Consider the following 57671-nt stretch of genomic DNA (forward strand, 5'->3'; position numbering starts at 1 on the left):
GGCACGAGCAGCGCGCGGTACGCCGGATCATCGGTGACGAGCAACCGTACGCCGGGCAGTTCGAGGCCGGCGAGGAGAGGCAGATGAGCCCGCTCGGTGACCAGTACCGGGCACTCGGTGTGCCGGATGTCCCGCGCGAGCTCGGCCCCGCGCCGGGTCGGATTGACCCCGGCGACGGCCGCCCCGGCGAGCGCGGCGGCCCCCAGCCAGAGCGGGAACTCCGGGGTGTTGTCGAGGAGCACGCCCACATGGGGCACGGCACCGGGCGGCAGCAGATCCCGCAGCAGAGCCGCACGGGCGGCGGCACCGCCGGCCACCTCGTGATGCGTCAGCACCTGCTCCTCGAACCACAGCCCCGGCCGGTGGTCACCCCACCGGGCGGCGACGGCTTCGGCGATCGTGCTCCTGTCGGAGTCCATGACGGGGCAGGATAATTGACGTGCCGTCAGATGTGGAGGCCCGTCGCCCCCTCACGGAGTCCAGTCCACCGCCCCCGGCTCCGGCCCCGTCCCCGTGTCCGAGAAGAGGAAATGCGCCCCGATCATGAAGGCCACCGCGAACCCGATGACCACCACGAGGAACGCCACCGTGCATCCGGTCCCCACAGCCAGCCTCCCCTGCGCGGGCGGCTGCGCCGTGGCGCCCTCCGGGTTCTCCGGCAGGTAGTACACCGTGACGAAGTCACCCTCGACGACGGTGGACCGCCCGTCGCTCTCGTTGATACGGACAGTCCGGCCCTCGGCCGTGGTGAACTCGAACACATGGTGGAGCGTGGTCGTCACCGACGTGTCCCCGCTGCCGCCGCTGGTGGTCGTGTACGACCGCAGACAGCGCGCCTCGGCCGTACGGCCGTGCCGCCACGCCCGGCTGATCTGGCTCGACCGCTTCAGTGTCCTGACCATCCCGAGAACCCCGACGACGACGAAGACGCCGGGAATGATGTAGAAGAACGCGTGCAGCAGGCCCATGGCAGTCCCCCGGTTCCGAACACCGGTCCGAGCGGCCGGTGGTGGCGGGAACGTACCCCTGCGACCTTCCGCAGGTCCTCAAGCGAAGCTCAGATCAGCCGGATGTTACCCAGTCGTCGAACGACGCCGGTCAGAACGTGACGTCTGAGCAGGCGTAGAACGCGTTGCCCGTGTCGGCGATCGTCCAGACCGCCACGATCACGTGGTGACCGCTCAGCCCCGACGGCAGGGTGCCGCTGTGACTGATGGTGCTCGGCGGGCGCTGGCCGTTGTAGGGGACGGTGAGGAAGGGGGTGGTGTTGAGGTCCGAACGGGCGAGGGCGTGGTTCTGGTTCCAGCCCGACTTGGTGACGTAGTACTTGAAGTCGGTCGTGGCGTGCATCGCCGTGAACTGCCAGCGGAAGGTGTACGACTGACCGCCGGTCACCTTGGTCGTCGGCCAGGCGCCGCCCGTCGGTTTGGTCGGCGAACTGAGCTGGGCGAACCGGCTCACCCCGCCGTTGCAGATCTGGCCGTCGGCGGGACCGGCCGCCGGGAAGCCCTTCGGGCCCTCGACGCTCTGCGGCTCGTACTGGATGTCGCCGCAGTTGGTCACGGTGCCGTTGGCGCAGAGCTTCTGCCTGCTGATGGGGAGGTCGGTGTAGCCGTGCCCACTGGCGCCGCCGGTGGAGAGCGCGAAGGCTCCGGCGGTCGCCACACCGAGCACGACGGCCGAGATCTTGGTCCGTTTACGCATGCTGCCGCTCCTGGAGAACGTGGGGGAGGTTCTGTGAGCCGTGCAGGTCTAGACCAAGTCTCAGAATATTGCCATCAGTTGACCGTGTCCATATCAACGACCCATCCCTCCCGTCAGGGTGCGGAGTCGGAGCGCCCCGAGCAGAACGCCACCGTCAGGTCCCGCACCAGCACCTTGCGTTCGTAGTCGTCGAGTTCGACCAGGCCGCGCATGGTCAGCCGGGTCACCGTGTCCTCGACGGAGTCCACGACGGAGGCGAGCATCCCGGCCCGCTGCTGGGCGTCGAGCGCGGCGATCCGGCGCCGGTGCATGGCCGCGGCGACCTCCGGGGCGTACTCCACCCGGACCGGCTGCACGGAGAACACCTCCAGGCCGATCCCGGCCGCGTCCGTCGCCACCAGCCGGGTCAGCGCGTCGGTGGCCATCTCCACCGAGCCCCGCATCCGGCCCGGCACCTCCACCGGCACCCGGGCCAGCGCGGCCTCCACGCACTCGCGCAGATACGTCTCGTGGTCGTCGACACCGAGCACCGCCCGCGCGGTGTCCCGCATCCGCCACACCACCAGGACGACGACCCGCAGCGCGACCCCGTTGCCGTCCGCCGCCGGCATCTCCTCGCTGCGCCAGTGCCGCAGCCGGACGTCGACGCGGCGGCGCAGCAGCAGCGGGTTGACCCAGAGCAGACCGGTGCGCCGTACCGTCCCCCGGTAGCGGCCGAACAGGCCGAGCACCCAGGCCCGTCCGGTCGCCCCCCGCGCGAGCCCGGCGAAGCCGAACAGGCCGAGCGCGCCGGCTCCGGCGTACGCGGCCCACTGCGCCGGGCCGAGTCCCGCGCCCGCGTACGCCGGAAGGCGCAGCGCGTGCACCGCGAGCGGGGGCAGCACGCCGGCCCACCAGGAGGTGGCGAGCCCCCCGGCCATGCCGCCCAGCCCGGCGGCCACCCCGGCCGCGCCGGGCAGCACCCGGGCGGGGTGTTCCACCAGTTCGGGGTCGACGGCGGCGACGGGCCGGGGCTTGGCCGGGACCGGGCGGCGCAGCCGGGGCTGTTCGCCCGTGCCCTGCCGGCGGCCGACCACGGCGGGCCGCAGCGGGACCGACACCGGGTCGGGGTCGTCGCGGAACAGCAGATGGACGGGGATCTCGGTGGTGGCCTCGTTCTGGATCAGCCGGGGGACCGGACGGGCGGGCGGCCCGCCGTCCGGGGGGTCGTCCGATTCAGGGGTGTGTGCGGTCGTCGTACTCATGCCTGCCTCCAGCCTCCGCGCCAGATGCGTCACGTGATCGTCGGGTCGTTACAGGAACAGGCGGCGCCAGGTCTCCGGCCCCGGGTAGCCGTCGGCCGCGCCGCCGCGCCAGCCCTGGGTGCGCTGGAACGCCTCGACGGCCCTGCGGTCCGCCTCGCCCCAGGCCCGGTCCGGGCCGTCGGTGTAGAAGCGGCCGAAGCCCTTCTTGACCAGCTGCCTGCCGAGCTGGGCGACGTAGTCGTTGGTGGCGCCCGGACGGAAGTAGTTCTTGCCGGGGTAGCCCGGGACCCCGTGCGAGGCGGGGGCGGGTGTGGCCGTGGTGGCGGGCTTGATGTCCTTGCCCCTGCCGGTGGCGAGGAGTTCCCAGGTGCGCGGGCCGGGCAGGCCGTCGGCGGCGGCGCCGGTCCAGCCCTGGGCGAGCTGGAAGGCCCGGGTGGCCCGCTGGTCCGAGGTGCCCCAGAGCGGGCCCGGGCCCTTGGGGTAGTGGCCGGCGCCGCCCCGGGCGATCAGCAGCCGGCCGAGCAGGGTGACGTACTTGTTGTCGGCGCCGGGACCGAAGTAGGCCGCGCCGGGGAACGGCACCGCCGTCCTCCCGGCCTGGGCACCGGCCGCGCCCGGGTCCGCGATCAGGCCCTTGTAACGGTAGGGGACGTACTTGGCGGAGTTGCTCCAGTAGGCGTAGGGCGTGGACTGGCGGCGGGCGTGCGGGGGTGTCTGCTCGTACGCCGTGTAATAGGTCTGCGTGTAGTCCGTCCAGCCGCCGAAGATCACGACGTGCGAACCCTTCTCAGGGTTGTCCGGGTTGTGGAAGAGCAGGATGTCGCCGGGCTGGAGCTCCGCCTTGGTGATCTTCGTGCCGAACTGGTCGAGGCTGCCCGTCCACTCGTTCCCGGTCAGCCCCCAGGCCATCGAGACGTAGCCGGAGCAGTCCTGCCGGTATCCGTCCGTCCAGTAGAGGGACATGCTGTACGGCACCTGGGCGGCGACCCAGATCTTCGCCCGGTTGATGATCTCCGTACGGGTGATGGGGGGCGTGGTGACCGGGCCGTGGACGGGGGTGCCGCCGGGGCCGTGCAGGGGGGACTTGGCACCCTGCGGGGTGTCAGGCTCGCCGTCCGCGGGGACGGCGGGCCGGTGGGGGGCGGGCGGGGTGCTGTGAGCGGCGGCCGTCGGGGCGCTCGCGGCGAGGGCGGCGGACGCGGCGGCGGCCACGACCAGGACGCCCCGGGCGGCCGGGTGCCCGCCGAAACGCCCGGGCAGCGGGTACGGGCCGACCCGCCGCCAGTGGACGCAGCCGGGGCATTCGCAGTCGTTCGCGGGGTCGAATTCCTCGAATACCGGGGCCGGCATGCGATTCCCCTCACACTTCGGGTTGATATGTCCGGGACTGTGCACATTGATCAGTTTCCCAACTGTCGCCCGGGTGCGCATGCTGACGGTCCGAATGATGTACAGCAGGGGGTGGACGGGGGTCCCCCCGGTGGCCGCCGGTCGGAAGCACCGCCCTCCGTCGGGTAGAGTTCTCGCTGTCGGCACGCGCCGCTAGCTCAGTTGGTTAGAGCAGCTGACTCTTAATCAGCGGGTCCGGGGTTCGAGTCCCTGGCGGCGCACAGACACCCGGAAGGCCCTCCGCAGCAGCGGGGGGCCTTCTGGCGTACGCCCCACCGGCCACGCGCGGCCGCTTCGGCATCACGCGCCCCTTTATGTCAATCACCGACACGGTCGATCCACATAATCACCACAGGTTCCACAATGAACACCTATGCCCGGTAAACACCGCGTTTCGCTCTTGCGATCATGCTCGGCACCGTAGAACCCTGGATGTCCAAAGTCCTGATGAATCGGGGCACTTGGGGGGTAGGTAACCGGTTGCCAGATCTGCGGGGTGAGGGGCCCCGGTCATGAATCGATGCCGAGGGGGGCATCATGCAACCGGACGGTCACGGTCCGTGTCCATATCTGTGGAACGACTGTGCCCCGCCATTGACGCGCCCGGCCTGATCGAGGGGGATCCGACCGGGCGGTGGGACCGACAGACACGCGCCGATCTGCGCGTGTGGGGGGATGACTCATGACGTCGACGCCGACGGGCGCCCGGCAGGAGCAGGAACACGACCCGTCACAGACATACGACCCGTCACAGACCACACAGCTCCGCGTACCCGCACACCGAAGCACCACCGGCGCCCTGCGCCGGATCAAGAAGACACTCCCGAGATACGACTACGAGCACTACAGCAGGCTCGCGGGCCCCCTCACCCAGCCCGATCCGGGAAAACCGTACAAGGTGCAGTACCGCTCGCTGCTCTCCCAGGAACCGCACCGCCTGCGCGCCGCCCTGATGCTGGGCGCGGCCCCGCTGCTCTCGCTGGTGCTGCTGACCTGGCTGCTGCAGCCCGAACACTGGACCCAACGCGACTACCCGGCCTACGACTTCCTGCCGGCCCTCGACATCGTGATGCTGGTGTCGATCGGCCTGATCGAGTTCTTCCGCTGCATGAACGTGCTGTCCAACGCGCACGCCACCCTGGTGGCCCGCGACCCGGTCCCGGTGGTCCCGGAGACCGGCACCCGGGTCGCGTTCATCACCACGTTCGTACCCGGCAAGGAACCCCTCGACATGGTCACCCGGACCCTGGAGGCGGCGGTCCGGCTGCGCCATCGCGGCCTGCTGCACATCTGGCTGCTCGACGAGGGCGACGATCCGGAGGTGAAACAGGTCTGCGCGCGCCTGGGCGTGCACCACTTCACCCGCAAGGGCGTCGAGAAGTGGAACCAGCCCAAGGGCCCGCACCGCGCCAAGACCAAGCACGGCAACTACAACGCCTGGCTGGAGGCGCACGGCGACGAGTACGACTTCTTCGCCTCCGTCGACACCGACCACGTGCCGCTGCCCAACTACCTGGAACGGATGCTGGGTTACTTCCGTGACCCGGACGTGGGCTTCGTCATCGGCCCGCAGGTGTACGGCAACTACGACAACCCCATCACCAAGGCCGCCGAATCCCAGCAGTTCCTCTTCCACGCCCTGATCCAGCGCGCCGGCAACCGCTACGGCGCCCCCATGTTCGTCGGCACGTCCAACGCCGTACGCATCAGGGCGATCAAACAGATCGGCGGCCTGTACGACTCGATCACCGAGGACATGGCGACCGGCTTCGAGATCCACCGGACGAGGAATCCGGCCACGGGGCGGAAGTGGCGCTCGGTGTACACCCCGGACGTACTCGCGGTCGGCGAGGGCCCCAACGCCTGGACCGACTTCTTCACCCAGCAGCTGCGCTGGTCCCGGGGGACCTACGAGACGATCCTCAAGCAGTACTGGAGGGGCCTGTTCACGCTGTCGCCGGGCAAGTTCTTCAACTACACGATGATGATCATCTTCTACCCGATGTCCGCCCTCAACTGGATCCTCGCGGCCCTGAGCTGCGCGCTGTTCCTGGGCCTGGGCGCCTCGGGAGTGAACATCGACCCCACCGTGTGGCTGATGCTCTACGGCAACGCCTCCGCGCTCCAGATCGGCCTGTACATATGGAACCGGCGGCACAACGTCTCCCCGCACGAACCGGAGGGCTCCGGCGGTGTGGCCGGCATGGTGATGTCCGCGCTGTCCGCGCCGATCTACGCCCGCTCGCTGATGGACGCCGTATTGCGCCGCAAGAGCAAGTTCGTGGTCACGCCCAAGGGCGAGTCGGCCAGCCCGGACACGTTGTTCGGCACGTTCCGGATCCACTGGTTCTTCATCCTGGTCTTCGCCGGCTCGCTCGCCGCCGGCTTCGTCGGCGGCCACTCGCACCCGGCGATGCTCACCTGGGCGACGCTGGCGCTGCTCATCACGGCGGCCCCGATCCTCGCCTGGCAGTACTCGCTGCGCAAGGAGAGCAGGACGCCCGCAGTCGCCGCCGAGCCGGAGGACGCGGTGCCGCCCGGCTACACCCGCGCGGCACACGCCCCGCAGCAGCGGCCCAGCTGGACGCCGGCGGGCGGCGGCGGGAACCCGGAGGACACCATGCGGATCGCGCTCGGCGGACCGGGGGGACGTAAGGAATGAACGACAGTGCCGGCGGCCGCCGGGCTCGTCGTCTCGCGATCGGCACGGCGGTGGTTCTCGCCCTGGCCGGGATGAACGGGCCGTGGGTGTACCGCTTCGGGACCGAGGAATACCACCAGTACAAGATCAACAGACCGGAGTACAAGGCCGAGAACGGCCACTGGGACGTCGTCGAGTTCCCGAAGGAGTACCGCCAGGACACCATCCACGCGGTACTCCTGCACACCGGAAAAGTGCTGCTGGTCGCGGGCTCGGGCAACAACCAGGACAACTTCGACGCGAAGATCTACGACAGCCGGATCTGGGACCCGGTCAAGGGCACCGTCAAGAAGGTGCCCACCCCCGCCGACCTGTTCTGCACCGGGCACACCCAGCTCGCCGACGGCAACATCCTCATCGCCGGCGGCACCAAGCAGTACGAGAAGCTCAAGGGCGACGTCAAGAAGGCCGGCGGCGTCATGATCCTCTACAACGAGAACCCCGACAAGCCGATGACCCTGCCCAAGGGCACCCGGTTCACCGGCAAGGGGAACGGCAAGACGTTCCTGTCCGACGACTCGGTGCTGATCCCGCGCGCGACCAAGGTCTTCGACAAGAAGACCGGCGCGTTCCTGCGGAACAACCCCGGTTACGCGCGGGTCGTCGTCGCGGCGCCGAAGGAGGGCACCCAGTACGAGACCGGCACCCAGGACAACTACAGCATCGAGGGACTGACCGGCGCCGACGCCCGCAACACCTACGGCATCGCCAACAAACTCGGCATGGACAAGCGGGACTTCGAAGGCATCAAGAACGCCTACGAATTCGATCCGGTCGCCGAGAAGTACATCAAGGTCGACCCGATGAACGAGGCCCGCTGGTATCCGACGCTCACCACGCTGTCGGACGGGAAGATCCTCAGCGTCTCGGGACTCGACGACATCGGGCAGCTGGTGCCGGGCAAGAACGAGGTGTTCGACCCGGCGACGAAGAAGTGGACGTACACCAGGTACAAGCGCCAGTTCCCGACCTATCCCGCGCTGTTCCTGCTGCAGAACGGCAAGCTCTTCTACTCCGGTTCCAACGCCGGGTACGGGCCGGACAACGTCGGGCGTGACCCCGGGATCTGGGACGTCGACACCAACCGGTTCACCAGACTGTCCGGGCTCAGCGACCCGAACATGCTGGAGACGTCCGGGACCGTGCTGCTGCCCCCGGCGCAGGACGAGAAGTACCTGGTCGTCGGCGGCGGTGGGGTCGGCGAGTCCAAGCTGTCCACGAACAGGACGCGGCTGATCGACCTGAAGGACGCCGAGCCGACGTTCGTGGACGGGCCCACCCTGGAGAAGGGGACGCGATATCCGCAGATCTCGGTGCTGCCGGACGACTCCGTGCTGGTGTCGGGCGGCTCCGAGGACTACCGGGGACGCGGCGACACCGACATCCGGCAGGCCCGCATCTACGACACCGCCACGAACTCCTTCAGGAAGGTGGCCGATCCGCTGGTGGGGCGGGACTACCACTCCGGGTCGATCCTGCTGCCCGACGGCCGGGTCATGTTCTTCGGGTCCAACCCGCTGTACGCGGACAAGGCCAACACCAAGCCGGGAGTCTTCGAGCAGCGGATCGAGATCTACACGCCGCCGTATCTCTACCGGGACTCCCGGCCGTCCCTGAGCGGCGGGCCGGCGGCCATCGCCCGGGGCGGGTCGGGGACGTTCACGTCCCGGCACGCTTCGACCATCAAGAAGGTGCGGTTGATCCGGCCGAGTGCGACCACGCATGTGACGGATGTGGACCAGCGGTCCGTCGCGCTGGACTTCACGACGTCGGGGGACCGGATCACGGTGACGGTACCGAAGAACCGGAACCTGGTGCCGTCGGGGTGGTACATGGTGTTCGTGGACGACGATCAGGGAACGCCGAGTGAGGCTCGGTGGGTGAAGGTGCCCTAGCTTTTTGTGCCGTGGCGCTCCCGCACGCGATTCTTCTGCGTGCGGGAGCGTTGCGGCGGGTCGCGGCCACCCGGCGGAGCCGCATAGGGACAGCGGCCCCGCACCCCTAGGGGGTTGACGCCTGCGCCAGTTTCAAGGCATAGGTCGGCCACCAGTTGCCCGCCTGGGGGCCGCCCTTGCAGGTGCCGTCCGACTCCCCCGGGCGCTTGACCCACAGGTACGCGTCGACCAGGGCGTCCGCCGTCTTCTTCGTCGGCGTCTCCCCCAGGGCCCGGCCCGGCGGGTTGCACCATCGCTCCTCCGGGTCGCCCCCCGCGTACGGGCCGTTGCCGTTTCTGCTGGTGTCGACGACGAAGTGCTTGTCGCCCACCTTCTCGGAGAGTTGCTTGCCGTAGGTGATGGAGTCCTGGGTGGAGTAGAAGTTGGAGACGTTGACCGCGAAGCCGTCCGCCTCGGTGACGCCCGCCTGTCGGAGGGGCTGGTAGATCTGGTCGGGGTGTCCCCAGCCGGCGTTCCCGGCGTCCAGGTAGACCTTCGTGTTCTTCAGGGTCCTGAGCTTGGTGATCGCGTCGCGCAGCAGGTCGTAGCGTTCCTCGGCGAACCGGGCCTGGGTGCAGCCGTCGACGAGGTGCAGTACGGCGTCCGGTTCCAGGATCACCGTGGCGGGGCGGTCCTGGATGCCCCGGGCGACCCCGTCGATCCACGCCCGGTACGCGTCGCCGTCGGCCGCGCCGCCCTGGCTGTACTGGCCGCAGTCGCGGTGCGGGATGTTGTAGAGGACCAGCAGGGCCGTACGGTCGGACTTCTGCGCGGCCTCGGTGAAACCGCGTGCCTCCTGCTCCGGGTTCTCCGGGCCGATCCACTCACCGGTCGGCTGCTGCGCTATCTTGCGGATCTGCTCGGCGTCGGTGTCCTTGCCGGCCTTCGCGTAGGCCTTCACCTGGCGGGCCGCGTTGGAGTCGGGGTTCACCCAGAACGGGTCCGCCTGACTGGGCTGTTGGGTGATCGCCGCGCCCGGATCCGCGGTGTCCGGCCGGTCGTCGCCGCCTCCGCCCGAGGAGCAGCCGGCGAGCAGCAGCGCCGCTCCCAGTGCCCACGTCCAGGCCGGCGGCCGGGCCCCCCTGCTGTCGTACATCCAATTCCCCCCTGGGTGCACTTGGCCAGGCGTCAATCGTGACATACCCACCGCACTCGCCACGAGATCGCCCGGCCTTGTCGGTGAGCTGTTACAGCCCGGGGTGACGGCGCGGAGGAGGCCGGGCGTCGCGAGCCGGTGAACCTTTCCGGTCGCAGCACTAGAGTCGCTCGGGGCGGCCCGGCCCCCGGCCGTGCCTTCCCAGCCTCCCGCGCCCGCCGCCGGGTTACTCCCGCAGCCCGGGCGCGCGCGGTCGAGGACCGGCCCGGCCGATGGTCTCAGGGGAGCGGACCGTCGACCGGGCCAGGTGCGTCCGGTACGGCTTCTATACGGCGGTTCCGGTGAGGTACGCGGAGACGACCACGTTCGCCGTGTAGCTGTGGGTGGTCCGGTCGAAGGCGCCGCCGCAGGTGATCAGCCGGAGTTCGGCGCGGCCCGACTCGCGGGTGCCGTAGGCCTGGTGGGCGTCGAAGTGGTCGCGGGGCAGAACCTGTACGTCGTCGATGGTGAACTCGGCGACCGTGCCGTCGGCGCGGACCACGCGGATCGTCTCGCCGGGGTGCAGGGCGCTGATCTTGTAGAAGACCGCGGGCCGGGTCTCGGTGTCGACGTGCCCGACCAGGATCGCGGTGCCGGCGGCTCCCGGTTCGGTCCCGGAGCCGTACCAGCCGACCACGCCGGGCTGGTCGAAGGGCGGTGGGTCGATCCCGCCGTTGCCGTCGAGGCCGCGGGCGACCACGGGGGCCTGTACGCCCAGGTCCGGGATGTCGATGCGCTCGGGCGGGGCCGAGCGCAACGGCCTGGCGGCGGGCGGGAGTTCGGCGCCGACGGGGCGGCCGACGGCGGCCACGTCACCCGTGGTGGGGCCGGATATGCCGTCGGGTACCTCGGTCACCCCGCGGCCCCACAGCCACAGCCCGAGCAGCAGGATCGCCCAGGCCACGCCAGTCAGCAGCCGCCCGGTGCCGGCGGATCGTTCGGTGTCGTCGGACATCGTCGTGCTGTCTCCTCAGCGTGAGCCGCGGTTCCGCCGGGCGCCGAGCAGCCCGACGGCGGCCGCGGCGAATCCGGCGAGGACGAGACCGGTGACCGCCTGCGCGGTGTCGGGACCGGTCGAGCGGGGCTCGACCGAGGCGAGCGGGGCGGTGCCGCCGCCGCCCGCGTGCACGGGCGCGACCGGGGTGGCGGGCAGGACGCCGGATCCGTCCGGCCGCCCGGCCTGCGACTGCGCGAGCGGCGACTGTCCTACGACGGTGACGGTGCCGCCGACGACGGCGCCGGCACAGGTGACCTTCACGTCGTAGGTGCCGGCGCCGATGGTGGAGCGGACCTGGCTCTGGCCGGTCAGGGTGCCGTCGTAGCCGCTGAGGCGGGTGTCCGAGACGAAGGCCTCCGAGGAGGCGGCGCCGGTCGTGCCGGAGCAACCGCTCACCCGCAGCGCCACGACCGAGCCCGGAGCCGGGGAGGCCGGGGTCACGGTGACTCCCTGGCCGTCCGCCGCGTGGGCGGCCGCCGGGGAGAGGCCGGCCGCGCAGGCCAGCAGTCCGGTACAGAGAGTGAGGCGAAGTGAGCCCATCGTGAACCTCCAGATATCTGGAGGCTCCCCCGCACCGGGCGCCCCCGCATCCTCGGGGGGCGCCTTGTTGCTCCGTACGAGTGAGATCAGGTTTGGTGCCCGGCCGGTCGGACGCGGCTCGGACGGCGGTTCAGATCCGGTCGACGAGGTCCGCGATCGAGTCCACGACCTGGGAGGGACGGAACGGGTAGCGGTCGACGTCGTCCGGCTGGGTCACGCCGGACAGCACCAGGAAGGTGCGCATCCCGGCCTCCAGGCCCGCGAGGACGTCGGTGTCCATCCGGTCGCCGATCATCGCGGAGGTCTCCGAGTGGCCTCCGATCGCGTTCAGCCCGGCCCGCATCATCAGCGGGTTGGGCTTGCCGACGAAGTACGGCTCCTTGCCGGTCGCGGCGGTGATCAGCGCGGCGACCGAGCCGGTCGCGGGCAGGTCGCCCTCGACGGACGGGCCGACGTTGTCGGGGTTGGTGGCGATGAACCGGGCGCCGCCGTTGATCAGGCGCACGGCCTTGGTGAGCGCCTCGAAGGAGTAGGTGCGGGTCTCGCCGAGGATCACGAAGTCGGGTTCGTGGTCGGTGAGGATGTACCCGATGTCGTGCAGCGCGGTGGTCAGGCCGGCCTCGCCGATGACATAGGCGCTGCCGCCGGGCCGCTGGTCGTCCAGGAACTGGGCGGTGGCCAGGGCCGAGGTCCAGATGTTGTCGACCGGCACGTCCAGGCCCATCCGGCGCAGCCGTGCGTGCAGGTCACGGGCGGTGTAGATGGAGTTGTTGGTGAGGACCAGGAAGGGCTTCTCGGACTCCCGCAGCTTCTTCAGGAAGGCGTCCGCTCCGGGGATGGGCACGCCCTCGTGGATGAGAACCCCGTCCATGTCGGTGAGCCATGACTCGATGGGCTTGCGGTCTGCCATGTGGTGCGTCTCCTGGCGTGCGGATGGCGTACATGCGGTCATGCGTGAGCGGGGGCGCCGGAACCACGGCGTACCGACGCCCCCAGCCTAGTCAGGACGGCGGACTTAGGCGCCTGGCTCTGCTTCGAGGACGAGGCAGGTCAGGGCCTGAGGCCGCCCAAAGGCCGCACCTGGGACCGCCGAGACCGCACCCCGCTCGTGAAGGTCACCGCCGCGGGCACCAAACGGATCTCGATGGCGGCGTTGATCTGCACCAAGGCCGGCCACCGGCCACGGCTGATCTACCGCATCCACCTCGACCGCGGCCCCGCCGAAGACCGACGCAAGGGCTTCGCCGAGACCGACTAGGCCTCGACCTACAACCGCCGCATCCCCAGGCGTTAAAGATCTAGAGGGCGCTAGGGGGCAGCAAGTGCGGGGCGCGGTTGCCGAGGATGCCGAAGATCAGCAACTTCGCCAGGCCGCGCAGTTCCGCCAGGAAGGCGACATCGACTTGGCCCTCCCTGGCCCAGATGCCGGCGAGGGACTCGGCGCAGGCCTGAGCCAGGTCGCTGTTGAAGTCGCCGTCCCGGACGGCCCGGATCAAGGCCGCCTCGACGAACGGACCAGAGAGGAACTCCAGAGCCCACGCCGCTTCCTCCTGCTCGTCCTCGCGCGCCGTGGGGTCTTCGAGGAGGTGTACGAGCAGAACCGCGCGCTCCTCGTCCGGGATCTCCGGATCGCTCCACACCGGGCCCGGCGACGAGACCGCTGCCGAGTCCTCTTCCCCACTGCGGTGCCGCTCCTTCCTGAGCAGCCTTGCCAGCCAGTTCCTCATCTGGAACAGATCCTCGATCCCGTCCACAATTGCCCTCGCCGATCCCGCTGCCGACCACACCCCGACCTGCCCGCCGAAGGAGCCGGCCCTGGCGCCGTAGCTCGCGCTCGCAAGCCGGCCCGCCGGGCTCGCCCCGTCGTGCACGGCCGTCTGCGTGCGCTGGGCCGCTCGGCGGCGTCGCCACATCGTAGATGTCGTACGCGACAGCTGTGGCGAGCAGCAGCCTGCCACCGATGGCGGTCGGCCTTGCCAAATCGATGGCTCCGCGGCGCCCACGGCCCGTCCAAGGGGATGTGCGCCTTCGTAACCCCAGCCGTTGAAGATCTCTAGCTCGCGCGGCGCCTGCCGGATGGTCTCGCGGGCGACGCCATGCGCCTCCGACAGGTCGCGCTCGGTGGGGATGGCGTCGCCCTCCCCCAGATCGCCGACGAGATGATCGATCCGCGCCCCCTTGCGTGGACTACCCGAGCGACCAGGCCCCCGGCGCCCCGTCCGCTCCGGCATCCCGGAGCACGGCACCGCGTCCCGAAGTACTACGCGGTGAAGTGGTCGCAGACGGCGCCTTCGTCGTCAGGCAGGGGGCCCCAGGCGGGGGTCATCGTGCATCGGGCATCGGGCATCGTGCAGGGGTCACCGGGCAGGGGGCATCGGGCAGGGGCCGTGGGACATCGCTCACCGCTGTCTGCGGGCCAGCAGGAACACGCTGCCGCCTACGACGAGCAGGGCGACGGTGGCCGCGAGCAGCCCGTGGGCCAGGCCGAGGCCGGTGCCGGCCAGTTCGCGGGCGCGTTCGCCGGCCTCCTCGGCCGCTTCGGCGAAGGGCAGGGCGCTGCCCGGGGAGGCGGTGGGGGTGCCCCCGGGGGTCGCACCCGGGCTGGCGTCGGGGCTGGTGCCGGGGCTGGGATCCGGGCCGGTCCCCGCCGAGGCCCCCGGGGAGGCCTCCGGGGAGATCCCCGGGCCGACCTCCGCGCCGATGGAGGGGACGGCGGGGGCGGCGCTCGCGGGCGGCGGTTCGCCGCCGATGCCGAAGCGGTAGTCGTCCGACTCCCCCACCCAGTCGCCGTCCGACCCCCGCCGCTGTACGACGGCCGCGTTGGCCGTGACCGCGTTCGGTACGGCGTCGGAGGTGACGGCGAGTCTGACCTTCACCGAGACGGTCGCCCCGGGCGCCACGGTGAGCCCCGGGAAGCCGTCCCCGTCGAACACGCCGACCAGCTCGGACTCGTCGGTCTCGGTCAGGGGGACCGGGCGGGTGCGCGGGCCGTCGTAGAACTCCAGCTCGGTCTGGGACGGCTTGAGGGCCCGTTTGTCGTCGACGAGGACGACGATCGGGTGGATGTCGGTGCAGGTGCGGCCGGTGGTGTTGGTGAGGTCCAGGTACCAGGTGCCGTAACCGCCGCCGGGCTCGTAGGACGAGGGGCCGTCGTGGATGCGGGTGGCGAGGGGGAAGCCCTGCTCGTCGGCGCCCGCGCAGGACGCGTCGGCGGGGGCGGTGGTCTCCGACGACGACAAGGGCGCGGCGGTCGCCGACGGCACGGGGGCGAGAACGGCGGCTGCGGCCACGCAGAGGGACAGGGACGTGCTCAGTCGCATGATCATGTGATCATGCCGGGCACCGCCGGGACCGGTCCGGTGCCACTCCGCCAGGGCACACCAACTCCGCTCGATCAGCCCCCTGCGCCCCGCCTCCCCCTGCGCCCTGCGCCCTGGGCCCCTGCCGTCAGCCGTCCGCCGTCAGCAGGTCGTCGTCCGCCGTCACCCGTCAGCGGTTCGCCGTCCGCCGTCCGCCGTCAGCAGTTCGCCGTGCGCCGTTCGCGGTCCGCCGTCAGCCCTCAGCCGTCCGCGCGGCCGAACAGCGGGGCGAGCAGCAGCTGGGCCGCGCCCTCCGCGACCCGCCGGTCACTGCCAGGGGCGAGCCGGACGGGGACGGCCGTACCGAGGCTGCCCTCCCGGCGGGCGCGGGCGTCGAGGACGGCGGCGACGCCGCGGACGAAGGTCTCCGGGGCGGCCGCGATCGTCCGGCCGCCGAGCAGCACGAGGTCGATGTCGAGCAGCGCGGCCAGGTTCGCGGCCCCGGCGCCCAGCACCCGCGCCGCCTCGTCCGGGTCCGCGCGGCCCACCGCCGCCAGGCACAGCGCCTCGATGCAGCCCCGGTTGCCGCAGTGGCACGGCGGTCCGTCCAGCTGGATGACCTGGTGCCCGAACTCCCCCGCCCCGGTCCGCGCCCCCCGGTGCACGCTGTCGCCGATCACCAGTCCGGCGCCGAGCCCCGTACCGAGGTGCAGGTAGGCGAAGGAGCCGCCCTCGCCGCCGACGGCGAGTCCGAGGGCGGCCGCGTTGCTGTCCTTGTCGACGACGACCGGCACCTCGAGCCGCTCCGCGAGCGCGTCCCGCAGCGGGAAGCCGTCCCACTCGGGGAACCCGGTGACCCGGTGCAGCACCCCGTGGATGTGGTCGAGCGGCCCGGGCGCCGCGACCCCGACCCCGAGGACCTCCTCCGGCACCTCCTGGCGCAGCTCGCCGACCAGCTCCGCGGCGGCCCCCAGCACGGCCGCCGCCCCGGCCCCCAGGTCCAGCTCCCCCTGCCGTTCGCCGACGACCCTGCCGTCGAGGTCGACCAGTACGGCACGCAGCTCGTCCCGGTCGAGCTGCAGCCCGACCGCGTGCCCGGCCTCCGGCACCAGGCGCAGTACGGTGGCCGGCTTGCCCCCCGTGGACGCGCGCCGCCCGGCCTCCGCCGCGAGGCCCTCCTCGCGCAGCCGGGCGGTGATCTTGCTGACCGCCTGCGGGGTGAGCCCGGTCCGCTCGGCCAGTTCGAGCCGGCTGATGCCGTCCTCCCCCGCCGTGCGCAGCAAGTCCAGCACCAGCGCGGTGTTGTGACTGCGCACGGCCAGCAGATTGGCTCCGGCCGCACCCCGTCCGCTCCTCGTCCTGTTCACGCCACCCATTCTCCTCACCGCTTGCGCTTTAGCAACAGCGTTGCCAAAGTAGGAGGCATGACTGCTGCCACTCCCCTCCGCGTCGGCCTCATCGGCTACGGCCTCGCCGGCTCCGTCTTCCACGCCCCCTTGATCGCCGCCGCCGAGGGCCTCGCCCTGGACACGGTGGTCACCTCGAACCCCGAGCGGCAGGCGCAGGCGAAGGCCGAGTTCCCCGAGGTCCGGACGGTCGCCAGTCCCGACGAGCTGTTCGACCGGTCCGGCGACCTCGACCTGATCGTCATCGCCTCCCCGAACAAGACGCATGTCCCGCTGGCGACGACCGCGCTCAAGGCGGGCCTGCCGGTCGTGGTCGACAAGCCGGTGGCCGGCACCGCGGCCGAGGCCCGCGAACTGGCCGCCCTGGCCGAGGAGCGGGGCCTGCTGCTCTCGGTCTTCCAGAACCGCCGCTGGGACAACGACTTCCTCACCCTGCGCAGCCTCCTAGAGCAGGGCGAACTCGGCGACCCCTGGCGCTTCGAGTCCCGCTTCGAACGCTGGCGCCCGCAGCCCAAGGGCGGCTGGCGCGAGTCCGGCGACCCGGCAGAGATCGGAGGTCTCCTCTATGACCTCGGCAGCCACGTCGTCGACCAGGCCCTGGTCCTCTTCGGGCCGGCCACCGAGGTGTACGCCGAGTCGGTGATCCGCCGGGACGGCGCCGAGACGGACGACGACACCTTCATCGCCGTCACCCACGCGAGCGGCGTCCGCTCCCACCTCTACGCCTCGGCGACGGCGGCCCAGCTCGGCCCGCGGTTCCGGGTGCTGGGCTCGAAGGCGGGTTACGTCAAGTACGGCCTGGACCCGCAGGAGGCGGCGCTGCGCGAGGGCGAGCGGCCGGGCCCCGGATGGGGTGTCGAGCCGGAGTCCCTGTACGGCAGGATCGGCGCCGGGGAGTCCCCGGTGACCGGCGGCGGCCGGGCCGTTCCCACCCTCCCCGGCGACTACCCCGCGTACTACGCGGCCGTGGCCGAGGCCCTTCGGGGCACAGGCCCCAACCCGGTGACCGCGCTGGAGGCGGCCGCCGCCCTGGACGTACTGGAAGCAGCCCGCCGCTCGGCGCGAGACAAGGTGACGGTGACCCTCTGATGCACCACCCGCAGATCACTCCCCGGTCCACCCCCGAACTCACCCCGTCGGTGGAGGAGCTGGAGAAGCAGGAACGCCTCCTGGTCTTCCGGCAGTTCACCTACGACGACGCGTGGGCCCTCGGCTCCCTGCTGGTGGCGATGGCACGAGAGCGGCAGGCCCCGGTGGCCATCGACATCCACCGCGCCGGCCAGCAGCTCTTCCACGCGGCCCTGCCCGGCTCGACCCCCGACAACGACGCCTGGATCACCCGCAAGCGCCGGGTGGTGGAGCGGTACGGCTCCGCGTCCTACCTGGTGGGAGCCCGCTTCCGGGCGAAGGGCTCGACGTTCGAGGAGTCCTCCCGCCTGGACCCGGACGAGTTCGCGGCCCACGGCGGCTCCTTCCCGATCACCGTGGAGAACGTGGGGGTGATCGGGTCGGTAACGGTCTCCGGCCTGCCCCAACTCCAGGACCACCGCTTCGTGGTGGAGGCGCTGGAGCGATTTCTGGAGGCGTAGCCGACAAGAAAGGGGCGCGGGGCTGCGTCCGACATGCGGCTGCCGCCGCGTGGGCGCGAGCAACCACGACGAAGCCGCACCCGCCCGCGCAGAGCGCCCCTCGCCCCTTAGGCGTCTTTGAACTCTTGGCGCTGACGACCAAGCCCGCTGATCTCCAGCTCCACCACGTCCCCGCCCCGCAGGAACGGCTTCGGCTCGGGTGCCCCCAGCGCAACCCCCGCCGGGGTCCCCGTGTTGATGACGTCCCCGGGGTAGAGGACCATGAACTGGCTGACGTACCGGACGACTTCCGCGACCGAGAAGATCTGCTCGCCGGTGGTCCCGTCCTGCTTCAGCTCCCCGTTGACCCAGAGCTTCAGCGACAGTTCCTGCGGATCCCCGACCTCGTCCGCCGTGACCAGCCACGGCCCGAGCGGGTTGAACGTCTCGCAGTTCTTCCCCTTGTCCCAGGTCCCGCCCCGCTCGATCTGGAACTCCCGCTCGGACACGTCGTGCGCGACGGCGTATCCGGCGACGTACGCCAGCGGATCCTCGTCGTCGGCCAGGTAACGCGCCGTACGTCCGATGACGACCGCCAGCTCCACCTCCCAGTCGGTCTTCACGGACCCGCGAGGGACCAGCACCGTGTCGTTCGGCCCCACGACCGTGTCCGCGGCCTTGAAGAAGATGACCGGCTCGGCCGGCGGCTCGGCGCCCGTCTCGCGGGCGTGGTCGTGGTAGTTGAGCCCGATGCACACGATCTTGCCGATCCGCCCCAGCGGCGGCCCGATCCGCAGGCCGGTCGCGTCGAGCGCGGGCAGCTCCCCGGCCTCAGCCGCGGCGCGGACCCGGCCGAGCGCGGCCTCGTCGGCGAGCAGGGCCCCGTCGATGTCGTCGACGATCCCCGACAGGTCCCGCAGGACCCCCTCGGCGTCGAGCAGCGCGGGCCGCTCCGCCCCCGCCGTACCGACTCGCAGCAGCTTCATGGTCGTCACCATCTCCCTTGATAGCGGGCGCCCGGCCGATGGGTGCAGCCATCGGAGGACTGGTCGATCCTCCAAGAAGACCTTGCAGCGGGCAATACCCTGTTCACGTACTGGACCGTACGCCCGCCCTCATCGATACAGCGCGGCACGCTCGACGGCACTCCACGTCGTACTGGTCCGGGTGATGGTGGGACGGCATGACGACCCGCGCGTGGTCACCCGGAACGGGGTCTCGGGTGCCTTACGCGGTGGTCGCCGGGAGGGCGTGTCCGGGGGCTCGGGGTCGGCTGCGGCCCTCGGCGTCCGGGTCGCGCCGCGGCAGGAAGGCGGTACGCCGGGCCCGGTCGCGGATCGCCGTACGGACCCGGGTGGGCGGCACGGCGGGCGCGGAGCGGGCGGCGAGGACGCAGGAGACCGCGAGGGCCGAGCCGACGGCGGCGGTCGCGGCGAGCGCGACGGTGGTGAAGAGGCTGCCGGACCCTGTTGTCACTGCCGTTTATACATGATCGGTTTCCAGCGGCTCCAGAAGCCTCTTGGGCTTCAGGAGCGCCCGGCTGACCGGATCCGCCGGGTCGGGGTCGAGTCCCGGTCCCGGCGTAATAAGAACGTCGGCGACGGGCACGACGGTTCCGCAGGCGGGACATTCGCCGTACGGGCCGAGTTCGGTGCCGCAGTCCACGTGCCGGAAGTAGCGCAGCCGGCGGTCCATGAGCTGTTCGCGTCCCCAGACGGCGAGGGCGCGCAGCGCGGGGAAGAGCGCGATCCCGCGGTCGGTGATGACGTACTCCTCCCGGGGCGGCGACTCCTGATACCGGCGCTTCTCCAGGATCCCCTCCTCGGTGAGCGTCTTGAGGCGGGCCGACAGGACGGCGCGCGGGATGCCGAGGTGGACGAGGAAGTCGTTGTAGCGCCGGACGCCGTAGAGCGCGTCGCGGACGACGAGCAGCGTCCAGCGCTCGCCGACGACCTCCAGCGCGCGGGCGATCGAGCACTCCTGCGTCACATAGTCCTTGCCCAGTGCCATAGGACCACCTTAGTCAGTTTCCCAGCCTTGGGTTCAATGAACGAACCAATGATGCTACGGTACCGCCATGGCTGAGTTCAATGAACGAACCCTTACGGGGGTCGAAGCACCGAGTGCCCGACACAAGCACGCGGCACCCCACCCCGACACGACGCCCCACGGCCGCGCCACCCTGGCCCTGACCAGTGCGGCCACCGCCGTGAGCCTGATGACGTACACCGCGCCCGTGGTCACCCTCCGCGACACCGCGGCCGACCTGCACACCCCGCTCTCCGCCCAGGCCTGGCTGATCAACGGCACCCCGCTCGGCCTGGCCGCCCTCCTCCTGGTGGCCGGCAGCCTCGCCGACGACTTCGGCCGCCGCCGGATCTTCCTGCTCGGCACGCTGACGCTGGGCGTCACCACCGCCCTCGGCGCGTTGACCGACTCCACCTGGCTGTTCACGCTGGCCCGTGTCGCCCAGGGCGCGGCCAGTGCGGCGATCCTGGCGAGCAGCCTCGGCCTGCTGGTGCACGCCTTCCCGAGCCCACGCGGCCGGCTGCACGCGACGGGCGTGTGGGGCGCCTTCGTCAGCGGCGGTATCGCGACCGGCCCGTTGCTGGCGGCCTTGCTGCCCAACTGGCGGGTGGCCTACGCCGTCCTGGCCGCGGCGACGCTGCTGGTGGCGGCCCTGTCACCACGGGCGCTCACCGAATCCCGCTCCCCGAGGGGCGGCCGCCCCGACATCCTGGGCGCCCTCACCTTCGGCCTGGCACTGGTCTCCCTGGTGGCCGCGCTCACCCTGGGCCGTGACGGCTGGCTGCGGTCCGAGGTGGGCCTGCTGTTCCTGGCCGCGGTGGTTCTCATAGCCGTCTTCGTCCTGGTGGAGCGCCGCACCACGACCCCCATGATCGACCTGAGCCTGCTGCGCCGCCCGAGCTTCCTGGCCTCCTCCGCCGGCGGCCTGTTCACGGGCTTCGCGGTCATCGGCCTCTTCAGTTTCCTGCCGGTCCTGTTCCAGCAGGTGCTCGGCCTGACCCCGCTGGACACGGCGTGGCTGTTCCTGCTCTGGTCGGGCCTGTCCTTCACGGTGGCGCTCCAGGCCAAGCGCCTGGCGGGCCGCGTACCGCCCCGCCAGCAGCTGGCGGTCGGCTTCACCCTCCACGCGGCCGGGGTCCTGACCATGCTCGGCGCCATCGACTCGGGCTCCTGGCAACGCCTGCTGCCGGGCCTGGTCCTGGGCGGCATCGGCAGCGGTCTCCTGAACGCCGCCCTGCCGCTTCTCTCGGTCGAATCGGTCCCGGCGGCCCGTGCCGCCATGGGCTCCGGAGCCCAGCAGACCTTCCGCTACATCGGCTCCTGCGCGGGCGTCGCCCTGACGATCGCCGTCGTGACCTCGTCGACCGACGGCCCGGGCCACGGCGCGAACACCGCCCTCACGGTGTCGGCGGGACTGGCACTGCTGGCGGCGGGGGCGGTGCTGGGACTGCGGGAGCGGAGCTGACCGGTCCTGCCTCGACCCACATCCGACGCTCACCGTCCCGATCCTCACCATCCGCACGTCCCCGAGGACCGGCGGGTCCCACGCCACGACCGCGATCAGCTCCACGGCGAGAAACTCCGACTGGCACTGCAGGGTGTCGGCATCACCCCCCTCCGCAGGCGGCGCTCGCGGAGGGGCCGACAGATCGCCCCACCACCGCTTCCTGGACTGTTCCGCTCTGTCGGCTCCGCGCGGGCGTGGCCCTGATGATCGCCCCGGCCACATCGTCCACCGGCGGCACCAAGCGGGCCGCTACCTAGGAAATGCGACGCAACTGCCGCAGAACCGTCAGCCAGGAGTCGTCGGGATCCGCCCCGGAGATCTCCTGGTAGCCGCTGCCGAACGCCCAGTGGAGCAGGAATCCGTCGAGGTCGTCCGCGAATCTCCGGAAGACCTCGCTCTGCCACCACGTCACACCGGTGTCCGGAAATCCCCAGACTTCACCGGTCTCCCGATGCAGAAACACCGGGTCGTCATCGATCTTCCCGCAGCAGAACCACTCATCCCTGTTCAGCCGCACCGGCGCGCCTTCCAGGGGATCCGCGTAGAACTGTGAGTCGGCCACAACCTTCGCATCGAAGACCACCACTCGACCGAAGATCCCCCCGTTCGCCTTCGCCAGGAATTCCACATAGTCCGCCGGGGTGTCGGCCCCGAGAGGGCGACCCGAGTACCCGACAGGAACGCTGTTCATCATGCCCAGCTCAAAGTCGTCAGAGAGCACAGACCGGGCATCCGCCAGGAGTCCACCGAGTTCCCGGGAGATCATTCAGGACCCTCAATTCTGATTTTCAACGGAGTATGGTCGGGCAGGTTTCTGATCTGATTCCAGATCTGGTTCCCTATACGCTGATTGGTGAACGCATCCAGGATGTGCAGATTGGTTGCGGCATCAGGGCCCCCCAATTGTAGCTCCCACACGTGATCCGGGTTCATGCGCTGAATGATTCTACTACGCAGCACGTCCGCGAAATCCCGATTAGTCTTTCCGAACTGGTCGTATACCCGTCGTATGAGGTCCCTCTTGTAGTTGTTCGTGATGGTGCTGTCCCGAGCCACCGGATTGGGCGCTTTGAAAAGAACCCCCGCATCGCTCAGCTTCATCAGCGCATCGGCCTTCATGCGGAACTGCTGTTTGGGCATGCCCTCCAGCCACTGGACCGTGACCTCGACGGGACCGCCCTCTGTGCACTGCAGCCCGAGCGGGTCCAGGAAGGACAGCGGATTCGGCACGTAGCCGTAGTGGTCCGGGCCCGCTTCCAGCCCCAGCGGATCCGGGCTGATGTACCGCCCCGCCTCGGGTGCGTAGTAGCGCAGACAGTTGTAGTCGAGCCCCGTCTCGGCGTCGTGGTACTGGCCAGGAAAACGCAGGGGACAGGAGACGGACCGCGAGGACGCCGACGGCGCCACCGCCACGGACATTCCCCAGAGCGTGGTCCGGCCCGACCAGGCGATGTTCCCCTCCGGATCGACGAGTTCGGTGGGGGTACCCACCGTGTCCGTGACCACCGCGTGGAAGCGGGCCGGAGCGCCTCTTGGAACGGACTCCCCGGTGGACGCCATCCGGTCGGTCTGAGCGAGGGGCCGATGCGAACCGGGAGCGTAGTCCCACGTGATGACATGGCCGTTCGGGTCGATCTGTTCGGCGACATGCGATCCGTCCCAGCTGAAGCGCACCTCCTCTACGACCGAGCCGTCGTCCGACAGCCGCTGTTTCGCCGTACGGCGCCCCAGCGGGTCGTACCGGTAACGCCAGGTCCCGTCGTCCGGCGTGGTGGCCCGGATCATCCGGTTCTCGGCGTTCCACTCATAGGTCCAGGTGCGCCGTTGACCGTTGAGCAGGCGCCGGGACACGCGGACGACACGGCCCTCGGCGTCGTAGTGGAAGGTGCTGCGCCCGAACCTGCGCAGTTGGTTCCCGCTGTACTCGTACTGCTGGAGACCGGGGCCGTCGGGCAGCGTTGCCTGGGTGAGGCGTCCGGCGCTGTCGTAGGTGTACCCCTCACGCCAGTTGTCGGCGCCGACGGCCGTGACCCGGCCCATGGAGTCCAACTCGATCCGCCGCGCTCCGGAGACGAGGTCGTTGATCTCCGTCACATGGCCGTCCGGACGGTGAGCGTAGCTCCGGTGGTGCACCAGGTGCTCGGTGCCGGCGGCAAGACGCGTGATGCTCTGGGTGGTGAGGCGGTCGGCGACATCCCACACCTGAGTGAGCGTGGGGCCCTCGTCGAGCCGACGGGAGGTCTCGCGGCCGGCGGCGTCGTAGGTGAAGGCCAGACGGCCCGTGTCCGTCACAAGTTCGGTGGGCAGGCCCTGTGCGTCGTACGACCATGCCGACCCGCAGCCTGTCGGTGTGGTCCGCCGGACGCAGCGGCCGAGTCGGTCGTAGGAGTAGCGGGTGACGGCACCGTCGACGTCCTCCGCTGTGATGCGGCCCAGCGGGTCGCGTTCGAACGTGATCTCGGTGTCGGAGTTGGCCGTCCGCACGAGCTGACCACTCGTGTCATAGGCGAAGGTGGTGGTCTCGCCCCGGTCCGTGCGCCGCCGGACGACACGGCCTCGCGGGTCCCGCGCGTAGTGGATCGCTTCGCCCAGTCCGTTCGCCTGTCCGGTGAGCCGACCGGCGCCGTCGTAGCCGTACGCCAGCGTGCGACCGTTGAAATCCGTCTCGGTGACGAGACGACCGGCGGCGTCGTAGGTGTAGCGCCAGGAGCGGGCCACGGGAGTGGTGACCTCGGTCAGGCGCAACTCGGTGTCGTAGCCGAACGTGTACGTGGCACCGTCGGGATCCGTTCGGGTGCTCGGCAGGCCGAAGAGGGTCCGGGTATAGGAGGTCGCCGCACCGCTCCTGTCCACGTGGGTCAGGAGATTTCCGTCCGCGTCCCACGACCAGGTCTCACAGGAGCCGTCGGGCAGTTCGCGCATGGCGGGTCGGCCCTCGACCGTCCATTCCAGCCGCACCGGCCGGTCCAGGGGGTCGACGGCCTCGGTGATCCGGCCGAACACGTCTCGGGCGACATGGGTGGTGTGACCGCCGGCGTCGGTGATGTGCAGCGGCAGACCGGCTCTGTTGTTGGCGATCTGCCGGGAGTTCCCGGACGCGTCCGTGATCTCGACCAGGTGGCCTGACCTGTCGTACCGGTAACGGGTCTCGGAGCCCAGCGGATCCCGGGTGACCACTGGTCTGCCCGCCCGGTCGTACTCGTGGGCCCAGGTGGCACCGCCGGGTTCGGTGACCAGGACGGGGAGGTGCAGATCGTTGTACTCGGCCGTGCCTACGGCTCCGTCGGGCAGGAGGACCGACGTGACGTTCCCGGCCTGGTCGTGGCGGTAACGAGTCGTGTGCCCGGATGCGTCGGTCGACGCCGTGAGGCGGTGCTCCGCGTCCCATTGCAACTCGGTGACGTTACCGAGCGGGTCGGTCTCGCGGACGAGGCGCAGGTTCTCGTTGTGTTCGTAGACGCGGGTGTGGCCGAGGGAGTCGGTCACGCGGGTGGTGCGGGTGGCGTCGTCGTAGGTGAGGGTGGAGGCGAGGGCGCCTCCGGTGCCGCCGGTGGCGGTCACACGGCCCCGGTCGTCGTACCGGTACCAGTACGTGGTGTCGTTGCGGTCGGTCCAGGAGGTGACGCGGCCGTCCGCGTCGTACGCGTACCGCATGGGCAGGCCCGAGGAGTTGGTCTCCCCGGTCAGGTGGCCGTGCTCGTCGTAGGCGAAGGTGAGCAGGGTGGTGCCCGGTCGGTCCGGTCGCCCGGGGTCGAGCAGGCGCAGGCCGGTGATGCGGGAGCGGGCCGGGTCGTGGTCGAGGGCGATGCGGTAGCCGCCGGAGTGCACGACGGCCGACGGGATGTCGCCCCGCGCGTAGAGGACGGTGATGCGGTTGCCGTTGCGGTCGAGGATGTGCTGGAGGGGCAGGTCGACGGCGGTCTCGCCGGCCGCGGGGACCGGGGAGTGGAAGACGTGGACCAGGCCGGTGTCGGGGTCGGTGACACGGACCGCGCCGTCGGTCTCGGTGTCCCAGGACAGGGTCAGGCGTGAGCCGGGCGTCTGCGGGCGGACGGGGGTGTTGGTCTCCGGGTCGGGAACGGGGAAGCACAGGCGGGCGCCGTCCGCCGCCGCGTAGACGAAGCCCTCCTCGTCCGCCTGGACGCGCTGGTCGAGCGTGGAGGCCCAGGTGGGCCCGAACCAGCCGCCCCACCGGTACGACGAGATGTGCGTGCGCTCCAGGACCAGGGGCAGCACACCCGGCAGGGACACGTCGGTGCGGGACAGGGCCATGTCACCGGTGGCCACGTCGATCGGGTCCCGCACGAACGTCTTGACCATGTTGCGGATCGAGGCGGGCAGCTTGTCGAAGCCCGGGTTCAGCTTCAGCCGCTCGAAGGCCGCGCAGTCCAGCCCCATCGACTTGCCGAGCCTGGCCAGAGCCGCGGGCCCCAGCGCCTTCAACCCCTTGCCCAGCGCCTTGCCCAGCACCCCGAACCCGACGCCCAGCACCGCGCCCTCGGCCAACAGACCAGCCAGCTTCTCCGGGTCCTTGAACGCCCCCGGATCCTCCAACAGCGTCTGGAACGCCGTGAACTCCATGCCCCCCTTGGCCATCCGGGCCACCTCGGCGACCCCGCGGATCTCCTTCAGCGCCTTCAGCGCCCGCTCCACCCCCCGGATGACCTCCATGATCCCGCGCACGGCGGTACCGAGGGCGGTGCCCTCCTCCTCGATCCGCCCGACCAGCGCCACCACCTTCAGCGCCCGCTCACCGGCCATCAGCGTCGAGGCAACCTCCGAGGCACCCGCGGTCAGCACCGACAGCGCCAGGCCCGCGATCTCGAACTCGACGATCTCCGCGAGCATCACGCCGATCTCGGACAGCAACTCATGCGCCTTGTCCGCGAAGTCGTCCAGCGCCTTGGCACCCTCACGCAGCGCGTGCGCCATCTCCGTGGCCTGCTTACGGACCGCCTTGGACCGCTTGTCGAACGCCTTGGCGGTCTTGCCCTCCCACTCCACACCCCGCAGCGCCCGCTCGGCGGCCGTGGCCGCGTCGTCCAGTCCCGAGGCCAGGCTCCGCCACTTCTTCGCGATCTCCCGCACCCCGTCCGGGTCCACCGCCGGATCCGAGATGCCCAGGAACTCAAGACCACTGGCGACCGAGTCGCCGAACATGTGGTTGAACTTGCTGACGTAGTGCAAAGGGTTGAGGTCGACCACGCCCTGATCAGCCCTTCTCGCCCTGGGCCGCGGCCGCGATCAGCACGTCCAGCAGATCGAAGGCGTCGGACACCTCGCCGATCAGCTTCGCCTCCGCGTCCCACTCCTCGCCCAGCTGCCTGGTGAGCTTGGCCAGGGTGGCCATACCCTGCTCTATCTCGCCCTTCGCCCCAAGCAGCGAGCCCAGCGCGCCCAACGCTCCCAGGTCATGGGACTGCGCCTCGAACTGCTGCAACGGCTTCGCCGTGTGATGCCCCACCCCACGCAGCCCCGTAGCCGCCTTGTGCATCGACGCGGCTTCCTTCTTCAGGTCCGACATGCCACCCCACCCCCGTACTTCACGCTGTGCACATGCCAACCCAAGAGACTATGGAGAGCGGTTATGCGGGAGGTATGGGTGAGCCCAATGGCTGGCAAAAACCGGCATGCGCGCACCGCCGACGAGACGGCACCGGCACCGAGATATCGGACGACACGGCGTCTACGCCCGCGGTCGCATCGACACCAATTTCCCCCACACCACCATCCGGTACCGCGACGTGAACTCGGGCGTGCAGGTGGTGAGGGTGATGTAGTAGCCGGGCTCCTGGTACCCGTACGACGGCTTCACGATCGACCGCGGTACGGCCCGGATGACCCCGGAATCACGGGACGAGGTCTGCGGCAGGATCTGGTCCACCCTGTACGTGTAGGTCGCCGACCTGGTCTCGACCTCGACGGTGTCCTCGCGCCGGAGCCGGGGGAGATACCGGAACGGCTCCCCGTGCGTGTTCCGATGCCCGGCGAGCGCGAAGTTGCCCGCCTGGCCAGGCTGTTGGGTGCCGGGGTAGTGACCGACGTACCCGTGGTTGAGCACCTTCGGCTTGCTGACGCCCTCGGCGACCGGGACCCGGAGGCCGAGCCGGGGAACGACGAGGATCGCGTAGGCCTGGGAGGCGACGACCCGGGTGGTGTACGACGTCTGCCGCCGGCCGGTGCCGGAACGGGCCGACGGCGCGGAGTCCGTCGTACCGGAATCGCTCTTCGCTTCGCCGCTCAAGCCTCCGGACCCGCCGGAGTCCCCCCACTCGCGCTCCAGTGCCTCCACCTTCCGCTCGGCCCCCTGCCTGGCCTCCCGGTTGGTCCACCACAGCTGATGCACGACGAGGAGCATCAGCACCACGCCCACGGTGACGAGGAGTTCGCCCCCGCTCCACAGGACCCGCCGGCGCCGGGCCCGCCACCGCCGCTCGCCGTGCCCCACGACTCGCACCGCGCACGCACCTCCCACCGACCCCTGTCGGTACCGACGCGCGGCCGGTACCGACGCCTAGCCGGTACCGACGCCAGTCGGTGCCGACGCCCAGCCGGTACCGACGCCCAGCCGGTGCCGACACCCAGCCGGTGCCGCACGATAAGGCGAACGCCGCCAAGTCACCAGAGGCGTAGGGGTTCCCGCTTGCAGGGTCTCGCCTCCGATGACATGTCGATCTTCTGTGGCCCCCTGGTTCTCTCTTGTCTCCGATGAGATTCCCGCGCCGCGCCGGTCTGTACGCGTGAGACCGACTCACGGAAGGCCGGCGCCATGCGCAAACTGATCTACGGCATGAACCTGACCCTGGACGGCTACATCGCCGCGCCCGGCGACGACATCGGCTGGGGCGGACCGCCGAGCGACGAGCTGTTCCAGTTCTGGTCCGACCAGTTGCAGGCGACCGACCTGTCGCTGTACGGGCGCAAGCTGTGGCAGACGATGAGCTCCTACTGGCCGACCGGCGACCAGCAGCCGGGCGCCACCCCGGCGGAGATCGAGTTCGCGCGCCGCTGGCGGGACATGTCGAAGGTGGTGTTCTCCTCCACGATCGACAAGGTCGACTGGAACACCCGCCTGGTCACCGGCGACGCGGTCGCCGAGATCACCCGGCTCAAGGCCGAGGACGGCGGCCCGATGGACATCGGCGGCGCGACGCTCGCCGGGGCGGCCATGCGGGCCGGGCTGATCGACGAGTACGTGCTGGCCACCGCGCCGGTCCTGGTGGGCGGCGGCACGCCGTTCTTCACCGCGCTGGACAGCTGGGTGAACCTGAACCTGGTGGAGACGCGGACGTTTCCCGGCGGCGTGGTCCTGACCAGGTACGAGACGAGGCGCTGAGCAGCAGCACCCACACGCCGGTCGCACGGTGGTGTCGTATACGACATCGGTACGACACGGCCGGTGAGATGACGACATCAGCGGCGAGACCCCACACCGCTCCCCCTCCCCACGATCACTTCCTTCATGGGTTTTAGAAACCACTGTCGCAACCCTCGACAACCTCACACGCCACACCCGATGCTTCGTCATGGCATGCGGGGGGACGAGTCAACGCCGGTCCGGGAACCGGTGCTTGAGCCGCAACGGAGAGGTTGAGAAGCAGCCATGATCCGACGCAGAACACTCCTGGCCGCCGCGGGCGGCGGCCTCCTGGGCAGCGCCCTGGCCACCGGCACGGCCCGCGCCGACGCCACCATCGCCGTCAGCCCGTCGACGTCGTACGGCACCTGGGAGGGCTGGGGCACCTCGCTGGCCTGGTGGGGCAACGTCTTCGGCACCCGCGACGACTTCGCCGACATCTTCTTCACCACCAAGTCGACGACGTACAACAGCACGTCGCTCCCCGGCCTCGGCCTGAACATCGCCCGCTACAACCTGGGCGGGTGCAGCTGGAACACCGTGAACGGCGAGAGCATGGTGGTCTCTGCCAACATCCCCGCGTTCAAGCAGATCGAGGGCTACTGGCAGGACTGGAACAACGAGAACCCCACCTCCTCGGCCTGGGACTGGACGGCGGACGCCACCCAGCGCGCCATGCTCGTCAAAGCAGTCAACCGGGGCGCGACGGCCGAACTCTTCGCCAACTCCCCCATGTGGTGGATGTGCCTGAACCACAACCCGTCCGGCGCGTCCGACGGCGGCAACAACCTCCAGTCCTGGAACTACCGCCAGCACGCCTCCCACCTGGCCGCCGTCGCCCTCTACGCCAAGAACAACTGGGGCGTGAACTTCGCGACGGTGGAGGCCTTCAACGAGCCCTCGTCCTCCTGGTGGACGGCCACCGGCACGCAGGAGGGCTGCCACATGGACGCGACGGTCCAGGCAGCCGTACTTCCTTATCTGAGAAGCGAGTTGAACAGCCGAGGCCTGACCACCACCAAGATCTCGGCCTCGGACGAGACCAGCTACGACCTGGCCCGCACCACCTGGAACTCCTTCTCCTCCACCACGAAGGGCTACGTGGACCGCGTGAACGTCCACGGCTACCAGGGCTCGGGCGGCCGTAGGGACCTGCTCTACACGGACGTCGTGACCACGGCCGGCAAGGCCCTCTGGAACTCCGAGACCGGCGACAACGACGGCACCGGCTACACCCTCGCCTTCAACCTCCTCTACGACTTCCGCTGGCTGCACCCCACCGCCTGGGTCTACTGGCAGGTCATGGACCCGTCATCGAACTGGGCGATGATCGCGTACGACGCGAACACGCTGGCGGCGGGCGCGGTCACCACCAAGTACTACGTGATGGCCCAGTTCAGCCGTCACATCCGCCCCGGGATGAAGATCCTGGACACGGGTGTGAGCAACGCGGTCGCCGCCTACGACTCGTCGGCGAAGCGCCTGGTGATAGTCGCCCTCAACACCGCCACCTCCGCCCAGACCTTCACCTTCAACCTCTCCGGCTTCACCACGGTGACCGGCGGCTCGGGCGGCCTGGTCCCGCGCTGGAACACGGTCACGACGGGCGGCGACCTGTACAAGTCGTACTCGGACACCTACGTCTCAGGAAAGACGGTGGCGGTGTCGGTCCCGGCCAAGGCGGTACAGACCCTGCAGATCGACGGCGTGACGATCTAGGAACCCGCGGCGCCGGGGGCACGCAGCCCACCCCTCACGCCCCCGGCGCCACTACCGCAACCGAACGCCCATCTCCACACGCACCTCGTCGCCCGCCCCCAGCCCCTGGAGCTTGCGCACGGCGTCCTTGAGCGGCAGCAGATACCCGCCGTCCCGGGGAAACAGGGAGGTCTCGAAGGCCACACCGCCGACCGCCGCCCGGACGGGAATGACGCCCCACCCGTACGAGGCCATGGCGGCCACCTCCCGAATCTCCCCGGACTCCTCCTCGGGTACGGGAACGAAGTAGTACGGCGCGGGCCCCGCCACTCGACGACGCGACCACCGAACGCGAACTCCACGGAACGACTCCCCTCGCAACCGACTGCCCCCATCCTCTATCTCTTCTTTGTCACCGACGGGCAGTACGGTGTCGTTCATGCGCCCCGACACGCCTGCCGAGAACGTCGACCACTCCGCTGAAGCGGCACGCCTGGAGCGAACCGCCGGCCTCTACCCCGAGGACGCCGAGGCCCTGCTGCTCCAGGCCGCGGCCCACCTGGAACTGTCCGACGCCCGCCCCGCCGCGACCGCGCTCTACGACCGCCTGCTGTCCACGCCGGACAGCCTGGAGAACGCGCCGCTGGTCCGAGCGCTCAAAGCCTCGAACCTGTGGGAGTACGACCACGAGGCAGAGGCCCGCGCGATCATCGACGGCATCCGCGCAACGGCCCCCCGGGACCCGGCTCCCTGGGTGATCGTCGCGGAGTCCCTCGAATCCCACGACGAGCTCGAGGCGGCGCACGACACGTTCACGGAGGCGGCGACCCTCCTCCTCACGGACGTGGCGGAACCCCCCTACGCCACGCATCCGGTGTTGATCGGCCGCCACCGGGTCCGCCGCATGCTGGGCCTCCCCCACGACGACTGGGACGCCCGCGCAGACACCCTCCACTCGTCCTCGATCTCCCTGGACGAACTCCACGACCCGAAGCGCGTGTGGTCCCTCGGCTCCGACAACCCTGCGGAACTGGAAGCGGAGATCTCCCGCCTCCGAGCGGAACTCGGCACCTACCGCGAGGCCCTCTCCCGCCCCTTCCCGGTAGCGGTCCTGCACTGGCCGGCGGGCGAACTGACGGAACTCCTGTCGGCGTACCCCGACCTGGCCACGGAGTACCCGTCCCACCCCGAGCACCTGTCGACCATAGAGTCGTCGCTCCGCGAACTGTCCGCCTCCGGCACGGCGAACCTGGGCATCGTGACGGGGACGGTGCCGTCTTACGAGGCGTTCGCGGCGTCGGAGGGCTCGTCCCCGGGGGACTCGACCCTGCTGCCGCAGTATGCGACGACTCTGGCGGCGCGGGGGCGGGCGGTGGCTTGGCCGCCGCAGCGGACGTCGGAGTGCTGGTGCGGCGAGACACAGCCGTACGACGCGTGCCACGGGGCATGAAGGCGTAGCCCGATGCAAAAGGCACCGTGAGTTGTCAGCCCCTCCTGATAGAACCAACTCAGCGATCACATCGGTGAGGGGATCCTTGATGCGCCCGGAGTTGGTTGGCAGCTCAACGCCTGTCGTCGGCCTGTACGAGACGCTGATCACCCGGCGGCTCAGCAAACGCCTACAGGACCTGGAAGCGACCGGGTGGAAGGCCATCGAAGGAGCGGTCAGTAAGGAGTCCGCGCCGCATGTGCTGGCACGGCATGTTGCGGAGATCATGCGGCGTGTCCTCCACGACCTACCTATTGATGAGCAAATCGTGGCCGCCAATAAAATCTTGGAATCTCTTGCCACAGTTGACGGCGCGCGTGAGTGGATCGATGCGGTGGTGGACGGCCCTCGGCAGCTGCTCGCAATAGCTGAACAGGAAGCCCCGGGTGTCTACGCCATTCGTCCTGCCACACCGCTCTCCGAGAGCTCACTCATCACCAATGCCCCTGAAGACCCCAATCTCGGCTTCGAACTGCGCGCCGAACTCGCCACCGCCGACCGCGTCGACCTGCTGTGCGCGTTCGTGAAGTGGTACGGCATTCGCGTTCTGGAGAGCTCACTCCGCGAGGCCGCCCAGCGTGGCGTTCCCATTCGTGTCATCACCACTACGTACATGGGCGCCACTGACCGGAACGCCCTTGACCGTCTCGTCCGAGACTTCGGCGCCGAAGTGAAGGTCAACTACGAGACCCGCTCGACTCGCCTGCACGCCAAGGCCTGGCTGTTCCGCCGCAATAGCGGCTTCGACACCGCATATGTGGGCAGCTCCAACCTCTCCAAGGCTGCGCTTCTAGACGGCTTGGAGTGGAACGTCCGCCTGTCGTCTGTCGCAACGCCCGCCGTACTAGCCAAGTTCGAGGCTAGTTTCGACTCATACTGGAATGACATTGCCTTCGAGTCCTACGACCCCGATCGCGACGGCCGCAAATTGGACGAAGCACTGGGCGTAGCGGGTAGTTCGACATCCAGCCAGGACTCCAAGATCAGCCTCTCGGGTCTTGAGGTTCGGCCATACCCACACCAGGCCGACATGTTGGAACGGCTAAGCGTCGAGCGAGAGGTCCGTGGTCACCATCACAACCTACTGGTCGCCGCCACCGGGACAGGCAAGACCGTCATGGCCGCCCTTGACTACCGAAACCTTCACAAGCAGTGGGGTAACAAACAGCATCCGCGGCTACTCTTCGTCGCACACCGCAAAGAGATCCTGAAGCAGTCCCTGCGCAAGTACCGTGAGGTGCTCGATGACGCATCCTTCGGCGAGCCGCTCTTCAGCGGCGAGTTGCCACGCGACTGGCGGCACGTCTTTGCTAGCGTCCAGTCGCTTACCGACCAGAGGCTCGAGCAATTCGACCCTGAACATTTCGACATCATCGTCGTAGACGAGTTCCATCACGCCACGGCTACGACATACCGTCGCGTTCTCAACCACTTCAAGCCGAAACAACTCCTCGGTCTAACAGCCACTCCTGAGCGCGCCGACGGGCTGAACGTTCAGGATGAGTTCTTCGAAGGCAGGATCGCCGCCGAGATGCGGCTCTGGGAAGCGCTCGACAACGACCTCCTCTGTCCGTTCCACTACTTCGGCGTACCCGACGACACAGACCTCACCCGCCTCAACTGGCGATCAGGAACATACGACCAGAGCCAACTTGGCGACTTGTTCTCCGCCGACAATTTCCGGGCCCGTATCGTCATCAAACAGGTGCGGGACAAGGTGTCCGACCCAACGAGCATGCGAGCTCTGGGCTTTTGCGTGACTAGGAAGCACGCTCACTTCATGGCGAAGTGCTTCCAGGACGCAGGGCTCAAGGCTGCGGCCTTGGATAGCGAGTCGAAGCCCGAAATCCGTGACCAGATCCTGTCACAGCTCAAGGCCGGAGAGATCCAGGCTATCTTCTCCGTCGACCTTTTTAACGAGGGTTTGGACATACCTGACGTCGACACGCTACTACTTCTGCGTCCGACGAACAGCGCCACGATCTTCCTTCAGCAACTCGGTCGCGGCCTGCGCCGCACGCCGAACAAGCCTGTGCTTACCGTGCTCGACTTCATCGGCCAGCATCGTGCCGAGTTCCGGTTTGAGGAGCAGTTCCGCGCGATGACGAACCTGTCGCGCAACCGACTCCTTGAGCACGCTGAGCACGACTTCCCTCTCCTACCGTCCGGCTGCCAAATCATCCTTGAAGGCAAGGCCAAGGATCTCGTACTGGACAACATCCGCACGCAGATCAAGGCAACCGTCCAGACTCTTGCCAAGGAGGTCAGGGCGTTCCATACGCCGCTGCTCGCCGACTATCTGAGGGAGAGTCGGCGCGAGATCAAGGAGTTGTACAAGTCGAGCAACTCGTGGACGTCCGTCCTACGTCGCGCCGGCCTGGCAGATCTGCCTGAACAAGCTGGCGAGGAAGACCTGTTGAAGCGTGTGCACGCGTTTCTGCACGTTGACGACCTCGAGCGTGCCGAGGCGTATTCACGTCTGCTGAGCGATGAGGCCCCGACGTACGAGGCTCTCAACCCGAGGGACAAGGCGTACGCGCGCATGCTCTTCTTCAACCTCTGGGACAAGGCCGGTGGTTTCAGGTCATACGCGCAGGGCCTTGAATCACTGCGCGAGCAGCGAGCCCTCCGTAGCGAACTGCGGCAGGTACTCGACCACGTGATGGGCCAGGCCGACCACTTCCCCATTCCTCTGGAAGGCCCGCACGCGCACATCCCCCTGAAGATCCACAGCGCGTACAACCGTTCGGAGATCCTGGCCGCACTTGGCGTCGCTCGCCTCGGCGGGCAGATGCCTGGTTCCTTCGCACAGGGCGTTCTGTGGGACGAGCCGAACCAGACGGATGCCCTCCTGATCACTCTCGAGAAGAACGAGAAGGACTTCTCCCCCACCGTTCGGTACAAGGACTATGCGCTGAGCCCTGCCCTCTTCCACTGGGAGTCCCAGAGCACGACCGCGGACACCTCCCCCACGGGACTGCGTTACCAGCAGCACGTTCAGCGCGGCAGCCATGTGCTGTTGTTCATGCGGCGCTACAAGGACACTGACATCGGCAAGGCGCAACCGTGGATGCTGCTCGGCCCTGCGACGTATGACCGCCACGAGGGCAGCAAGCCCATGGCCATCACCTGGCGACTGCACCATGAACTGCCCGCAGACGTGTGGTCGTACTCGACCATTGCTGCGGGTTAGCAGACTCGACGGGCTTCACACGCTTCCGCCGATCTCAGCCTCAAATTGAGTCTGGGCTCGGTCAAGTACGTCATCAGGGTCATGACCGTGCGCACACAACCAGTGCAGTACGTCGGCCATGACCTCAATGGCGGCCTCTTCTGCCGCTGCCATGCTTAGCAAGCTGGCGCTTTCGGCTACGGCCCTACCGCGCGGGAGTGACCCCGATCCGTACAACTCGAGGATCGCTTCGCCTCGTGTGACACGGGGACCGCTTGTCCGACTGCAGGCGGAGCCATCCACGGCAAACTCACACCACACCGCCTTGGAGTTGCCACGAAGGACCACCCCCCACCGGTGGTCCGTCACGGCATCGACAAGTGCCATCCCCCGCCCCGATTCCAGGACATTGCTGGCAGCGAGCAAGGTGGGCAACGCCCGTGGATCAGGATCCTCAACTTCCACACGAAGATACGGATCAGTGATCGCCATGCGCAGTGTCGCGGGCGTTCCCTCGCCGACATGCTGGATGACGTTGCTCACCAGCTCTGACACACAAATCTGCGCAGCGTCCACGTGATCGGGGAATCCCCACAGGATGAGCCGGAGCCTCAACATCCGCCTCAGCTGGGCGACTTCTTTGGGCCGGGCAGTGAACTCGTGCAGCCAGGGCTCCCGTCCGACACGACCACTTACGTAGATCATCTTTACTTACCTTTCGCACGCGCCGTAGCGCACTGACACCGTCCAGTGACTCCCAGTGACAGGTTTGCAGTGACTATCCCTTCCTGCAACATGCACGAAGGGATTCCCTCCTTAGGGTGATTGGCCTTTCACACCCCTTCCGATGGGATGGACCTTCCGCTAATCCACGAGGAGTTGACATGGCCGGATCCCCCACGGCTCGCCGCCGCCGACTTGCGATCGAGCTCAAGCGACTACGCGACGAGAGCGGCCTCACCTGTAGCCAGGTAGGCAAGGAGCTGGACTGGAGCAGCTCCAAGGTCAGCCGCATGGAAACGGGACAGGGGCGCGTCCAAGCCTCGGACGTCGATGCGCTCTGCCGCTTCTACGCGATCCCTGAAGAGCTGCGCGATCTCCTGAAGTCGCTGGCCAAGGAGTCCAAGACGAAGGGGTGGTGGCACGCCCACGGCGATGCGATCCCCGCCTGGTTCTCTGTGTATGTCGGCCTCGAGGAGGCAGTCTCAAACCTGCGCAGCTATCAAGCAGAGTTCATCCCCGGCCTACTGCAAACTGATGAGTACGCAGCGGAGCAGTGTCGCGCCTGGGTTGACCACACCCCGGAAGAAGTTCAGCGCATGGTCGACGTCCGGATGCGTCGCCAAGAGCTGCTGATCAGGGAGAACGCACCAGATCTGTGGGCTGTTGTGCACCAGAGTGCGCTGCAGCACGTGGTCGGCAGCCGCCAGGTCATGACCCGCCAACTCGAACGTATGCTGGAAATCGGCAAGTTGAAGAACGTGACCATTCAGATCTTGCCGTTCGACGCGGGCGCCTACCCCACCACGGGGTCGTACACGATCCTTGGCTTCCCGGAGCAGGAGGACCCAGACCTGGTCTACCGAGAGGGGCTCACCGATTCGGTCTACCTCGAAGAGCCCAAGGATGTGGCCCTCTACGCGAAGGCGTTCGACCACCTCAGAGCCTTGGCACTGAGTCCCCAGCGCTCAACCTTGCTGATCACGAGACTCTTGGAGGAGCATTCCCGATGATGCCGCCGTCGAGTATCCAGTGGTGCAAGAGCAGCTATAGCAATGGAATGGGAGGTGAGTGCTTGGAAGTAGCAGCACTCGCTGGGGCAATCACGCTACGAGACTCCAAGGATGTCTTGGGGCCGCAAGTCACGTTGAGCAATGCTGCATGGCAGCGCTTTATACGGTCCCTAGCCCTCATACAGTCAGGAACCCGCTAAAGGGTGTTACATAAGGCCGCGAGCAGACGGCCTAAGAGGTTGTCTCATGTGGCAAGTTCCGCGAGCTGCTTGTAGCAGTTCAGGGCGGTGGCCTTGGCCAGGCTTCGGCTTTGCCGGTCGCTGCGGTCCACGTACGGGATCTTGAGGCCACGAGTAGCCCATGGCAGGCTCATGCCGCATGATCGATGAATTCGCGAAGGACAACCTGCACGAGAGACTGCGGCGGGACCGCAAGGCGCTGCTCTGGAAACTCGACGGCCTGTCCGAATACGACGCCCGCCGACCTTTGACGGCGACCGGGACCAACCTCCTCGGCCTGGTCAAACACGTGGCCAGCGTCGAGGCCAGGTACTTCGGTGAAGTCTTCGACCGACCTTCCCCGGAACCGCTGCCCCGGTGGCAGGACCACGACGGCAGCGATCTCTGGGCGACTGAGGACGAGGCGCGGGATCAGATCATCGAGTCTTACCGGCGCACGTGGGAGCACTCAGACGCGACGATCGACGAGCTTGCCCTTGATGCCCCCGGCCTCGTGCCGTGGTGGCCGGAGCCCTATCAGAACACGAATCTGTTCGCCATCCTGGTCCACGTCCTCGGCGAGACCAACCGGCATGCTGGGCACGCCGACATCCTGCGCGAAGGCGTCGACGGCCGAACCGGGATGCGCCCCGAACACGAGATGCACATCGATGAAGAAGCTCGCGCCGCCTACTGCGCGAAGATCGAGCAGGCCGCCAGATCGGCCGCATCAGTCAGGGCATAGAAGGCCGTCCCATGTGACTTGATGTTCGAGCGGCATGATGCCGGCCGTGAGTGCTGATCTGTCGAAGCGTCTGGTTCCTGATGAGCTCTGGGAGCTGGTCCTCCCGCTACTGCCGTCGTTCGCGGCTCGACCGCAAGGTGGCGGGACCGCTCCGCGTGACGAGCGGGCCGTGTTCACCGCAGTGGTGTACGTGCTGACCAGCGGCTGCGCTTGGCGGCATCTGCCGCCGACGTTCGGCACGTCCTCCGCCACCGCGCATCGCCGCTTCACGGTATGTTCCGGGGTCGGCCTGTGGCGTCGGCTTCATCGGGCGGTGTTGGACGAACTCGGGGCCCAGGGTGAGGTGGACTGGACCTCGGCGATCGTCGACGCGGCCGCAGTGCGCGCCAAAAGGGGGGCTCGCTGACGGGGCCGAACCCGGTCGATCGCGGCAAGAAGGGCAGCAAACTGCACGTGCTGTCCGATGCCCCCCCCGCCGTACTGTCGGCAGTCACAGAGGATCTTGTAGTTCTTCACTCGACCGATGATGTGCTCGACGCGGGCGCGGACCTTGCGGTGGGCGGCGTTGGCCTCTCCTCACCCATAAGCACCAGGCGTCCGGGGCGTTTGCGGCGCAGGACGACGAGCTCGGCATTGATGTCGGCGCCGTCACCACGCACGGTGATGGCCTGGTACTGCTCGGCCAGACCCAAGCCACGCCAGGCCTTCGCGTCCGCGGCCGTGCCCTGTACCGGACTAGCGGCAGCCACCACCAGGTGCGTGTCCGGGCCGACGACGCCCTGCACATTCACTGAGAACCGGTAGTTGCGTGAGGACGTGCCCACCGTGCGGTCGCGGACCGGAACGAGGGCGCAGTCCACAAACCAGAGTGTGAGGACCGTACGGTAGTAGACCGCCACCAGCAGCACACGCTCGGCCAACGGCAACCGCCACGGCCGCCTCCATCCACAGCCATCCAACCGTGGCGATGCCCAGCTCACGGGCCTCTACAACACCCTTCAGCTCGAACGTGAGGGCTACGGAACTCATGTTCGGATGCCCAACTACCCTTAGTCCATGGCCGATTCGCAGCTCCAGCCTGGAATGACCGCAACCCGCGCCGAGATCAGGAATCTCTACGGCGGCTCGTCCCAGGGTGGCATCGTGCCCTCCAACACATCGAACAGCGTTCTCCTCTACTCCGATCCCACTGTGGGGCACCGCTACGGGTACCGTGACGGGTGGCTTGTTGAAGAAGACGAACACGGGCTGATCTTCGAGTACACCGGCGCCGGCGCTACCGGCGACCAGACCTTTGAGGGTGTTGGCGGCTCCGGCAACAGAGCCATCCTCAACCACGTTGAAGCAGGGCGATCGCTCCGGGTGTTCACAGCTACGGGAAGAGTCCCCGGCTCACAAACCAAGCTCCATCGGTACGTGGGCGAATTTAAGGTTGATGTGGACCAGCCGTACGTGCTGCGGCAGATGCCCGACAGCAATGGCGACTTGCGCAAGGTAATCGTCTTTAGACTCCGTCCTGCCGGGATAGTTGATCGAGATGGACGGGACGTCATCCCGCCTTCTATTCAGACTCTCACCTCGTTGCACAGCGACAGTTCAACTGCCGATGATCTTCTCGGCAACAAGGCAGAAGTTGACAAGCTTTCGAAGCTCGTTTTGGCGACGACAACCATGCCGCCATTGGCAATTGCCCTGCTCGGGGAGTGGGGTGCTGGGAAGTCGAGTTTCATGGCTCAGATGGACCAGCGGATCCAGCAGCTAGCAAGTTTGTCCGCTCAGGCAAAGCCCAACGAGAGTGCCTTTGTGGCACACGTCCGGCAGATTCACTTCAACGCTTGGCATTATAGCGACGAGCATGTTTGGTCGGGTCTGATTGAAAAGCTGTTCCGCGACCTCGCTCAGGTACCAGAAGAACGAGATGACCCGTCAGAGAGTGTCCTCGCCAAACGCGCAGAACGCGCTGCAGAGCTAGGCAAGCTCGAACATAGATCTGAACAACTTGACTTGGACTTGGAGCGAGCGGCGAGACTGCAACCCCAAAGCAGCTTTCTTGCTTGGTTAAGCTCGCCCAGAGAGGGATGGCTCCTCTTCCGCGCAGCGAGCCGTGAGCTACGCGCTGAAACAACTGCCTATGGGCTAACCGCCATCACGGTGCTTGTTGGCGCAGCCGCGGCTATCATCTGGGGACGGCCCGTCGTCCAACCGTGGATCGCGGGAAGCCTAGGAGCGCTGCTGGCTATCCCTCCGATAGCCAAGATCTGGCGAACTATTCGGGCTTGGCTTCCGGGCCAGAGGAAGATAATTGACAAGCTCCGTGGCCGATTGGAAGAGATCCAATCCGACCTGCACTCCCAAGTTACCACCGCACAGGCGAGCCTGGCCGAGGTAGATGCTGCGGTGCGACTCGCTGACTTTCTGACAGAGCGTGGTTCGACGAACTCCTATCAAGGATATCAGGGTCTGCTTTCCTGGGTGCATAAGGACCTCACGCACCTCGACGAAGCACTGCGCGCAGCGCAGGATGAATGGGCAGAGACCGATTCTAATCAACTACCGCCCCTACAGCGCATCATCTTGTATATCGATGACTTGGACCGCTGCCCACCCGCTCGCGTAGTCGAGGTATTGGCTGCCGTGCACCTTATGCTCGCGCTTCCCCTGTTTGTCGTCGTGGTGGCGGTCGATCCACGCTGGCTCGTCAGGTGCTTGAAGCATCACCACAAGGAACTTTTTGCAGAGGCCAGCGATATGACGGAAGAAGAACCTGAGGATATAGCGACACCGGTTGACTACCTCGACAAGATATTTCAGATCCCGCTCACGGTACCTCCCACCACCCCGGAGAAGACGTCACTCTTCCTTGAAGCGCTGCTCGGAGCTCCCAGCGAGAGCGATGAACTAGCAAACACGGAGCAGGCCAATCCGATACCGAGGTCAGGAGACGAGGCACTCAGCGAGGGCCCCTCCGCTGAAGCCTCAACCACCTTAGGCGAGCCACTGGTTCCGAGTGTGGAAACTGATGAACTGAACCCAAGTCAGATGACATTGACCGCGCCAGAAATCTCGTTTATGGCCCAATTGGGGGAATTGGTTCCGACCCCTCGGGCGGCCAAGAAACTCGTGAACCTCTATCGGCTTGTCCGTGTGGGCATCAAGCCTGAGGATCTACAGGGTTTCCTCAGCCCATCACCCAGTGAACCAGGTGAGCATCAGGCGGTACAGGTTCTTCTCACATTGCTTGTTGGACACCCAGAGCAAGCCAGCCCGCTTTTCAAACACATTCTTGCCGCCGCCTCGTCAGAGAAAATTACGGACGTGCTCCGGAACAGCCCGACGCAGGCCGCAATTGGCCCTAGGGCAGCCGACGTGCTCGATAAGATCAACGCCAACATCGAGGTCCGGTTGGATGTCGCCGCCTATCAGCGATGGTGCCCCTCGTTGGCCAGGTATTCTTTCTATACCCGCCGCCTCAGCGGCTGAGGTCCCAGAACAATTCGAGTCCTCAATACGCCCACCCGCCGCGCGGGCTAATGGACGCCGCCCAGCAACTTCGGTCAAGCTCCTTCGTTATGAGTCCTCCGGGTTGGCCTTGCGCAGCGGCGCGATGGGGCGCTTGCGGCCAGGACGACGGCAACGAGCCGAGGTGCCCAGAACACAAAGGGGCCCGGGGACAACGGCGTGGCCGCCCGGCAGGAGAACGTGTTGCCGAGCAGCACGAAACTCAGGCCGTACACACCGCCGATGGTGTCCAGGCTCTGCCCGGGTTCGACCGTGCCCTCGAGCGGGCCGGAGTCGAGTGGGTCGCCTGCGAAAAGGGGCGGGTTGGAGAGAGTTCCGGTGAAGATGGTCGGCTCACCGGTGGTGGTGTCGTAGAGCACCAGGGTGGTGGTCATGGTGTACGCCGGGATCGTGACGGGGGCGGTGATCCCGGGCATCTCGACGGTGATCGTCGCGTCGGTGCCGTTGTGGGTGGCCGTGAAATCGGCGGTGGCCCAGCCCAGGGTTCCGCAGTCGTACAGGGCCGTGGCCCACGGCGGTGTCACGGCACCCGCCCCCGGGGCCAGCGCCACCGTGCCGGCCAGCAACGCGGCGGAGGCGGCGGCGATCACCGCGGCGCGTAACTTCCGCTTCGTTCGTCTCATGGCTCACTCCCCTTGCGGAGATCCTCCTGCCTGACGTTGTGTCAGGTGTCCGCCACATTGACGCGCAGGAAGCGGGAGCAGACAAGCGGCACGCGCCTACCCAGGGACGCCGCTCGGGTGCCCGGGAGCGCGTACGAATCCCGGTCGCGCTCAAGTTCCCCTCCTGCAAGCGAGGTTGACGCGTGTTCGTGCCGAGGGGGATCATCCACTGCCAGGCGCCGACGGGCTAGGCCCCGCGTAGGTCGCGGAGTCGTGCGCATACCGGCCCGGTCGATGAGCCGATGAACCGATGTCCCGTCGCACGCATCCTCCATTCCGCCATTTGATCCTCCGAGGTCCGGGGACCCTTTCATGAGCACAAGCAATCCCAGACGCGGACACGCGTCCAAGCGCCACCGTCCGGCCCTGCTGACCGCCGTCGCCGCGCTCGCCGTCGCGGGCGGGGCGGCCGTGCCGGTGCCGGCGCTGGCCGACGGTGGGACCGCGGACACCGCGGACACGCTGCAGCAGGACTTCGCGGCCGCCGCCGACGCGTATCACGTGCCGCGTCAGGTGCTGCTGGCGGTGGCGTACCAGGAGTCGGCGTGGGACACGCACGCCGGGCAGCACAGCACCGACGGCGGGTTCGGGCCGATGCATCTCACGGACGTGACTCCGGCGATGATGGCCGGTGGGGACGCGGGGGCCGCGGGGCGCAGCAACCTGAAGCAGATGGCCGCCAGTCCGGCGCTGCACACCGTCCAGGCCGCCGCGAAGCTGACCGGGCTGTCGGTGGCGGAGTTGCGCAGTGAGCCGGCGGCCAACATCCGCGGGGGTGCGGCGCTGCTCGCCTCTTATCAGGAGGCCGTTGCTGGTTCCGTGTCTGTGGATCCCGGTGACTGGTACGGGGCCGTGGCGCGTTACAGCCAGGCCACCGAGCGGCAGGGTGCGGCCGCCTTCGCCGGTCGTGTGTTCGCGACCATCAAGAAGGGCGTCGGGCGCACGACGGCCGACGGTGAGCACGTGCGTCTGGCGGCTGACAGCGATGTCTCCCCGGACAGCGGCCAGTTGAACGCTCTGGACCTGAAGTCGGCCGCGACCACCGACACCGAGTGCCCGACCACCGTCGCCTGCACCTTCGTGCCGGCGTCGCCGTCCAACGGCCAGGTCTCCAACCGCCCCGCCAACGGCATCCGGATCGACAGCATCGTCATCCACGACACCGAGACCTCGTACGACACCGCCATCAGCCTCTTCCAGCAGGCGGGCGGCTCCGCCGCGCACTACGTCATGCGGTCCTCCGACGGTGCGGTGACGCAGATGGTGCCCACGAAGGACCTCGCCTTCCACGCGGGCAACTACTCCACCAACATGCACTCGATCGGCATCGAGCACGAGGGCTACGCCGCGCACGGTGCCACCTGGTACACCGAGGCGCAGTACGAGGCCACGGCCGACCTGGTGACGTACCTGGCCGCGCGGTTCGACATACCTCTGGACCGGCAGCACATCATCGGCCACGACAACGTCGCCGGGCCGAAGTCCTCCCTCGTCTCCGGCATGCACTGGGACCCGGGCCCGTCCTGGGACTGGAACCACCTCATGAGCCTGCTCGGGGTGCACACCGGGCGGCACGGCGTCGGGCCCGTCGGCTCGGTGGTGACCATCGCCCCCCGGTTCGAGGAGAATCTGCAGACCGTACAGATCTGTCCCTCCGACGACCCGACCGGCGCCACCACCGCGTGCACCGAGACGCAGCAGCCGTCGGACTTCGTGTACCTGCGCACCGGACCCAGTGACACCGCTCCCCTCTTCGGGGACCAGGCGCTGCACCCGGGTGCGGCCGGTACCGACCGGATCAACGACTGGGGCAGCACGGCGGCGGCGGGACAGCAGTTCGTGGTCGCCGACCGGGACGGTGACTGGACCGCCGTCTGGTACAGCGGTGCGAAGGTGTGGTTCCACAACCCGCACGGCTGCAACACCGCGCCCGCCCACGGGGTGAAGGTGATCTCGGCGGCCGACGACTCGGCGGTGGCGGTGTACGGCTCCAGCTACCCGGACGCCTCCGAGTACCCCGCGGGCCTGTCGCCCTCCACGCAGGCCCCGCTGAGCATGTACTCCGTCCCGGCCGGTCAGGCCTACGTGGCCACCGTGGCGCCGTCCCTCACGGACGACTTCTTCCCGTCCAGCGGCACGGTCGTCACCGGCGCCAAGGCGATGTACACCATCCAGTACAACCACCGGGTCGGCCTCGTGTACGCCTCGGACGTCACGGCCACGGACTCATGACGGTCCGCTGACAGCACCCCGCAGGGCAGGGGGTGTCCAAGGGGCTCCGGCCTGCTGGACACCCCCTGGCTGTATAAGGCATGGACTTGCGCGGCCGCGGTGCCAGGATGTGCGCATGACGACAATCAGCGGGGAAGTCGCGGTCGGGTTCGAGGGTGTACGGGAGGCGTTCGCCGCCAACTTCGAGCAGCGGGGGGAGGTCGGGGCCGCCGTGTGCGTGTACCGGGACGGGCGGCCCGTGGTGGACCTGTGGGGTGGGGTCGCCGATCCCGACACCGGGCGGGGATGGGAGCGGGACACCCTGCAGCTCGTGTACTCCGCGACCAAGGGGGCCACCGCCACCGTCGCGCATCTGCTGGCCCAGCGTGGGGAGTTGGATCTCGATGCGCCGGTGGCCGCCTACTGGCCGGAGTTCGCCGTGAACGGGAAGGCGGAGATCCCGGTGCGGTGGCTTTTGTCGCATCGGGCCGGGGTGGTCACCGTGGAACCGCCTGTGCCGTTGGCGGCGGCGTTGGGGTGGGAGGCGATGGTGGAGGCGCTCGCCGTTCAGCGGCCTGAGTGGGAGCCGGGGACCGCGCACGGGTATCACGGGCGGACCTTCGGGTGGCTGGTCGGGGAGGTGATCCGGCGGGTGTCCGGGCGTACGCCGGGGCGGTTCTTCGCCGAGGAGGTCGCCGGGCCGCTCGGGCTCGACTTCTTCATCGGGCTGCCGGCGGCCGAGCGCGGTCGGGTGAGCCGGATGGTGTATCCGAAGCCGGAGGTCGACCTGAGCACCGTACCGCTGGATCTCGTGCCGCCGGAGGCGCGGGAGTTCGTCGCCGCGTTGCAGGATCCGGACTCGTTGACCAACAGGGCGTTCGCCGTCACCGAACCCGCCGAGATCGACTTCAACTCGGCCGAGGTGCAGGCCGCGGAGCTGCCCGCGTCCAACGGGATCGGTACGGCGCGGGGGCTGGCGCGGATGTACGCCGCGTTGATCGGGGAGGTGGACGGGGTGCGGCTGTTCACGCCGGAGACGCTCGCGTCCGCGACCGCGGAGCAGGCCGCCGGAGTGGACAAGGTCATCATGCTGCCGATCCGGTACGGGTCCGGGTACATGCTGCCCGTCGAGACCAACCCGCTGACCGGTCCGCGCGCCTTCGGCCACCCCGGCCGCGGCGGGTCGCTGGCCTTCGCCGACCCCGAGCACGGCATCGCCTTCGGTTACGTCATGAACAGCATCGTGGAAGGGGCGGAGGACCCGCGCGCGGCCACGCTCGTCGACGCGGTGCGGGAGGCGCTGGCCCGGTGACCGGGGGACGAGAAGGGGGGAACGGGGAGCAATGAGCCGCCTCTGAGAATTCTTTGAAACATTTTCCCCGGCCCACCGCATCAATGAGGTGGAACGGCAGAGCGCCGGGGACGGGGGAGGTCGCGGATGAGGCAGGGGTCGGGGGAGGACTTCGCCGAGTTCGCCGCGGGGCGGGCCGGGCACATGTACCGGTCCGCCTGTCTGCTCACCGCCGGGGACACGCACCTCGCGGAGGATCTGGTGCAGGAGGCCCTCGGGCGGATCTACCTCCGGTGGGGCCGGGTCTCCCGGGTCGGGAATCCCGCCGGGTACGCGCAGACCGTGCTCACCCGGACCTTCCTCGCGCACCGGCGGCGGTTCAGCAGCAGTGAGCGGACCAGGGACTCGTTCCCCGAGCTCGCCGACACCGGCTCCGATCCCTCGCTGCGGCTGACCCTCCTCGACGCGCTCGCGCGGCTGCCCGCCAAGGACCGGGCCGTCGTCGTCCTGCGGTACTGGGAGGACCGGTCGATACACGAGACCGCGGACGTGCTCAACATGAGTTCGGCCGCCGTCCGTACACGGTGCGTACGCGCCCTCGCACGGCTGCGGGAGCTGCTGGGCGAGGATCTCGCCGAATACGCCCGCTCCTGACCTCGATCTTGTGGAAACGGTGGTTCGTCATGCCCGTGGAGCATCAGCACAGCGACGGCAACAGCGGTAGCGATCCTTTCGAACTCCGGCTCTCCGCCGCCCTGCACGACGCCGGCGACGCCTTCGACACCGACCGGGGCGCGCTCGCCGCCGCCGGAACGGTGCGGGGGCGGCGGCTACGGCTACGGCGGCGGACCACCGTGCTGGGCGGCGCCGCCGGTGTCGCGCTGGCCGGTGTGGGCGGTGCGCTGCTGGTGCCCTGGGGTGGGTCGTCGTCCGGGCGGCCGCTCGCGGCCGTGAGCACCACCCCGCGCGTCACCCCGTCCCCCACCGCCTCCGCCACCCGCGCCGTCACCTCGGACGAGATGATCCGCACGCTGGAAAGGCTCCTGCCCAAGGGGAAGTTCAGCAAGGCCGAGGGGCGCGGGGTCGACGAGAACGACCCGCTCGTGGCGCCGTACGCACAGGTCGTGTACGACGACGGGCACGGCGCCGCCGCCATCAGCGTCGCCGTGAACCGGGTGCTGCCCGGCGGGTCCGACGCCCGGCAGGCCGTCCAATGCCCCGACAAGGTCTACATCCCGTACGACAGTTGCGCCACCAGCCATCTGTCCGACGCCTCCGTGGTCACGGTGATCAAGGGGTACGAGTACCCCGACCGGCGCGTGGACACCAAGCTCTGGACCGCGAACCTGGTCACCCCGGACGGCCATCACGTCTCCGTCAGCGAGTGGAACGCCGCCGCCGAGAAGGACGCGCCGATCAGCCGGGAGGAACCTCCCTTGTCCGCAGCGCGGTTGAAGGTGCTCGCGGCCGCGAAGGACTGGCGCGGGGTCGTCGACGCCATCCCGGAGGATCCTCGGCAGACCCAGGAACCGCCCGTCGCGCAGGAGGACGGCAAGGGGATCCGGCAGACGCTCACCTCGCTGGTTCCCAAAGGGCTGAAGGTGGTGGCGCACGCGGGCGACGACGACGGTCAGTTCACCTACGTCGTCGTCGACGACGGCAAGGGCAGGAGTCTCGTCCAGATCAATGTGCAGCCGGACATGTCCGATGTGGCCGATGACTTGTTCGGCAGCGGGTCCGAAACCCTGTCCGACGGGACGAAGGTCGCCGAGCGGCAGGGGCCCGGGGAGAAAGGGGGCGACGGGGTCGTCATGTGGACCGTCGACACCCTGCGCACCGACGGCTTCCGCGTGGTGGTCAGCGCCTTCAACTCCGGCTCCCAGCAGACCGCCGCGACCCGCGAGGCCCCCGCGCTCACCATGAAGCAGCTGCGTGCCATCGCCCTCAGCCCGACGTGGCACGCGTAGTCAGGAAGGCCGCGATCGTGTCGTACAGCTCCTACGGCGGGTCCCGGACCCCCGAAGACGCCCTGCCCCCGGTGGTCCGGGCACCGCGCGGCAAGCCGGCTCCCGGCAGGAGACGCAAGCCGAAGGGCAGGAAGAAGGCGAAGCGAATAGCCATGGGCGTCGGCGCCTTCGTCGTGCTCGTCGCGGCCGCGGGGTGTGCCTGGGTCTACCAGCTCGACAGCAACATCAAGCACAGTGCCCTGAACACCGGCACACAGCCGCAGAAGGGCGCCGTGATCCCGGGTGCGCTGAACCTCCTGGTGATCGGCTCCGACACCCGTAACAGCGCGCTGGACAGACGCCTGGGCGGCTCGGACCAGTCCCTGCCGCACGCGGATGTCCAGATGCTGGTGCACGTCTCGTCGGACCACCGGAACGCGACGGTGATGAGCATCCCTCGCGACACGGACCTCCGGATGCCGTCGTGCACGCAGAACGGCAAGCCCCACGACTTCCCCTCGCACGACCAGATCACCAACAGCCTGAACTACGGGCCGGGCTGCACGGTGGCAGCCGTCAACGCCCTCACCGGGGTGCACATCGATCACTTCATGGTGGTGGACTTCTCCGGCGTGGTGGACATGTCCGACGCTGTCGGAGGCGTGCGGGTCTGCACCACGCACAACGTCTACGACCCCGGCTCGCACCTCAAGCTGTCCGCCGGCACACACACCCTGGTCGGCCAGGGCGCGCTGAAGTTCCTGCGCACCCGGCACGCGTTCGGAGGCGCGAGCGACGTGGACCGCGCCCAGACCCAGCACATCTTCCTGAGCGCGCTGATCCACAAGATGAAGAGCGCCGGCACACTGGCCGACCCCTCGCACGTCTTCAAGCTCGCGGAGGCCGCCTCGCATGCGTTCGCGGTGGACGACGGGCTGGCCGGTGTGAGCAGCCTGGTCGGCCTCGCCAACACGCTCGGGAGCATCCCGACCGAGCACATGACCTTCGCCACCATGCCGACGGGTCAGGACCCCTACAACCCGAACGCGTGGCTGGTGCCGGGGCCGGGCGCGCAGCAGCTCTTCGACTCGATAGCCGACGACCAGTCGCTGACGCCGACCACCTCGTCCTCGCCCAAGCCGTCCGCGGGCGCGACCGCCTCCGCCGACCGGTCGGTGGATCCGTCCACGGTCGAGGTCCACGTGTTCAACGGCACCGGGATCCCGGGCCGTGCGGCCGCCGTGCAAAGCGAGCTGGCCGGCAAGGGCTACTCCAACTCCGTCTTCGAGCAGACCCCCACGACGGTGAGCGCAAGCAAGGTGGAGTACTCGGCCGCTGACCCGCGCTACAAGAGTGAGGCGCAGCAGGTGGCCGGCGCCCTGGGTCTGTCTCCCTCCTCCCTCACCACGGTCCCCGGCCTCACCACCGTCCACGTGGTCGTCGGCCCGGACCTCAAGGTCGGCGGCGGCTCCTCGTCCGGCTCCAAGCCCCCGGTGGACATCGGCGCGGCGACCGCCCAGGCCCACACGGCGATCGCCGGCGACACTGTTCAGTGCGCCAAGGCCTCCCCGTGGCCGCTGGGCGGCCTCCCCGCCTCGGCGGCGGCCTACCGGGGCCTCACCGTGGAGCAGGCCTACGCGAAGGCCACCCGGGAGGGCATCCCGGACTCCGACAAGACCAGGGGCCAGTGACCGTCAGGTAGCCCACCTCGGCGAAGCGTCTGCGGGACGAGCCGCGCCGGATGCCGGGCCCAGTCAGCGCGCTCGGTGACTCGCCGGCCTGGGCCGGTATCCCTCCCGGTGGGCTGATCGCTGAGGCGGCGGCCTCCGCCGGACTCGCGCCAGTGCTGCTCGCCGGCCCGCGTCGCCGCCGTGCTCGTCGTGGTAGGGGATACGGGTGCCGTCCCGGGTGGTGCAGAAGAGGGGCACCGGGGGTCCTTCGGATGACGGGGGGTTAGCCTCGGGAGATCCAGACAGAAGGAGACAGGCATGGCCAGGGTTCCCAGTTCGGTGATCGCCGCGAGCGGGCTCGTCGGAGGGTACGGCGTGGCCCGGTGGACGAAGAAGCGGCCGCTGGGCGGGGCCGTGCTGGCCGTCGCCGGGGCCGCCGCCGCGCAGCAGTGGCGGCAGCGGGCGGGCGGGAAGGCCGCCGGGGCGCTGTCCGCCGCGTACGTCGCCGCGTTCGCCGGATCGCATCCGCTGGCCAAGAAGGTCGGCGCCTGGCCGTCCGTGTTCGGGGTGGCGGGCGCGGTGGCGCTGGCGTCCTGGGCCGTCGCCGACCGCCGGGCCTGAGCCCTCAGGTCGTACCGCGAAACGCCCGCCGGTACGCCTGCGGGCTCGTCCCGACGACCCTGCGGAACCGCTCCCTGAACGCCGTCGGCGAACCGAAGCCGGCCTGGGCCGCGATGCGCTCGACGGGGTGGCCGGTGGTCTCCAGCAGGTGCTGCGCCCTGCGCACCCGCGCCCGGTGCAGCCACTGCAGCGGGGTCGTGCCGGTCTGGTCACGGAAGCGGCGGTTGAGGGTACGGGTGCTCATGCCGGCCCGCGCCGCCACCTCCTCCAGCGTCAGGTCCCGGTCGCAGTTGTCCTCCAGCCAGCTCAGCAGGGGCTCCAGGGTGGCACCGGCCGGGGCCGGTGGCTGGTCGTGGACGATGAACTGGGCCTGGCCGCCCTCCCGTTCCAGCGGCATGACCGACATCCGGGCCGCGTGGGCGGCGACCGCCGAGCCGTAGTCCCTGCGGATCAGGTGCAGGCACATGTCCATGGCCGCCGCCGCGCCCGCCGAGGTCACGAACTGGCCGTTGTCGACGTACAGGACGTTCGGGTCGACGTCGATGTCCGGGTGCAGCGCGGCCAGGGTGTCGGCCGCGACCCAGTGCGTGGTGGCGCGCAGGCCGTCCAGCAGGCCGGTGGCCGCGAGGACGAACGCCCCGACGCAGACCGACGCGATCCGCGTGCCGTTCGCCGCCGCCGCGCGCAGGGCCTCGGCGACCTCGGCCGGCAGGGCGCAGGCGGGATCGGCGACGCCCGGCACGATGATCGTGTCCGCGTCGGCCAGCGCGTCCAGCCCGTACGGCGCCTTGACCGTGAACGCGCCGCCCGCCACCGTCACCTCGTCCGCCGGCCCGCACACCCGCACCCGGTAGGCGTCCCGGCCGTCGGGCAGCCGCGCCCAGCCGAAGGTGTCGATCGGCACGGTGAAGTCGGACGGGATGACCTGGTCCAGGACCAGTACGGCGACGGTGTGCATGGCAGGAATCTAGTCGTTCGACGGGTTGCCGCCAAGCCGGGGCGGCTGCGCGCAGTCTTGGCGCGTACTCCTGGCGAGAATCCGTCGAGTGGTGGCAATATTGCCGCTTCTGCAAGATCCTCCAGCCGCCTACGGTCGAGGCCGTGACCAAGTTCCTCCTCGCCGTCCATGTCCTCGCGGCGATCGTCGCGATCGGTCCCGTCACCGTCGCCGCCAGCATGTTCCCGCCGGCCGCCCGGCGCGCCATCGAGGCACCGGACGACGTCCGGGCCGCCGAGACCCTCCAGCTGCTGTACCGGATCTGCCGGGTGTACGCCGTCGTCGGTGTCGTCGTCCCCGTGTTCGGGTTCGCCACCGCGAGCACCATGCACGTGCTGGGCAGTGCCTGGCTGATCACGTCGATCGCGCTCACCGCCCTCGCGGCCGTCGTCCTCGCCGCGCTGGTGCTGCCCCGTCAGGGCGCGCTGGTGGAGGGCGTCACGGAGGGCGTCACGGAGGGCGGCGCGAAGGGTGTCACGCGGCAGGCCACGGCCCGACTCGCCATGTGCACCGGGGTGTTCAACCTGCTGTGGGCCGCCGTGACGGTTCTGATGATCGTGCGGCCGGGGTCGACGACCGGCGCCTGAGCGGTCGGCTCCGGGTTTCTGTTATCGGGGCCCTGCCGGTTCGTCTCCCAGGGCATGCACATGACTCGACAGATCAGCCGCCGGAGCCTGCTGAAGGCCTCGGGAGTGGCGGTGGGGGCCGCCGCGGGGATCGCCGCGGCGGGCCGTCCCGCCGCGGCGGCCGACGGGGCCTTCGCCCATCCCGGCCTGCTGCACACCCGTACCGATCTCGACCGCATGGCCGCCAAGGTGAAGGCGGGCGCCGCACCCTACTCGGCCGGGTTCGCCCGGCTCACCGCCAACCGGCACGCGCAGAGCGGCTGGCAGGCGCGGCCGCAGGCCGTCGTGTACCGGGGCTCGGGCACCCCGGAGAACTACGCGCTCCTCTACAACGACATCCACGCCGCCTACCAGAACGCCCTGCGCTACCACGTCACCGGCGAGAGCGCGTACGCCGACACCGCCGTCGCCGTCCTCAACGCCTGGTCGTCCACCCTCACCGCGGTCAACGGGTCCGCCGACCGGTTCCTGGCCGCCGGCCTGTACGGCTACCAGTTCGCGAACGCCGCCGAACTCGTCCGTGACCACGGGGACTTCGAGCTCGCCCGCTTCCAGGAGATGCTGAGCAAGTACTTCGGCGCGGTCAGCGACGACTTCCTCGTCCGGCACAACGGCGCCGTCGTCTCCAACTACTGGACCAACTGGGACCTCGCCGCCATGGCCTGCGTCCTCGCCACCGGCGTCTTCTGCGACGACCGCGCCCAGGTCGCCCGCGCGGTCGACTACTTCAAGCACGGCGACGGGCTCGGGGCGATCGGAAACGCCATTCCCGTCGTGTACGACGAGGGGGCGGACGGCGGGCTGGGCGAGTGGCTGGAGGCGGGGCGCGACCAGGGGCACGCGCTGCTCGGCGTCGGGCTCATGGGCACGTTGTGCGAGATGGCCTGGAACCAGGGGATCGACCTGTACGGGTACGACGACAGCCGGTTCCTCAAGGGGGCGCAGTACGTCGCCAAGTGGAGCCTGGGCGGGCGGGTGCCGTTCACCGCGAGCACGCGGCGCAAGGGAGCGATCGGGGGGTGGTCGGGGAGCGAGACGGTGACGGCCGCGGCGGGCGTCGATCCGTCGATGACGCGACCCATCTGGGCGATGATCGCCAACCACTACACCAGGCGGCGGGGCATGCCGGCGACGTACGTCACCCGGATCGCGGCGAAGGCCGCGCCGGAGGGCGGCGGCGGGGACTACGGGCCGAACAGCGGAGGGTACGACCAACTGGGCTTCGGGACGTTGGCGTTCACGCGGGACCGGACGGAGGCGGCAGCGGATGCGACGTCCTCCCCTGGTCCGACGGCACCGGCTTCCGCGTCCGCGTCGGCGTCGGCGTCCTCCTCCCCGTCGGTCATGGGCAAGGGCGGCGACCTCGCCGCCACCGGCTCCGGTGACGTCGTCGGATGGACCGCGGCCACGGGGATCACCGCGCTCGCGGGCGGGCTGCTGTTGCTGCGGAGGCGCGGGCGGGAGCGAGGGCGCCGGGCCGGCTAGGAGCCGTCCGCCGGGCCGGACGGGCGCCGGGCTTGCTCCACTCGTGGGTCCTGATCGCCCGTTCGGCCGTACGGCGGGCGGCTCAGGGCTTCTCTCCCCGCTTCGAGCGGCCAGGATGGCCGGAGAGTCAGCCATGGTGCGGGGGAACCGCGAGCGTCTGGAGACACACACAGGTGACCGTTCTCAACGAACCCGAGCACTCGGCCGTCCCGCATTACGACAGCGAGGTGCCGCTGCGAGGCCGGCAGCCCGGCAACGTGATGGTCAAGTGGTTCACCACCACCGACCACAAGACGATCGGCACGCTGTATCTGAGCACGTCGTTCGCGTTCTTCCTGATCGGCGGTGTGATGGCGCTGCTCATGCGCGCCGAACTCGCCCGCCCCGGTCTGCAGATCATCTCGAAGGAGCAGTACAACCAGGCGTTCACGATGCACGGCACGATCATGCTGCTGATGTTCGCGACACCACTGTTCGCGGGCTTCACGAACTGGATCATGCCGCTCCAGATCGGGGCGCCGGACGTCGCCTTCCCGCGGCTGAACATGTTCGCCTACTGGCTCTACCTGTTCGGCTCGACCATCGCGGTCGGCGGCTTCCTCACCCCGCAGGGCGCGGCCGACTTCGGCTGGTTCGCCTACACCCCGCTGTCGGACGCGATCCGCTCACCGGGCCTCGGCTCCGACATGTGGATCATGGGTCTGGCCTTCTCCGGCTTCGGCACCATCCTCGGCGCGGTCAACTTCATCACCACGATCATCTGCATGCGCGCCCCCGGCATGACCATGTTCCGCATGCCGATCTTCACCTGGAACGTGCTGCTGACCGCCGTCCTGGTCCTCTTCGCCTTCCCGGTCCTCGCCGCGGCGCTGTTCGCGCTGGAGGCGGACCGCAAGTTCGGCGCCCACATCTTCGACGCGGCGAACGGCGGCGCGCTCCTGTGGCAGAACCTCTTCTGGTTCTTCGGCCACCCGGAGGTGTACATCATCGCGCTGCCGTTCTTCGGCATCGTGACCGAGGTGCTCCCGGTCTTCTCCCGCAAGCCGGTCTTCGGCTACATGGGCCTGGTCGCGGCCACCATCTCGATCGCCGGCCTGTCCATCACCGTCTGGGCGCACCACATGTACGTCACCGGCGGCGTCCTGCTCCCCTTCTTCGCTTTCATGACCTTCCTGATCGCGGTACCGACCGGGGTGAAGTTCTTCAACTGGATCGGCACCATGTGGAAGGGCTCGGTGTCGTTCGAGACTCCGATGCTGTGGGCGACGGGCTTCCTCGTGACGTTCCTGTTCGGTGGTCTGACCGGGGTCATCCTGGCCTCGCCGCCGATGGACTTCCACGTCTCCGACTCGTACTTCGTGGTGGCCCACTTCCACTACGTGGTCTTCGGCACGGTCGTCTTCGCGATGTTCTCCGGCTTCCACTTCTGGTGGCCCAAGTTCACCGGCAAGATGCTCGACGAACGGCTCGGCAAGATCACCTTCTGGACGCTGTTCATCGGCTTCCACACCACGTTCCTGGTCCAGCACTGGCTGGGCGCCGAGGGCATGCCACGCCGGTACGCCGACTACCTGGCGGCCGACGGCTTCACCGCGCTGAACACGGTCTCGTCGATCGGTTCGTTCCTGCTCGGCCTGTCGATGGTGCCGTTCCTATACAACGTGTGGAAGACGGCCAGGTACGGCAAGCCGGTCGCCGTCGACGACCCGTGGGGCTACGGCCGTTCGCTGGAGTGGGCGACCTCCTGCCCGCCGCCGCGGCACAACTTCGTCACCCTGCCGCGGATCCGCAGCGAATCCCCGGCGTTCGACCTGCACCACCCCGACATCGCCCTCGCCGAGGCCGAGGCCCACGGCGTCCACTCATGACCGACGCGGGACACCGGGTGGGCGGCACGCCGCAGCGGGGAGCCGACGGAGACCTCGCCAACGAGGTGGAGGGATACCTGCTGTGGCGGGCCAGGATCGCGGAGGCCGAACAGCGGGCCCGGGAGTTCACCGGGCGCCTGGACTGGCTGACCACGGCACAGCGTGACGAGGTCGAACGCCACTACGTGGAGGACAGCCTCAAGCGCGCCCGGCAGGACCTCGAACGGATCGCCGCCCGGTGTGTCTCCCTGCGGGGCGAGTACGAGCGGCGGTACCGCGGGCTGCGGGCACGCTGTGCGGGATGGACACTGGCCGTGTGCACAGGCGCCGCCTGCCTGGCGGCAGCCGTGTCACTGGGCCGCTGAGAGCCCACCCCTTCGGCCGGGCCAGCGGGCGGCCGGGCCAGCGGGCGGCCGGGCGGCCGAAGGCCCCTGGCCGCTGTCGTCCACCGCCCCCACCGCGCGTACCGCCTCCGCCGCCCTACGCGGGCGCCTTCGCCGTCCCGCCCGGTGGCGTCGCCGCCAGTGGTGTCGCGATGTCCTCCAGGGACCGCCGCTCCGCCTTCACCGCGCACAAGGCAGCCACCAGCCCCGCCGCGCACATCAGCCCCGCCCCGATCTGGAAGGCCAGCACCGTGTCGCCCACCTTCCCCGTCCCCGTCAGGTCGGCGAACAGCAGGGGCCCGCTGATGCCGCCGGCCGCCGTGCCCAGCGCGTAGAAGAACGCGATCGACATGGCCCTCGTCTCCATCGGGAAGATCTCGGACACCGTCAGGTACGCACTGGACGCTCCCGCCGACGCCAGGAACAGGACCGCGCACCAGCACGCCGTCAGCGTGCCCGCCGTCAGCACGCCCTGGCCGAACAGCCAGGCCGTGACGAAGAGGAGCAGCCCCGACCCGAGGTATGTCGAGGAGATCATCACCTTCCTCCCCACCGTGTCGAAGAGCTTGCCCAGCAGCAGGGGGCCGAGGAAGTTGCCGACCGCGATGACCGCGAAGTAATAGCCGGTGTCCCCCGTCGGCACGTCGAAGAACGTCGTGAGGATCACGCCGAAGCCGAAGGTGATCGCGTTGTAGAGGAACGCCTGGCCGACGAAGAGGGAGAAGCCGAGGACGGCCCGGCGGCGGTAGTCGTGGAAGACCGTGCGGGCGATCTCCCGGAAGCTGACACCGGACCGCTGGTGGATCACCAGCTCGCTCTCCGGTTCGGGGAGCGGCTCGCCCTTCTCCGCCTCCACCTGACGCTCGATGGAGGAGACGATCTCCTCCGCCTCCCGCTCCCTGCCGTGGATCAGCAGCCAGCGCGGGCTCTCCGGGACGTTCCGTCGTACCAGCAGGATGACCAGGCCCAGGACCACCCCCAGCGCGAAGGTCAGGCGCCAGCCCACGTCCTTCGCCAGGAAGTCCGTGTTCAGGGCGACGATCGAGAGCAGCGAGCCGCCGACCGCACCCACCCAGAAGCTGCCGTTGATGATCAGGTCGACGCGGCCGCGGTAGTACGACGGGATCAGTTCGTCGATCGCGGAGTTGATCGCCGCGTACTCGCCGCCGATGCCGAAGCCGGTCAGGAAGCGGAAGACGAAGAACCACCAGGGAGCGAAGGAGATCGAGGTCAGGGCGGTGGCGGCCAGATAGACCACCAGGGTGATCATGAAGAGCTTCTTGCGGCCGTGGCGGTCGGTCAGGCGGCCCCAGAAGAGGGCACCGAAGCAGGCGCCGGCCACGTACAGCGCGGCCGCCGTACCGGTGACCTGGGACGCCGAAATCGCCAGCCCGCTGCCCGGTTCCGACAGGCGGCTCGCGATGTTGCCGACGACCGTGACCTCCAGGCCGTCCAGGATCCAGACCGTGCCGAGGCCGATGACGATCGTCCAGTGCCAGCGGGACCAGGGCAGGCGGTCCAGGCGGGCCGGGATGCGGGTGGTGATCGTCCGCCCGTGGCCGCTGCCGCCGTCCATGCCGTCCACGCCCACGTCCGCACCCGTTGCCATCCGCGCCTCCTCGGCCGTAAAGGAACCGAAACCCCCGGTCGGGTGCCCGGTCCCGGGCCGTTGAAGCGCTCGAAGGCGTCCTACGCGCCCAGCGCCCGCGACACCGTGAAGATCAGCACTCCGGCCAGTGACCCCACCACCGTGCCATTGATCCGGATGAACTGCAGATCACGCCCGATGTGCGCCTCGATCTTCCGGGTGGTGTGCTCGGCGTCCCAGCCCGCGACGGTGTCGGTGATCAGGGAGGTGATCTCCTTGCGGTAGGTCGACACGACATGCACGGCCGCGCCCTCCACCCAGCTGTCGACCTTGTCCTGGACCTTGGCTTCGTCGGCCATCCGGGCGCCGAGCGAGATCAGGGAGGCGCGGACGCGCAGCCGCAGCTCGCTGCGTTCGTCCTCCGCCGCCGAGACGATCATGGACCGTACGGCCGTCCAGGCGGACGCGATCAGGTCCTGCACCTCGCCCCGGCCCAGGACCTCGCCCTTGAGCCGCTCGACCCGGGCCCGGGTGTCGGTGTCGGACTGGAGGTCGTTCGCGAAGTCCGTGAGGAAACGGTCGAGGGCGCCGCGCGCCGGGTGCGACGGCATGTCCCGCATCTCGGAGCAGAAGCGCAGCAGCTCCTTGTAGACGCGCTCGCCGACCCGCCGGTCCACGAACCGGGGCGTCCAGCCGGGCGCCCCGCCCTGGACGGCGTCCATGACGGAGTCCCCGTGCTGCACCAGCCAGTCGTACGCCCGGGAGACGACCAGGTCCACGACCCGTTTGTGACCGCCGTCGGCGACCACCCGGTCCAGCATCTTGCCGATGCCGGGGGCGATCTCCTGGGCGTCGGCCCGCCGGGTGATCGCCTCGCCCACCACGGCCTGCACGTCGGAGTCCCGCAGCACGGTCAGGGCGCCGCGCAGCGCGGTCGCCA

General features: G+C 69.0%; 48 protein-coding genes, 1 tRNA gene and 4 pseudogenes (1 of these 53 running past the window's edge). 26 read left to right on the top strand and 27 right to left on the bottom strand.

The features are described from left to right. The 5 genes from AB0N16_RS32220 to AB0N16_RS32240 form a co-directional block, all read right to left on the bottom strand. A partial coding sequence (locus tag AB0N16_RS32220) for an AMP-binding protein (RefSeq protein WP_365802877.1) occupies positions 1–419 on the bottom strand: 419 nt, incomplete at its 3' end. A gap of 51 nt (positions 420–470) precedes the next feature. Further along, a complete protein-coding gene (locus AB0N16_RS32225; protein ID WP_365802879.1) occupies positions 471–968 on the bottom strand; it encodes a DUF3592 domain-containing protein in 498 nt (165 codons plus the stop codon). Positions 969–1098: 130 nt separating this feature from the next. Further along, complete coding sequence (locus tag AB0N16_RS32230) at positions 1099–1704, bottom strand: lytic polysaccharide monooxygenase (RefSeq protein WP_365802881.1); 606 nt, start codon at positions 1702–1704, stop codon at positions 1099–1101. Between the two features lie 113 nt (positions 1705–1817). Then, positions 1818–2948: an SPFH domain-containing protein gene (locus tag AB0N16_RS32235; RefSeq protein WP_365802883.1), complete on the bottom strand. Its 1131-nt coding sequence runs from the start codon at positions 2946–2948 to the stop codon at positions 1818–1820. A gap of 48 nt (positions 2949–2996) precedes the next feature. After that, positions 2997–4298 carry a peptidoglycan-binding protein gene (locus AB0N16_RS32240; RefSeq protein WP_365802885.1) on the bottom strand — a complete coding sequence of 434 codons (1302 nt, stop codon included), beginning with the start codon at positions 4296–4298 and terminating at the stop codon, positions 2997–2999. A 186-nt stretch (positions 4299–4484) separates the two neighbouring features. On the opposite strand from AB0N16_RS32240, the gene AB0N16_RS32245 reads away from it, so the two are divergent. The 3 genes from AB0N16_RS32245 to AB0N16_RS32255 all read left to right on the top strand — a co-directional run bounded on the left by AB0N16_RS32245 (position 4485) and on the right by AB0N16_RS32255 (position 8933). Next, positions 4485–4558 (top strand) — tRNA-Lys (locus tag AB0N16_RS32245). Between the two features lie 461 nt (positions 4559–5019). After that, positions 5020–6999, top strand: a complete 1980-nt coding sequence (locus tag AB0N16_RS32250; protein WP_365802887.1) for a glycosyltransferase family 2 protein — start codon at positions 5020–5022, stop codon at positions 6997–6999. After that, complete coding sequence (locus AB0N16_RS32255; protein ID WP_365802889.1) at positions 6996–8933, top strand: kelch motif-containing protein; 1938 nt, start codon at positions 6996–6998, stop codon at positions 8931–8933. Before AB0N16_RS32250 ends, AB0N16_RS32255 begins: the two co-directional genes overlap by 4 nt. 106 nt (positions 8934–9039) lie before the next feature. Here the strand turns inward: AB0N16_RS32255 and AB0N16_RS32260 are convergent, their stop codons facing one another. The 4 genes from AB0N16_RS32260 to AB0N16_RS32275 form a co-directional block, all read right to left on the bottom strand. Further along, complete coding sequence (locus AB0N16_RS32260; protein ID WP_365802891.1) at positions 9040–10068, bottom strand: glycoside hydrolase family 6 protein; 1029 nt, start codon at positions 10066–10068, stop codon at positions 9040–9042. A gap of 325 nt (positions 10069–10393) precedes the next feature. After that, on the bottom strand, positions 10394–11062 hold the full coding sequence (locus tag AB0N16_RS32265) for a class F sortase (RefSeq protein ID WP_365802893.1): 669 nt from the start codon (positions 11060–11062) through the stop codon (positions 10394–10396). Between the two features lie 15 nt (positions 11063–11077). Beyond that, positions 11078–11644, bottom strand: a complete 567-nt coding sequence (locus tag AB0N16_RS32270) for a hypothetical protein (protein ID WP_365802895.1) — start codon at positions 11642–11644, stop codon at positions 11078–11080. Between the two features lie 130 nt (positions 11645–11774). Continuing rightward, positions 11775–12554 carry an HAD-IIA family hydrolase gene (locus tag AB0N16_RS32275; RefSeq protein WP_365802897.1) on the bottom strand — a complete coding sequence of 260 codons (780 nt, stop codon included), beginning with the start codon at positions 12552–12554 and terminating at the stop codon, positions 11775–11777. Between the two features lie 198 nt (positions 12555–12752). Between AB0N16_RS32275 and AB0N16_RS32280 the strand changes: the two genes are divergently transcribed. Next, complete coding sequence (locus AB0N16_RS32280; RefSeq protein ID WP_365802899.1) at positions 12753–12902, top strand: transposase; 150 nt, start codon at positions 12753–12755, stop codon at positions 12900–12902. Between the two features lie 40 nt (positions 12903–12942). Here AB0N16_RS32280 and AB0N16_RS32285 read toward each other — a convergent pair whose 3' ends face one another. The 4 genes and pseudogenes from AB0N16_RS32285 to AB0N16_RS32300 all read right to left on the bottom strand — a co-directional run bounded on the left by AB0N16_RS32285 (position 12943) and on the right by AB0N16_RS32300 (position 16319). Then, complete coding sequence (locus tag AB0N16_RS32285; RefSeq protein WP_365803226.1) at positions 12943–13557, bottom strand: hypothetical protein; 615 nt, start codon at positions 13555–13557, stop codon at positions 12943–12945. Positions 13558–13692: 135 nt separating this feature from the next. Then, positions 13693–13818: pseudogene (locus tag AB0N16_RS32290) on the bottom strand (GntR family transcriptional regulator); the annotation flags it as partial. A gap of 225 nt (positions 13819–14043) precedes the next feature. Beyond that, entirely contained in the window at positions 14044–14970 is a 927-nt protein-coding gene (locus AB0N16_RS32295) for a hypothetical protein (RefSeq protein ID WP_365802901.1), read from the bottom strand. A gap of 233 nt (positions 14971–15203) precedes the next feature. After that, positions 15204–16319 (bottom strand): ROK family transcriptional regulator, encoded by a 1116-nt coding sequence (locus AB0N16_RS32300; protein WP_365802903.1) that lies wholly within the window; start codon positions 16317–16319, stop codon positions 15204–15206. Positions 16320–16367: 48 nt separating this feature from the next. Here AB0N16_RS32300 and AB0N16_RS32305 point away from each other — a divergent pair, with 48 nt between their 5' ends. Further along, positions 16368–17438, top strand: a complete 1071-nt coding sequence (locus tag AB0N16_RS32305; protein ID WP_365802905.1) for a Gfo/Idh/MocA family oxidoreductase — start codon at positions 16368–16370, stop codon at positions 17436–17438. Next, a complete protein-coding gene (locus tag AB0N16_RS32310; RefSeq protein ID WP_365802906.1) occupies positions 17438–17938 on the top strand; it encodes a heme-degrading domain-containing protein in 501 nt (166 codons plus the stop codon). The genes AB0N16_RS32305 and AB0N16_RS32310 overlap by 1 nt, the downstream gene beginning before the upstream one ends. A gap of 107 nt (positions 17939–18045) precedes the next feature. On the opposite strand, the gene AB0N16_RS32315 is transcribed toward AB0N16_RS32310, so the two are convergent. The 3 genes and pseudogenes from AB0N16_RS32315 to AB0N16_RS32325 form a co-directional block, all read right to left on the bottom strand. Further along, positions 18046–18903: a fumarylacetoacetate hydrolase family protein gene (locus AB0N16_RS32315; RefSeq protein ID WP_365802908.1), complete on the bottom strand. Its 858-nt coding sequence runs from the start codon at positions 18901–18903 to the stop codon at positions 18046–18048. Positions 18904–19144: 241 nt separating this feature from the next. Further along, a pseudogene (locus AB0N16_RS32320) lies at positions 19145–19381 on the bottom strand (DUF6412 domain-containing protein); the annotation flags it as partial. 18 nt (positions 19382–19399) lie between these two features. After that, the gene (locus AB0N16_RS32325; RefSeq protein WP_365802910.1) at positions 19400–19927 is read right to left on the bottom strand and encodes a helix-turn-helix domain-containing protein; all 528 of its coding nucleotides are present in this window, start codon (positions 19925–19927) and stop codon (positions 19400–19402) included. 67 nt (positions 19928–19994) lie between these two features. On the opposite strand from AB0N16_RS32325, the gene AB0N16_RS32330 reads away from it, so the two are divergent. Next, positions 19995–21410 (top strand): MFS transporter, encoded by a 1416-nt coding sequence (locus tag AB0N16_RS32330; RefSeq protein WP_365802912.1) that lies wholly within the window; start codon positions 19995–19997, stop codon positions 21408–21410. A gap of 295 nt (positions 21411–21705) precedes the next feature. Here AB0N16_RS32330 and AB0N16_RS32335 read toward each other — a convergent pair whose 3' ends face one another. The 4 genes from AB0N16_RS32335 to AB0N16_RS32350 form a co-directional block, all read right to left on the bottom strand. Next, entirely contained in the window at positions 21706–22218 is a 513-nt protein-coding gene (locus AB0N16_RS32335) for a hypothetical protein (RefSeq protein ID WP_365802914.1), read from the bottom strand. Further along, positions 22215–26657, bottom strand: coding sequence for a DUF6531 domain-containing protein (locus AB0N16_RS32340; RefSeq protein ID WP_365802916.1), 4443 nt, complete (start codon positions 26655–26657; stop codon positions 22215–22217). Before AB0N16_RS32340 ends, AB0N16_RS32335 begins: the two co-directional genes overlap by 4 nt. Positions 26658–26664: 7 nt before the next feature. Next, complete coding sequence (locus tag AB0N16_RS32345; RefSeq protein ID WP_365802917.1) at positions 26665–26946, bottom strand: hypothetical protein; 282 nt, start codon at positions 26944–26946, stop codon at positions 26665–26667. Between the two features lie 192 nt (positions 26947–27138). Next, the gene (locus AB0N16_RS32350; RefSeq protein ID WP_365802919.1) at positions 27139–27909 is read right to left on the bottom strand and encodes a class E sortase; all 771 of its coding nucleotides are present in this window, start codon (positions 27907–27909) and stop codon (positions 27139–27141) included. 312 nt (positions 27910–28221) lie between these two features. Between AB0N16_RS32350 and AB0N16_RS32355 the strand changes: the two genes are divergently transcribed. Both AB0N16_RS32355 and AB0N16_RS32360 read left to right on the top strand, forming a co-directional pair. Then, positions 28222–28788, top strand: a complete 567-nt coding sequence (locus AB0N16_RS32355; RefSeq protein ID WP_365802921.1) for a dihydrofolate reductase family protein — start codon at positions 28222–28224, stop codon at positions 28786–28788. Between the two features lie 267 nt (positions 28789–29055). Next, on the top strand, positions 29056–30528 hold the full coding sequence (locus tag AB0N16_RS32360; RefSeq protein ID WP_365802923.1) for a beta-1,6-galactanase: 1473 nt from the start codon (positions 29056–29058) through the stop codon (positions 30526–30528). Between the two features lie 51 nt (positions 30529–30579). On the opposite strand, the pseudogene AB0N16_RS32365 reads toward AB0N16_RS32360, so the two are convergent. Continuing rightward, positions 30580–30869 (bottom strand): annotated as a pseudogene (locus AB0N16_RS32365) (DUF1905 domain-containing protein). Between the two features lie 77 nt (positions 30870–30946). Here AB0N16_RS32365 and AB0N16_RS32370 point away from each other — a divergent pair. Next, the gene (locus AB0N16_RS32370) at positions 30947–31957 is read left to right on the top strand and encodes a hypothetical protein (protein WP_365802925.1); all 1011 of its coding nucleotides are present in this window, start codon (positions 30947–30949) and stop codon (positions 31955–31957) included. A gap of 88 nt (positions 31958–32045) precedes the next feature. Further along, entirely contained in the window at positions 32046–35189 is a 3144-nt protein-coding gene (locus AB0N16_RS32375; protein WP_365802927.1) for a DUF3427 domain-containing protein, read from the top strand. A gap of 15 nt (positions 35190–35204) precedes the next feature. On the opposite strand, the gene AB0N16_RS32380 is transcribed toward AB0N16_RS32375, so the two are convergent. Then, positions 35205–35873: an ATP-binding protein gene (locus AB0N16_RS32380; protein ID WP_365802929.1), complete on the bottom strand. Its 669-nt coding sequence runs from the start codon at positions 35871–35873 to the stop codon at positions 35205–35207. 179 nt (positions 35874–36052) lie between these two features. Here AB0N16_RS32380 and AB0N16_RS32385 point away from each other — a divergent pair, with 179 nt between their 5' ends. From AB0N16_RS32385 to AB0N16_RS32400, 4 genes are all read left to right on the top strand, one after another. Continuing rightward, positions 36053–36901, top strand: a complete 849-nt coding sequence (locus AB0N16_RS32385; protein ID WP_365802931.1) for a helix-turn-helix transcriptional regulator — start codon at positions 36053–36055, stop codon at positions 36899–36901. After that, positions 36901–37101 carry a DUF397 domain-containing protein gene (locus tag AB0N16_RS32390; protein WP_365803206.1) on the top strand — a complete coding sequence of 67 codons (201 nt, stop codon included), beginning with the start codon at positions 36901–36903 and terminating at the stop codon, positions 37099–37101. Before AB0N16_RS32385 ends, AB0N16_RS32390 begins: the two co-directional genes overlap by 1 nt. Positions 37102–37279: 178 nt before the next feature. Beyond that, positions 37280–37864, top strand: a complete 585-nt coding sequence (locus AB0N16_RS32395) for a DinB family protein (RefSeq protein ID WP_365802933.1) — start codon at positions 37280–37282, stop codon at positions 37862–37864. A 46-nt stretch (positions 37865–37910) separates the two neighbouring features. After that, on the top strand, positions 37911–38270 hold the full coding sequence (locus tag AB0N16_RS32400) for a transposase (protein WP_365802935.1): 360 nt from the start codon (positions 37911–37913) through the stop codon (positions 38268–38270). A 56-nt stretch (positions 38271–38326) separates the two neighbouring features. Here the strand turns inward: AB0N16_RS32400 and AB0N16_RS32405 are convergent. Further along, positions 38327–38802 (bottom strand): annotated as a pseudogene (locus AB0N16_RS32405) (transposase family protein); the annotation flags it as partial. Between the two features lie 118 nt (positions 38803–38920). Here AB0N16_RS32405 and AB0N16_RS32410 point away from each other — a divergent pair. Beyond that, a complete protein-coding gene (locus AB0N16_RS32410; protein WP_365802937.1) occupies positions 38921–41344 on the top strand; it encodes a P-loop NTPase fold protein in 2424 nt (807 codons plus the stop codon). A 74-nt stretch (positions 41345–41418) separates the two neighbouring features. On the opposite strand, the gene AB0N16_RS32415 is transcribed toward AB0N16_RS32410, so the two are convergent. Continuing rightward, on the bottom strand, positions 41419–42006 hold the full coding sequence (locus AB0N16_RS32415) for a hypothetical protein (RefSeq protein WP_365802939.1): 588 nt from the start codon (positions 42004–42006) through the stop codon (positions 41419–41421). Between the two features lie 351 nt (positions 42007–42357). On the opposite strand from AB0N16_RS32415, the gene AB0N16_RS32420 reads away from it, so the two are divergent. The 6 genes from AB0N16_RS32420 (at position 42358) to AB0N16_RS32445 (ending at position 49784) form a co-directional block, all read left to right on the top strand. Beyond that, the gene (locus AB0N16_RS32420; RefSeq protein WP_365802941.1) at positions 42358–44277 is read left to right on the top strand and encodes an N-acetylmuramoyl-L-alanine amidase; all 1920 of its coding nucleotides are present in this window, start codon (positions 42358–42360) and stop codon (positions 44275–44277) included. A 115-nt stretch (positions 44278–44392) separates the two neighbouring features. Further along, complete coding sequence (locus tag AB0N16_RS32425; protein WP_365802943.1) at positions 44393–45568, top strand: serine hydrolase domain-containing protein; 1176 nt, start codon at positions 44393–44395, stop codon at positions 45566–45568. Positions 45569–45694: 126 nt separating this feature from the next. Beyond that, positions 45695–46201, top strand: coding sequence for a SigE family RNA polymerase sigma factor (locus AB0N16_RS32430; RefSeq protein ID WP_365802945.1), 507 nt, complete (start codon positions 45695–45697; stop codon positions 46199–46201). 29 nt (positions 46202–46230) lie between these two features. Further along, positions 46231–47514, top strand: coding sequence for a hypothetical protein (locus tag AB0N16_RS32435; RefSeq protein WP_365802947.1), 1284 nt, complete (start codon positions 46231–46233; stop codon positions 47512–47514). Beyond that, positions 47502–49184, top strand: a complete 1683-nt coding sequence (locus tag AB0N16_RS32440; protein ID WP_365802949.1) for an LCP family protein — start codon at positions 47502–47504, stop codon at positions 49182–49184. Before AB0N16_RS32435 ends, AB0N16_RS32440 begins: the two co-directional genes overlap by 13 nt. Before the next feature lie 297 nt (positions 49185–49481). Beyond that, positions 49482–49784 (top strand): hypothetical protein, encoded by a 303-nt coding sequence (locus AB0N16_RS32445; protein ID WP_365802951.1) that lies wholly within the window; start codon positions 49482–49484, stop codon positions 49782–49784. 4 nt (positions 49785–49788) lie between these two features. On the opposite strand, the gene AB0N16_RS32450 is transcribed toward AB0N16_RS32445, so the two are convergent. After that, on the bottom strand, positions 49789–50742 hold the full coding sequence (locus AB0N16_RS32450; RefSeq protein ID WP_365802953.1) for a helix-turn-helix domain-containing protein: 954 nt from the start codon (positions 50740–50742) through the stop codon (positions 49789–49791). A 143-nt stretch (positions 50743–50885) separates the two neighbouring features. Here AB0N16_RS32450 and AB0N16_RS32455 point away from each other — a divergent pair, with 143 nt between their 5' ends. The 4 genes from AB0N16_RS32455 (at position 50886) to AB0N16_RS32470 (ending at position 55125) form a co-directional block, all read left to right on the top strand. Then, positions 50886–51368 (top strand): hypothetical protein, encoded by a 483-nt coding sequence (locus AB0N16_RS32455; protein ID WP_365802955.1) that lies wholly within the window; start codon positions 50886–50888, stop codon positions 51366–51368. Positions 51369–51428: 60 nt separating this feature from the next. Then, positions 51429–52892, top strand: coding sequence for an alginate lyase family protein (locus AB0N16_RS32460; protein ID WP_365802957.1), 1464 nt, complete (start codon positions 51429–51431; stop codon positions 52890–52892). A gap of 173 nt (positions 52893–53065) precedes the next feature. After that, positions 53066–54760: a cytochrome c oxidase subunit I gene (gene ctaD, locus AB0N16_RS32465; protein WP_365802959.1), complete on the top strand. Its 1695-nt coding sequence runs from the start codon at positions 53066–53068 to the stop codon at positions 54758–54760. After that, positions 54757–55125, top strand: coding sequence for a cytochrome C oxidase subunit I (locus tag AB0N16_RS32470; RefSeq protein WP_365802961.1), 369 nt, complete (start codon positions 54757–54759; stop codon positions 55123–55125). Before ctaD ends, AB0N16_RS32470 begins: the two co-directional genes overlap by 4 nt. A gap of 115 nt (positions 55126–55240) precedes the next feature. On the opposite strand, the gene AB0N16_RS32475 is transcribed toward AB0N16_RS32470, so the two are convergent. Further along, positions 55241–56752: an MFS transporter gene (locus AB0N16_RS32475; RefSeq protein ID WP_365802963.1), complete on the bottom strand. Its 1512-nt coding sequence runs from the start codon at positions 56750–56752 to the stop codon at positions 55241–55243. 80 nt (positions 56753–56832) lie between these two features. Further along, positions 56833–57671 carry the 3' portion of a DUF445 domain-containing protein gene (locus AB0N16_RS32480; protein WP_365803208.1) on the bottom strand. Its footprint extends 424 nt past the window's final position, so the window shows 839 of its 1263 coding nt (coding positions 425–1263); its start codon lies off the right edge, out of view; it ends in the stop codon at positions 56833–56835.

Source organism: Streptomyces sp. NPDC051105, assembly GCF_040682795.1.
Taxonomy (GTDB): Bacteria; Actinomycetota; Actinomycetes; order Streptomycetales; family Streptomycetaceae; genus Streptomyces.

Bases quoted from the DNA above. Each gene is read 5' to 3' on its own strand.
- AB0N16_RS32225 (WP_365802879.1), bottom strand. From the start codon at position 968: ATGGGCCTGCTGCACGCGTTCTTCTACATCATTCCCGGCGTCTTCGTC.
- AB0N16_RS32230 (WP_365802881.1), bottom strand. From the start codon at position 1,704: ATGCGTAAACGGACCAAGATCTCGGCCGTCGTGCTCGGTGTGGCGACC.
- AB0N16_RS32235 (WP_365802883.1), bottom strand. From the start codon at position 2,948: ATGAGTACGACGACCGCACACACCCCTGAATCGGACGACCCCCCGGAC.
- AB0N16_RS32240 (WP_365802885.1), bottom strand. From the start codon at position 4,298: ATGCCGGCCCCGGTATTCGAGGAATTCGACCCCGCGAACGACTGCGAA.
- AB0N16_RS32250 (WP_365802887.1), top strand. From the start codon at position 5,020: ATGACGTCGACGCCGACGGGCGCCCGGCAGGAGCAGGAACACGACCCG.
- AB0N16_RS32255 (WP_365802889.1), top strand. From the start codon at position 6,996: ATGAACGACAGTGCCGGCGGCCGCCGGGCTCGTCGTCTCGCGATCGGC.
- AB0N16_RS32260 (WP_365802891.1), bottom strand. From the start codon at position 10,068: ATGTACGACAGCAGGGGGGCCCGGCCGCCGGCCTGGACGTGGGCACTG.
- AB0N16_RS32265 (WP_365802893.1), bottom strand. From the start codon at position 11,062: ATGTCCGACGACACCGAACGATCCGCCGGCACCGGGCGGCTGCTGACT.
- AB0N16_RS32270 (WP_365802895.1), bottom strand. From the start codon at position 11,644: ATGGGCTCACTTCGCCTCACTCTCTGTACCGGACTGCTGGCCTGCGCG.
- AB0N16_RS32275 (WP_365802897.1), bottom strand. From the start codon at position 12,554: ATGGCAGACCGCAAGCCCATCGAGTCATGGCTCACCGACATGGACGGG.
- AB0N16_RS32285 (WP_365803226.1), bottom strand. From the start codon at position 13,557: ATGTGGCGACGCCGCCGAGCGGCCCAGCGCACGCAGACGGCCGTGCAC.
- AB0N16_RS32295 (WP_365802901.1), bottom strand. From the start codon at position 14,970: ATGATCATGCGACTGAGCACGTCCCTGTCCCTCTGCGTGGCCGCAGCC.
- AB0N16_RS32300 (WP_365802903.1), bottom strand. From the start codon at position 16,319: ATGGGTGGCGTGAACAGGACGAGGAGCGGACGGGGTGCGGCCGGAGCC.
- AB0N16_RS32305 (WP_365802905.1), top strand. From the start codon at position 16,368: ATGACTGCTGCCACTCCCCTCCGCGTCGGCCTCATCGGCTACGGCCTC.
- AB0N16_RS32310 (WP_365802906.1), top strand. From the start codon at position 17,438: ATGCACCACCCGCAGATCACTCCCCGGTCCACCCCCGAACTCACCCCG.
- AB0N16_RS32315 (WP_365802908.1), bottom strand. From the start codon at position 18,903: ATGAAGCTGCTGCGAGTCGGTACGGCGGGGGCGGAGCGGCCCGCGCTG.
- AB0N16_RS32325 (WP_365802910.1), bottom strand. From the start codon at position 19,927: ATGGCACTGGGCAAGGACTATGTGACGCAGGAGTGCTCGATCGCCCGC.
- AB0N16_RS32330 (WP_365802912.1), top strand. From the start codon at position 19,995: ATGGCTGAGTTCAATGAACGAACCCTTACGGGGGTCGAAGCACCGAGT.
- AB0N16_RS32335 (WP_365802914.1), bottom strand. From the start codon at position 22,218: ATGATCTCCCGGGAACTCGGTGGACTCCTGGCGGATGCCCGGTCTGTG.
- AB0N16_RS32345 (WP_365802917.1), bottom strand. From the start codon at position 26,946: ATGCACAAGGCGGCTACGGGGCTGCGTGGGGTGGGGCATCACACGGCG.
- AB0N16_RS32355 (WP_365802921.1), top strand. From the start codon at position 28,222: ATGCGCAAACTGATCTACGGCATGAACCTGACCCTGGACGGCTACATC.
- AB0N16_RS32360 (WP_365802923.1), top strand. From the start codon at position 29,056: ATGATCCGACGCAGAACACTCCTGGCCGCCGCGGGCGGCGGCCTCCTG.
- AB0N16_RS32370 (WP_365802925.1), top strand. From the start codon at position 30,947: ATGCGCCCCGACACGCCTGCCGAGAACGTCGACCACTCCGCTGAAGCG.
- AB0N16_RS32375 (WP_365802927.1), top strand. From the start codon at position 32,046: ATGCGCCCGGAGTTGGTTGGCAGCTCAACGCCTGTCGTCGGCCTGTAC.
- AB0N16_RS32380 (WP_365802929.1), bottom strand. From the start codon at position 35,873: ATGATCTACGTAAGTGGTCGTGTCGGACGGGAGCCCTGGCTGCACGAG.
- AB0N16_RS32385 (WP_365802931.1), top strand. From the start codon at position 36,053: ATGGCCGGATCCCCCACGGCTCGCCGCCGCCGACTTGCGATCGAGCTC.
- AB0N16_RS32390 (WP_365803206.1), top strand. From the start codon at position 36,901: ATGCCGCCGTCGAGTATCCAGTGGTGCAAGAGCAGCTATAGCAATGGA.
- AB0N16_RS32395 (WP_365802933.1), top strand. From the start codon at position 37,280: ATGATCGATGAATTCGCGAAGGACAACCTGCACGAGAGACTGCGGCGG.
- AB0N16_RS32410 (WP_365802937.1), top strand. From the start codon at position 38,921: ATGGCCGATTCGCAGCTCCAGCCTGGAATGACCGCAACCCGCGCCGAG.
- AB0N16_RS32415 (WP_365802939.1), bottom strand. From the start codon at position 42,006: ATGAGACGAACGAAGCGGAAGTTACGCGCCGCGGTGATCGCCGCCGCC.
- AB0N16_RS32420 (WP_365802941.1), top strand. From the start codon at position 42,358: ATGAGCACAAGCAATCCCAGACGCGGACACGCGTCCAAGCGCCACCGT.
- AB0N16_RS32425 (WP_365802943.1), top strand. From the start codon at position 44,393: ATGACGACAATCAGCGGGGAAGTCGCGGTCGGGTTCGAGGGTGTACGG.
- AB0N16_RS32430 (WP_365802945.1), top strand. From the start codon at position 45,695: ATGAGGCAGGGGTCGGGGGAGGACTTCGCCGAGTTCGCCGCGGGGCGG.
- AB0N16_RS32435 (WP_365802947.1), top strand. From the start codon at position 46,231: ATGCCCGTGGAGCATCAGCACAGCGACGGCAACAGCGGTAGCGATCCT.
- AB0N16_RS32445 (WP_365802951.1), top strand. From the start codon at position 49,482: ATGGCCAGGGTTCCCAGTTCGGTGATCGCCGCGAGCGGGCTCGTCGGA.
- AB0N16_RS32450 (WP_365802953.1), bottom strand. From the start codon at position 50,742: ATGCACACCGTCGCCGTACTGGTCCTGGACCAGGTCATCCCGTCCGAC.
- AB0N16_RS32460 (WP_365802957.1), top strand. From the start codon at position 51,429: ATGACTCGACAGATCAGCCGCCGGAGCCTGCTGAAGGCCTCGGGAGTG.
- AB0N16_RS32470 (WP_365802961.1), top strand. From the start codon at position 54,757: ATGACCGACGCGGGACACCGGGTGGGCGGCACGCCGCAGCGGGGAGCC.
- AB0N16_RS32475 (WP_365802963.1), bottom strand. From the start codon at position 56,752: ATGGCAACGGGTGCGGACGTGGGCGTGGACGGCATGGACGGCGGCAGC.